The sequence below is a fragment of the Paenibacillus roseus genome (assembly GCF_016424485.1).
Classification (GTDB): Bacteria; Bacillota; Bacilli; order Paenibacillales; family Paenibacillaceae; genus Paenibacillus_D; species Paenibacillus_D roseus.
In genome coordinates this window covers 1-56,995 of the sequence record NZ_JAELUP010000065.1, presented here as the reverse complement: position 1 = coordinate 56,995, position 56,995 = coordinate 1, and the positions used below count along the sequence as shown (strand labels likewise).

The window sequence follows — 56,995 nt, the reverse complement described above, 5'->3', positions numbered from 1 at the left end:
CCCCCCCCGGCTCTATTTGCTAAGGAAATCAAATCACTTTTTCCTGTCCTTCCGCTTCGACCGGGCATTGATCCGGCAACACAATTCTGATCGTAATCCCATTTTGCAGCTCAGAGTGTACATCGATGGAACCGTTGTACCGTTTGACAAGGTCGGTCACAATGGAAAGTCCGAGCCCGGAGTGATGATCCGCTTTCGTTGTGTAGCCGGGTGTGAACATCATAAGCCGATCCTCCTTGCCGAGCAGTCGGCCGTTATTATGAACTTCAATTTCCACCTCATCATTATGCTGTCTCAGGAGGAGGCGGACGTAGCGCTCCTTATGCGGCAGCGTCATCGCTTCATCGAAAGCATTGTCCATGAGATTGCCCAGAATGCGGATCAAGTCGATGCTCTTTACATGCATCGTATGAAAACGCTCGGGGATTGCATAATCGAAGCGAATGTTCTGCTCCTTGGCGGCGGTCAGCTTGGATTGTACGAGTGCGGCGACAGCGGCTGCAGGCGCCTGGCTGCTGGTCCGGTTTTGCGACTGAAGGTCGATGGCGACCTCTTCAATATAGGATTTAAGCTGCTCGTATTTTTTCATGGTGACCATGGCGGATATGACCTGAATATGATTCAGAAAATCATGGCGCTGCCCGCGAATGGATGTGAGCATCTGCATGACATCGCTGAAGTAGACGCTGCGTGTTGCGTTGATAGCTTCCTCTCTTGTTTTAATGATAAGCCAAATTGCCATCATGCTGATAAACACAGTAGAGAATAAGCCGATAAGGAACAAAAGTTTGGTTATATGATCATACCGGGTAAAATAACGGGACAAGAAATAAGTTGTGAGCGTTATGCCCTGAATAAAGAAGAGTATGCAGAACAAAAATATGGGACGATGTCGCTTGTTTTTGAGCAAGGCGCTTATTTTTTTACCTGGATAGAAGGAGCGTCTATGCAGCAGCCAGCAAATCCCCGCTATCAAAATAAACAACGGCCAGTGCAGTAGCAGCTTGTCCCATACATTCGCTTCCTGCACCCATATCAAGCCCCGCAAGCTGGAATCGATCAAAAATAAAGCCAGATCAGAACCGATCAAGATCAAACAAAAGGTAATCTGAGTAAGCAGCCGCGTCTGAATGCGAAGTGTTCGGAACATCCAGAAGAAAAGCAAAGCCAAAGATAGCAGTGAATGCACGATATGTACGGAAGCGGGAAGGACAGCCGCCATAACTAGCAAGTACAGCGCATGGACAGCGCTGATGCCAAGCAGCTTGGCAGCAAGGCGCTCCACCTTGATTCCCCAAAATAAAAAACTGAACATCAAATAAATAAAGGTTTGCGGAATGGTCAAAAAGAATAAAGTGATGAATGAATGCAAGATGTAATTCATGCGTGTTTCTCCTTCAGGCGGCCGTGCAGGTCGTCTGGGTCAAAAAAGAATAATGTATTTGTCTTTATTACTTTACTTGCTTTTGGTCTAAAATGAAAATGTTTTTTATATCGGCAAGGGGGATTAACCGATGGGGACGATAGATTTCGGTGAGGAAGCATTAACCAAGCATGAGTTTATCCTGCAATATATCCAGCAACTCAAGATTGGCGAGAAGATATCGGTGCGATCCATCGCCAAGGCGCTGCAGGTCAGCGAGGGAACGGCATACCGGGCGTTGAAGGAAGCTGAGAAGATCGGCATCGTCAGTACAAGAGAGAGAATCGGTACCGTACGCATCGAGAAGAAGCAGCGCGGCGATCATGACCGTCTGACCTTCTCCGAGATTGTCACGATACTGGACGGGCAGGTGCTGGGCGGGGCCGCCGGGCTTGATAAAACCTTGCAAAAATTCGTCATTGGGGCGATGAAGCTTGAAGCAATGCTGTCCTATATTGATGCGGACAGCTTGCTTATTGTCGGGAATCGTGAAGATGCGCACCTTTATGCGCTGGAAGAGGGAGCGGGAGTGCTTATTACGGGAGGCTTCGATACCAGTGACGAGGTCAAGAGGCTATCAGATGAGCGCGAACTGCCGATCATATCCTGCAAGCACGATACGTTCACTGTCGCATCCATTATTAACCGGGCGATCTATGACCGTCTCATCCAGCAGAAAATTATGCGGATTGAGGATATTGTGACTTTCGGGCAGACACTGGAGACGCTTTATCCGGGCGATACACTGGAAACATTTGAATGGTTGCAACGGGAGACCGGCCGCGCCCGCTTCCCGGTTGTTGACGAGAAAGGACGGATTGTGGGGATTATCACATCCCGGGACGCGGCAGGGAATCCGCTGTCTCATACAGTGGATAAGCTGATGACCCGCAATCCGATTACGGTCCGCGCGAATACGCCTATTACTTCAGCAGCCCATACCATGGCCTCCGAGGGTATTGACCTGCTGCCGATTGTAGACCGCCAGCGGAAGCTGATCGCGGTTGTCACCCGGCAGGAGGTGCTTGCAGCTATGCCGTTTGCCGGTAAGCAGCCGCAGTCGGGTGAAACCTTTGACGATTTGATGTGGAGCGGATTTTCGAAGATTACCGGTGAACGCACGGGGGAGGGCTGGTTGTACAGAGGGAGGATGACGCCGCAGATGTCCGGCCCGCTGGGGACTGTATCGGAGGGCGTGCTGATGGCACTGCTGATGCAAGCCGGGCGGCTGCTCATCTGGGAGATCGGCAAGCGTGACCACGTTCTGGAGAGCGTGACCACTTACTTTGTCCGCCCCACCCAGATTGATCATGAAATTTCGATCGTGCCGCGTCTGCTGGAAATGAACCGCAAATCAGCGAAGCTGGAGATCGAAATTGTCGATGATCACGGGCTGGCCGCCAAGGCGATGCTGAGCGCACAAATGATTGACCCATAGATGAAAAAAAGCCGAGGATGGATATCCCGGCTTATTGCTTCATGGTCAAGTAAAGGGTGCGGTTGCGGATGCCTGCAAACAGGTTGAACAGTCCGAGCACCAGAAATACAGCGCCGACAATCATTCTAACGGTAGACCCGCTGAACATGACCATCTGAACGAGCGACAGCAGTACGAGCATCAATCCCATGCTGATGTTCATCCGGGCTGTATATAATCCGCGGTCGCGAACTTCATGCGAACGGCGCGCCTTATAGCTGTAATAAGTGGTAAAGCATAAGGCAATCAATACTCCTGCAACAAGCAGCCATTGTACAACGGCCATAACGATTCGACACGCTCCTTTGTGATAGGGGTTACACTGACGACTAATGAATGCCGGCACAGCCAGGCTGATACGGGCGCCTGTACCATTGTATCATTTTATAGCACTGGCTGCATCTTTGCCGTTACCCAGACGGTGAGGGAGGTATCGACAATGAGCATCGTTTTGACCTGAATCTGATATTTTTTGCTGTCGATGCCAAGTGTGTACACCTTATTGTCAAGCAATGTCCGGGCAAGCCGTGAATCGTCCCCGATTTCATAGACCTTTCGTCCGAGAAAAATATCAAAATCCTTTTTTACCGCTTTTTTCAGCTCCAGTTCGGTGCGCAAATCAAGACTGGAGGAGGAATTTTTCAACCGATTGTTTTCGACATAGACATGGACGGTTTTGATGACATTGTTGTGTTCATTTTTATATTCAGTAAGCTGAGTGATATCATGGTTTTTCTCCTCAATGACCGTATTCAGCTTGTCGATTGTGAGGTGCAGCGCATTTAGATGGTCGTGGCTGATGCTGAGGAGGACTGCAGCGCCTGCTACGGCGCCGAGGAGGAAGCACCCGGCTGCACGCGTAAATCCGCGATACCTTTCGAAGGGCGGTACGCGCATGGGCTACAATACCTCCCCGCAAATCATTTTGATCAGCTCCGTCCCCATATGCGCGCCCAGGAACGCTGTTATAATGATGCTCACCTGTTGCACAACAGGAGACAGATGCCCCTCAAGCATATTGGATTCAATAACCCGCATCGGATCAATCGTGCCCCCTACCGCTGCTACAATTGCCCAAATTTTGAGCTTGGCCGCAGTCTCCAGCATAACGGTGCCCGGAGCTTGCAGCACAAGCACCGAGCCGACTCCTGCAAGCAGCGCTCCGCCAATGACGACTCCGAAAGCAATAAAGAAATCAACAGCTGTTTTCGATAAAAACACATTCATATTCAAGGCATGTCACCGTCCCTTATAGGTTTACTATCAGCCATTGGTCTGCCCAGAGGGCTTGTTTCATTTTATGGGCGTCTGCATGCACATTATGATAAAATAGAATAAATATAAACCGGAAGGATCGGACGTCAAATGAACAGTGGAGATGCATTTGTTCACCTGCATGTGCATAGCGAATACAGTTTGCTCGATGGCGCCGCCCGCATCAGGGAACTGGTGGACAAGGCGGCGGAACTGGGAATGGAAGCGCTGGCGCTGACGGACCACGGGGTCATGTATGGCGCCATTCCGTTTTATCGTGCATGTAAAGAACGCGGCATTAAGCCGATTATCGGCTGCGAGATGTATTTTACGGCAGGCTCCCGCCATGATAAAGGGTCCCGCAAGGACCAGCCTATCTATCACTTGATCGTGCTGGCCAGCAATTACACCGGCTATCAAAATTTGATGCGGCTGTGTTCCATCGGCCATCTGGAAGGCTTTCATTACAAGCCGCGCATAGATATTGAGGCTTTGTCCGCTCATGCCGAGGGTCTGATTGTGTTGAGCGCTTGCCTCGGCGGAGAGGTGTCGCAGCATCTGCTTCATGACCGTTATGAAGAGGCGAAGGCCGCCGCGCTGCGTTACAGGCAAGCGGTGGGGGGAAACTTCTACCTGGAGCTTCAGGATCACGGGCTGCTCGAACAGAAGAAGGTTATTCAAGGCATGTTGAAGCTTGCGGAAGAGACGGGAATTGAGCTGGCAGCGACCAATGATGTGCATTACATGCGTCGTGAGGAAGCTGCTTTGCAGGATCTCCTGATTTGCATAGGGACAGGCAAGACCGTGGATGACACGAACCGGATGAAGATGGTGACTGACCAGCTCTATTTCAAGAGTCAGACTGAGATGGCGGATCTGTTCCGCCATGTGCCGCGCGCCATCGAGAATACTGTGCGGATAGCCGGACAGTGCCAATTGGAGCTGGAGCTTGGCAGACCGGTTTTGCCGACGTTCAGTCCGCTGCCGGAAGGCCTTGATGCCCAGGCATACTTGCGGGAATTGTGCGCACATGGCTTGCAGGAACGCTATCCCGAATTCGGAACGCCGCAGGAGGAAGAGGGCGCTGGGGAAGCCGCGAGGGCAAGACTCGATTATGAGTTGTCGGTCATTGCCAGCATGGGCTTCTCCGATTATTTCCTGATCGTCTGGGACTTTATCCGTTTTGCCCATGAACAGGGTATCCGCACCGGACCGGGGCGCGGTTCGTCGGCGGGAAGCTTGGTTGCTTATGTACTGCGAATTACCGATGTCGACCCGCTCCGTCACAAGCTGCTTTTCGAGCGGTTTCTTAATCCGCAACGAATCTCCATGCCGGATATCGATATTGATTTTAATGACGAGCGCCGCGACGAGGTTATCGCTTATGTGTCGGAAAAGTATGGGGCTGAACATGTGGCCCAGATCATCACGTTCGGTACGATGGCGGCCAAAGCGGCGGTGCGCGATGTGGGAAGGGCGCTGAATGTGCCTTATGCGCAGGTTGATCGTGTCGCCAAGCTGATCCCGCATCAGCTCGGGATTACACTCGGAGCAGCGCTGCAGGGGGTTGACGCGCTGCAGGAGGCGAGCCGGCAGCCGCAGACGGCGGAATTGCTGAATATGGCGATTAAGGTCGAAGGATTGCCGCGCCATGCTTCGACACATGCTGCGGGTGTTGTCATCTCCAGGGAGCCGCTGACCGACTATGTGCCGCTGCAGAGTGGGACGGAGAAGACGGCGCTTACTCAATATTCAATGGAGAACCTGGAAGCGGTCGGACTGCTCAAGATGGACTTTCTCGGTCTGCGTACGCTGTCGATTCTGGAACGGGCCATTCGCTGGATCAAGGAGTTGTATGGCAAGGAGATCGATTTCAAGACAATTTCCTATGAGGACCCGGCTACTTATGAACTGCTGGGAAAAGGAGAAACAACAGGTATCTTCCAGCTCGAGTCTTCGGGAGTGCGACGGGTATTGAAGGATATGAAGCCTTCCGGCTTTGAGGACATTGTTTCCGTCCTGGCCTTGTATCGTCCGGGTCCGATGGAATTTATTCCTAAATATATTCAGGGCAAGCACGGGCAAATTCAGGTGGAATATCCGCATGAAGCGTTGAGGCCGATACTGGCCGATACGTACGGCATTATCGTCTATCAGGAGCAAATTATGCAGATTGCTGCTGTTATGGCGGGCTTCTCGCTTGGCGAAGCAGACCTGCTGCGGCGCGCTGTCTCCAAGAAAAAGCGGGAGGTGCTCGACGAGCAGCGGGAGCATTTCGTTGAAGGCAGTCTGCGTCAAGGGTATGCCCGACAAGAGGCAGACCGCGTGTACGATATGATTGTACGCTTCGCAGATTATGGTTTTCCGCGGGCCCATGCCGCCGCTTATGGGGTTTTGGCCTTCCAGACCGCCTGGCTCAAGGCTAATTATCCTGTCCCGTTTATGGCTTCTATGCTTGTATCTGTCACCGGCAACCATCGGAAAACAGCGCAATATGTCGATGAATGTCGACGGATGGGCATTCCTGTTCTGCCGCCGGACATTATGGAGAGCGGAGTGAGCTTTACCCCATCGGCGGGCACGGTACGCTTTGGCCTGGCTTCCGTGAAAAATGTTGGAACAACCGCGATTGAGGCGATCATGAAAGAACGGCTGGATAAGCCGTTCGTGAGCCTTCTTGATCTGTGCCGGCGGGTGGATCTGAGGGTGGTAAACAAACGGGTGCTTGAATCCCTTGTTCAGGCAGGCGCGGCGGAATCGCTGCCTGGGCATCGTGCTCAGCAGCTTGCGGCGTTGGACGAGACGGTAGAGGCGGCGTTGAAATGGCGCAAAGAGCGCGAGGAACTGCAAATCGAGCTGTTCGATTTCAAGGAAGTCCAGAATTGGGATGTCGAGATGCCGGAGGTAGCCGAATTCAGCCCGATTCAGAAGTTGGAACTGGAGCGTGAGCTGCTGGGGCTGTTTCTCTCCGGGCATCCGCTGAATGGCTATGACCAGCAGCTGGACGGGCTCGGTCTGCCGCGTATGCTTGATCTGTACGACAGCGAGGATGGCGCCAGCGTAGTTCTCGGGGTGATGGTAGTTTCGGTCAAGCCGTTCACGACAAAGAAGGGCCAGGCGATGGGCTTCCTGGAGCTGGAGGATCATCTGGAGCGTGTGGAGGCCGTAGCTTTTCCGTCGCTGTGGAAGCGGAGCCAGCATGAGTTTGCCAAGGGAGCGCTGCTGCTGGTGCAGGCCACCGTACAGCGGGAGGAGGAGGACCTCAAGCTTATTGTAGAGGCTGCCGTTCCGATGGAATCGAGCAATTTGCCCCAGCAGGCAGCCAGAATGCTTCAGCAAGCGCAGTCCTACAGGGGATCGGCGAGCAGTAGAGGGGATCGGCCTGCTGCCGGGGCTGCTGGAGCGAGAGCATCCGCTTCCGGGTTGCCGGTGGTTCCGGTATCCGCATCGGATAAGTCCGACAAGCGGAATGTCGCTGCATCGCGCCGCGCCGCGCCGCGCAAGCAACGGCTTTATGTCAAGATCGCTGCCGACAAAGAAGAGCAAGGACGGCTGGAGCAGCTCAAATCGCTCATTGCCGCCCACCCCGGCGAGTTGGAGACGGTGCTGTTCTATGAGCGTGATCAGCGGACGCTGGCGCTTAGCGACAAGTATAGCGTGAAGCCCTCACCGGAGTTGCTCGAGAACATCGGGAAGTTGCTGGGAAGCCGCTCTGCGGTTATCAGATAAATGGCCTGACAGGCAGTATGTGCTGTTATCCTTGAAACTTTTAGTCACATTAGGTTCCTATCCCGCATAAGCTTAGGACATACAAGCTAGCGGGAGGGATAAGCATTGCCACAGAGCCTGGAGAACCTGTTGAACCGCCGTGGGGTCACCATAGAGTCTGTAGCGGAAATTGTGCATATGCTTCAGCATCCATATAACGCCGATTTGACGATAGAGGATTGTCTGGAAAGTGTATGGGCGGTTCTTGCCAAGAGGGAAGTGCAGTACGTATTGTATACAGGCATTGCGCTCGATGAGTTGGCCGAGCAAGGGAAGCTTCCCCAGCCGCTGCAAGGGATCATGCAGGCCGATGAATCCCTTTATGGTGTAGATGAAACGATGGCGCTTGGCATTACAAATGTTTACGGCATGATTGGGTTGACAAGCTTCGGATATTTAGATAAAGTCAAGCCCGGGATCATTAAGAAACTGAACGAGAAAGGCAAGCACATTCACGTATTTTTGGATGATTTAGTAGCAGGCTTGGCCGCTGCTGCCTCAGCCCGGATCGCCCACAAGGACCCGAAAGCGCGGCATTATGATCAGCCCTAATCGACTCTGAAGGCTTGCAGCAGAAAAACCCATTTGTTGCGGTGAAAAGATGAGTTATGATATCATTATTCCATTATACGGCCTGATCCAGACGATTTAGGGGGTTCATTCATGTGGACGGTTATCTATATCGCGCCAACAACCAAGATTGCGGAGACGATTAAATCACGTTTGACGGAAGAGGGCTTTTTAGTCCAACTGCGCCCGATCAATCTCTCCAAACAACAATACGAGATACTGGTTCCTTCCGGAGAGCTGGATGAAGTACAGGAAGTGCTGAATTCCATTCTCCATTCATGAGTGTCCCCCTGTTCGGTTGCAGCGGCTAGGCGTTCGGCTTGTACGGAATATCTCCCCTTAAGCGAATAGCGGGTGGAGCCTTGGCCAGACAACCGCTGCAATACTATTGCGCCCCCTAAGAGGTGTCACATATGTTTAAGGACTTATTTCAGAAAAAGAAGTATGCGACCGTTCCTTCGGTAACGGACCGTCCCAAGCGGGACATTCCGGAAGGACTGATGAATAAGTGTTCCAAGTGCGGAACGATTCAATATGGCAAGGAACTGGAAAAGAATTTGAAGGTTTGCTCTTCTTGCGGCCACCATTTCCGTTTGAATGCATGGGAGCGAATTCAGATGATTATCGACGAAGGTTCGTTCCAGGAGTTCGATGAAGGACTGGAATCGGTGGACCCGCTAGAGTTCCCCGGCTATGCATCCAAGCTGGTGGCACAGAAGAAAAGCTCGGGACTGCGTGAAGCGGTTGTAACCGGAGAAGGCGCAATCGGCTCATTCCCTGTTGTGGTTGCAGTGATGAGCTTTGATTTTTTCTCGGGCAGCATGGGATCGGTTGTCGGGGAAAAAATTACGCGTGCGATTGAACAGGCACTGGAAAAGCGCGTCCCGCTTCTTATTTTCTCCACCTCAGGCGGAGCGCGGATGCAGGAGAGTATTCTAAGCCTGATGCAGATGGCCAAGACAAGCGCAGCTCTCGCCAAGTTTCAGAGCGAGGGCGGGCTGTATATCTCTGTGCTGACGGACCCTACATTCGGGGGGGTAACCGCAAGCTTTGCCATGCTTGGCGATTACAATTTGGCCGAGCCAGGCGCGTTTGTCGGCTTTGCGGGACGGATTGTCATCGAGCAGACCATCCGTCAGAAGCTGCCGGACAATTTCCAGACAGCCGAATTCAACTTGCAGCATGGGCAATTGGACAAGGTGGTTCATCGGAAAGATTTAAAAGGGCTGCTGACCAAGCTGCTGGATATGCATACCGTAAGGGAGGATGTTGCTTATGGCCGGTGAGCTTCCATTTGAGAAGCCGCTTTTGGAGCTTCGGATGAAGATCGATGAGCTGAAAAGATTCGGACAGGAGAAAGGGATTGATTTCACCGATGAGATTTCCCGTCTCGAATTGCGGTACCAGCAGCTCAAGCAGGAGCTGTACAGCGAACTGACGGCTGCCCAAAAGATGCATTTGGCTCGCCATCATCAGCGTCCGACCTCGCTGGATATTATTCATGCTGTGTTCACCGATTTTATTGAACTGCATGGAGACCGTTTGTACGCGGATGATCTGGCAATTGTGGGCGGGCTGGCCAAGCTTGGAGACATTCCGGTGACGGTTATCGGCCATCAGCGGGGGAAAGACACCAAGGACAATATTGCTCGCTTTTTCGGCCATCCTCATCCCGAAGGCTTCCGCAAGGCGCTGCGTTTGATGCAGCAGGCGAACAAGTTCAAGCGTCCGATTGTAACCCTTATTGATACAAAAGGAGCTTATCCTGGAAATGCAGCCGAAGAGCGCGGCCAATCCGAAGCTATTGCTCGCAATTTGCGCGAAATGGCGACCTTTGGCGTGCCGATCATCTGCATCGTCATTGGCGAGGGCGGCAGTGGCGGAGCGCTGGCGTTGGGAGTGGGAAACCGGGTCCTGATGCTGGAGAATGCCATTTACTCGGCGATTTCGCCAAATGGCGCAGCCTCGATCTTGTGGAAGGATGCTTCCAAAGCAGATCAGGCAGCCGAAACTATGAAAATAACAGCCAAAGATCTGCTTGGTTTTGAGATTATCGAGGAAATTGTCCCCGAGCCGGAAGGCGGGGCGCATCGCGACTTGGCCCAACTGGCCGAGGTGCTTCGCGAGGCCGTTCAGCGGCATTTGTCAGAGCTGTCGGTTATGACTTCGGAACAGTTGGTCGAAGACCGCTATCAAAAGTTCCGCAAGATTGGCGCCTTCACGGAAGCTGTATCTATACAGGAGCAGGCTGCTGACGATTCGGTGTCAGTGGAATCTGTACGAGCCCAAGTGTAATTTTTTTGTAAACAGGCTGTACAAGGCCCGCAGAATCGTGTAAGTTGAATGAAGATGTGAATTTTTTTTGAAATATAGGAATATCCGGCTTTGTTTTTGGGCAATCCTTATATTTCCAGGTTGAAAATGTTGTTTCTGCCGTCGGCAGGCTGTTGACGCTTGAGATACAAGCCATGTATAGAACAGGAACAATGTTCTATCTTGACTTGTATTTCTGTGTGAGAGGGTGTCAGAACGTTGCAACAACTCGTTGTTCTGACAGGCCTTGCGGACCCCGCAAGTGTGAACCGCTAGAAAAATGCAATTCACCTGAACAGCTTCGTCTTCCTATGGACGGAGTCGCTTGCCTGTGAGATTCGGGCAACTGACGGGGTGGCTTTCAATGGATTGTTCAGATTTGATGAGAAACGAAGCTTCGACTGCCAAAGGTATCGGAGTCATTTATGCTTGTTTAACGGAGGAAACCTAACATGCGCAAAACGAAAATTGTGTGTACGATTGGACCTTCCAGCGAGTCGCTGGAGAATACAAAGAAACTGATTCAAGCTGGCATGAACGTTGCCCGTCTTAATTTCTCCCACGGAGATTTTGAAGAGCACGGCAACCGGATCATCAACATCAAGCTGGCGAACAAGGAACTTGGAACGAATGTAGCGGTCCTGCTTGATACGAAAGGACCTGAAATTCGTTTGGGCAAACTGAAAGAAGAGCCGATTGAACTGATTCAGGATGATGCGATTGTACTGACGACAGAAGAAATTCTTGGCGACCGTACCCGTATCCCTGTAACGTATAGCAACCTTCCGGAGGATGTCACTATTGGTTCGACGATCCTGATCGATGACGGCCTGATTGGCCTGAATGTGGAAAAGGTTGAAGGCACTGAAATTCACTGCCGTATCGTAAACGGCGGACAAATCAAGAGCAAGAAGGGCGTTAATGTCCCTGGCGTTAATATTTCCCTGCCAGGTATTACGCAGAAAGATGCCAACGATATTATTTTTGGTATTGAGCAAGGCATTGATTTTGTAGCGGCTTCATTCGTGCGCAAAGCAAGCGACGTGCTGGAAATCCGCGAACTGCTTGAGAAGCACAACGCAGGACATATTCAAATCATCTCCAAAATTGAAAATCAGCAGGGCGTTGACAATCTGGATGAAATTCTGGAAGTGTCTGACGGTCTGATGGTTGCGCGTGGAGATCTCGGCGTGGAGATTCCGGCTGAGGAAGTTCCGCTCGTTCAAAAGCAAATGATTGAGAAGTGTAACCGCGCAGGCAAACCGGTAATTACAGCTACGCAAATGCTGGATTCCATGCAGCGGAACCCGCGTCCGACTCGCGCTGAAGCGAGCGACGTGGCAAATGCCATTTTTGACGGCACGGACGCGATCATGCTCTCCGGGGAAACCGCGGCAGGTAAATATCCGGTAGAATCCGTGCAAACAATGGCACGAATCGCCAAGCGTACGGAAGCTGCGCTGGAATACCGCGAAATATTCACCAAACAGGCGAATGCCCAGCAAACCACGGTTACGGAGGCGATCAGCCAGTCTGTTGCGAAATCCGCATTGGATCTGGAGGTAAAGGCGATCATTACGTCTACCGAGAGCGGTTATACGGCCCGCATGATTTCCAAGTATCGTCCAAAAGCTCCAATCATCGCAGTTACGCCTGATCCGAAAGTGATTCACCGTCTTGCACTTACATGGGGAGTCATCCCTGTTCAAGGCATATCGGCTACAACGACCGATGAAATGTTCGAAATCGCAGTTCGCGGCGGTATTGAGTCCGGCCACGTACAGCTTGGCGATACCGTTATTATTACAGCGGGCGTACCGGTTGGCCGCTCAGGAACGACGAATCTCATTAAAATCCACCATGTCGGCGATTTGCTGGCAAAAGGCCAAGGCATCGGGAGCCAAAGCGCAACCGGTAAAATTGTAGTGGCTCGCTCCGCTGAGGAGGCAGTTGCCAAGACAGAAGCTGGAGCTATTCTTGTAGCCACTTCGACAGACAAAGAATATATGCCTGCCATTGAAAAGGCAGCTGCGCTTATTATTGAGCAAGGCGGTATTACAAGCCATGCGGCAGTAGTAGGCCTGAACCTGGGAATCCCGGTTGTACTTGGCGTCGAGAACGCGCTGGGATTGTTGCAGGACGGCATGGAAGTTACCGTATACAGCGAAGCAGGGGTTATTTACTCCGGACAAGCCAAAGTAATGTAATTCAACGTAAATACCCGCTTGTAAAAGCAGGTTACTCAGAACATACAGTCAAGAGCGATGGTGCTATCTGCCGTCGCTCTTGACTTATATTCAGGTTCATTAAGGGGTTATGGAATGATACAAAGACATATACCGGCAACTCGCTGGCATGTTCATCCTTTAAGAGTGCGTTATCAGGAGACAGACAGGATGCAGGTTGTTTTCCATGCCAATTACGTCAACTGGTTCGAAATCGGAAGGACGGAATGGGTCCGATATGCGGGCATACCGTACGCTGCAATTGAAGAACAGGGCATGCTGCTTCCGGTGACGGAGCTTGAATGCCGCTTTGTCAAGCCGGCCCGATATGACGATCAAATTGTAGTTTGCACGCGAATGAAGGAATTCAGCCCGCTCAGGTTAGCATTTGAATCCCAAATCAGGCTAGTGGGAGAAACTACAGAAGAACTGCTTGGCCTGTATGCGGAGCCGCCTGGAGAACTGCTTGTAGAAGGGGGGACCCGTCATGTATGGGTGGACCGGAATTTCCGGCCTGCACGGTTGGACAAAGCCGCTCCTGAGCTGTACGCCTTGATTCAAAGGGCAGCGTTAGACGATAATCAATAGAAGGAGGTGCATGGCGCATGAAATGGTTTATTGGGCTTCTTCTCATTTTGCCCGTCATTGAAGTGTGGGGTATGATCAAGATGACTGCCTGGATCGGGGGCTGGACAACGTTCATCCTTATCCTGTTGACCTCGGTAACGGGTGTCTATTTGGCCCGCAAAGAGGGACTTCGACTGCTTCTGGAGGCACAACGTCAAATGCAAAGCGGCCAAATCCCGGGTCTGATGATGCTCGATGGCTTATGCGTGCTGCTTGGTGCATTACTTCTCATTGTTCCAGGTTTTATTACAGACCTTATCGGGTTTTCGTTGATCTTCCCCCTTACTAGGCCTTATTATCGGGGATGGCTGCTGGGATGGATGGAAGCAAAAGTTCGCAAAGGCAGTGTGAGCATCCGCAGATGGTAACGGCTTCGTGTCCTTTATATCTGGAATTTACATTCTCATCACAATCCACTAACATCCATTTAACAAATGGATAGGATAATGAGGGCATACACGGGGGAGGAAACAGGTCATGACAAAGCAGTTGTCTCACTATGTCAACAGGGATTTAAGCTGGATTGAGTTTAACCGCAGAGTGCTTTCCGAGGCTCAGCATCCAGATACGCCATTACTTGAGAGAATGAAGTTTTTGGCTATCGTATCAAGTAATCTGGACGAGTTTATGAGCGTTCGTGTCGCCGGTATCCAGGACCAGATTAAAGCAGGCTATCATAAAAAAGATTTTACCGGCTATACGCCAGGCGGATTGTGGATCAGACTGCTCAAGCATACATCCGCTATGGTTGCCGAGCAGTACCGTACCTACAGAGAGACACTGCGCGGCTTGGAGAAGGAAGGCATTCGTTTTCGCAGGCTGCAAGATTTGACCTCAACACAGCAATCGGCAATGGAAATCTATTTTAGGGAAATTGTCTTCCCCGTTCTTACCCCCATGGCAGTAGATCAGAGCCGGCCTTTTCCGCTTGTACATACCAAAGAGCTTTATTTGGCTGTACTACTGCATAAGGAAGGCAGCGAGATGGAAGAGGAGCCGCTGTTTGCAATTGTGCAGGTCCCGTCTATTTTGCCAAGGCTTGTGCAGATCCCCGGGAAAATAAACAGCAAACGGACGGAATTTATTCTGCTCGAAGATTTAATTGAGAAACATATGGACACCTTGTTCAATGGCTATATACCGGCTACCGTGGATGCATTCCGGCTTACTCGCAATGCGGATTTGACGCTCAATGAAGAAGGGGCGGAAGATTTGCTGGAGGAAATTGAGAAGGAGCTGCGCAGGCGGCGGTGGGGCATGCCCGTGCGCCTGGAGATCGCCAGGGACATGCATCCGTATGCGTTGGAGATTTTGAAGGAAGAGTTGGAAATTGGAGACAATACGATTGAGATTGACGGTCCTCTGGACCTTAGTTTTCTGATGAAGCTGAACGGCCTTGTTCCAGGCCGTGAACATTTACGGTACGGAAAGCTGGAGCCTGTCTATCCGGAGGAATTCGAGGAATCGGATGATTTGTTCGAGGTGATCAGACGCAGGGATGTGCTGCTGTATCATCCCTATGAATCGTTCGAGGCATTCAATGATTTTGTCACTCAGGCCGCGGATGACCCTGACGTATTGGCCATCAAGATGACGCTCTACCGCGTCAGCGGCGACTCCAGTCTGGTACAGGCCCTGACCAAGGCTGCAGAACAGGGCAAACAAGTGACGGTCATCGTGGAACTGAAGGCAAGGTTTGACGAGGAGCGCAATATTGCTTGGGCAAGACAGCTTGAGAAAGCTGGCTGTCACGTTGTATACGGACTGATCGGACTGAAAATTCATGCGAAAATGGTGCTGGTTGTTCGTAGGGAAGAGGATACGCTCAGACGCTATGTTCATGTTGGCACCGGGAATTATAACGAGAGTACGGCCAAGCTGTATACCGATATTGGACTATTCACTTCACATCCGGTTATCGGCATCGACGCATCGGCTCTGTTTAACGAAGTAACCGGGTATTCTGTTCCGCATAACTGGAAAGCTTTCGCAGCAGCTCCCACGAATCTGAAAGAACGATTATTTGAACTGATTGATCGGGAGAAAGATCATGCGCTTGCCGGACGGCCTGCGAAAATTATTGCCAAGATGAACTCGCTTTCCAATCAGGACATGATTGACAAGCTGTATGAGGCCTCTCAAGCGGGAGTGAAAATCGAGTTGATTGTGCGAGGCGTATGTTGCCTTCGTCCGGGCGTTCCGGGGCGGAGTGAGAATATTCGCGTCATCAGTATTGTGGACCGCTTTCTGGAGCATTCCAGACTCTCATACTTCCACAATGGCGGCGAGGAGGAAGTCTATCTGTCCAGCTCCGACTGGATGACGCGCAATTTGTCGCGCCGCGTTGAACTGATGTGTCCGGTTCTGGATGGTGAGCTGCGAAATATTCTGATTAATATTCTGATGCTGAGCCTTAATGACAATGTCAAGAATCGTGAATTGCAGTCAAATGGCACTTACACAACCGTTACCCGCGAAGGCGCTCCGTTCCGCAGCCAATTTGAGGCGATGAAAATCGAGAATTGGAAAAACTTGCTATAGATAGTTAATCCGTGAATAACCACTATATGCAAAAGCTGCTGATCGTCATGATAAATGACGATCAGCAGCTTTTTGTCTATTTCTCCGTGAGACGAAGCTGTTTAATTCCCCGCCTCAAAACGCCTAGCAAGGATACAGAACGGGAAGAAGACCCCAGGCCTTGCTGAAGTCCTCCGCAAGCGCCTCGACCTCCTGATGCTCGACAGTGAGCGGCCCGGTACCTACAAGAGGCTGGAGGTGCAGCGTATGCTCGTCCACTCTGACACTGAGCTGCTTCAAGGTCGGGGTCTCGCTCCGGTTCAGCGCAATAGCAAGCTGCAGCAATGTGCCCAGACGAATCATGTGCTGGAAATCATCAGGCTCAAGCAAGCTTTCATAGGGAAGAGTTTGTTGCCGCAGCTTTTTCTTCGTTTTGAAGGAGGCAATGCCTGCTGTTATAATAATTTCCCTGTGCGACAATCCGTTCAGGGAGGAATTGATAATCAGGTAAAATGTATGTCCCTCATATCTGTAATAGTCAATGCTCGCGCCGATTCGATGCAAGATAGCAGCGGCTTCAAGCCATCTATAAGCTCGTCCCGGAAATGGGAAGACTGAATCAAGCTCCCTCATGAGTTGCATTGCTGTTTGCTTTACCTGTTGAATATAAGCCTGCGGAGCTTCCGGATGCAGTGCGGCCAAGTTGCTGACACTGTATTCCAGCACGTTCGGCAGCAGCGGCTGTCCTTCAAAGCGGGAGCTGAAGAACAGCCCGTCACGCAGTCCTGATCCGCAAATCAGGAAGGATGAGGCCATGCTGGCTTTGAAAATCGCATTCAGGACCGCAAGCCCAGGTACAATAACGTCCGCGCGGTCTTTAGACAAACCCGGGAACTTCCCGCGTTTATCCAGCGGAAGCTGCCGCAGCACCTCAAGCAGTTCGCCTGCCATTCGACCTTCTACGGCGTAATTGTGAGTCTGGGCAAATGGATACCGCTGTCTGGCGTGAACAAGCTTGCCGAAGGCGCGCGCTGTCCCGCCAACCGCAACTAGCGGCAAGCCTGCGCCCTCCTTCATCCAAGGCTCCGACGCTATAGCCTTTGCTACCATCGCTTCAAGCGCCTGCATTTGATCTTTGTCCATCTGGCCGCCATTTGTGAATCGTTTGGCCAGACTGACGCAGCCAAAAGGAAAAGAAACTGTTCGAATCAGCTTGCGACCGCGGAACAGGGAGAATTCCGAACTGCCGCCACCGATATCCACCAGATAACCGTCTTCGATATCCAGACTGTTCATCGTTCCCAGAAAGCCGTATTCCGCTTCCTTGAGGCCCGAGAGCAGTTCAATAACCAGCCCGGTCTCCTCTTCCAGACGAGCCAGCACTTCGTGGCTGTTGGCTGCATTACGAATCGCCGCCGTCGCTACCGCGCGGATGAAGCCGGTATGGTGAAGATTGCAAAGCAGGCGGAAATGATTCAGAATGTCAATCAGTTGTCCAATCGCGGATGCTGTCAGATTGCCTTTATCATCGACCTGCTGGCTCAATCTGGCTGCGCGTTTGGCGCCGTCTATGACCCGATGCGCTCCGTGAACCGTCCGTTCATAGATGACGAGCCGGATGGAATTGGAGCCGATATCTATAATACCAATGCGCTGTTCCTTCATTCGCTCCTCCGTAGTTTGGAATTGAATACCTTTATTTTAACACTGTGGGCCGTTTGAAAAAAGCATTTCGAATCCCAGTCATAAAATGCTGGAAAAAGGGAAAAATGTTGGAATGCCTCATCAAAATAAAAATTTATGATAGCGATAAACAATTTTATTTGATGAAAGAGTTCACTTCCCCGGCAAAATACTTTATTATTAAAAGGACGTATTGTTTTTAGTAAATATAAGCAGGCTTATGTGCACTGCTTGTATTTCCTACTTGCGAAAATGAGCTGCGCCTCTTCCGGATGCGGCACAGCCGTTTGCGTGTAACGCGAAATTTGGGATTATTGAAGCCAATTCTTTCGTAAAAAGGAGAGAGAAACATGACAGCTACCAAGGGACTGGAAGGAATCGTAGCGACAACTTCGTCGATCAGCTCCATCATTGATGGCGCGCTTACTTATCGCGGCATTGATATTGATGAGCTTGCAGAGCATGCTACATTCGAAGAGGTTGCTTACTTGCTTTGGTATGGCAAGCTCCCGACCCAATCCGAACTGGACGAGCTGGTTGGACAATTGGGCAATTATGCGCCAATACCGGATCAGGTCATCCAGCAGATTAAGCTTTACCCTAAGGATACCAATTCAATGGCGGCATTGCGCACAGCGATTTCCAGTCTGGCGCTTTATGATGAGGATGCCAACGAGATGTCCCCGGAATCCAACCTTCAAAAGGCTATTAAATTGCAGGCTCAACTTCCGACTGTTGTAGCCGCTTTTGCGCGTATTCGGGAAGGCTTGGGACCGATTGCTCCAAAACAGGGTGTGACGGTTGCCTATAATTTCTTATATATGCTAACGGGGCAAGAACCAGATGAAGTAGCAGTGAAAGCGCTTGACCAGGCTCTTGTGCTGCATGCCGATCATGAGCTTAACGCTTCAACCTTTGCTGCCCGCGTGACGGTCGCGACCCTCTCTGATATTTATTCCGGTGTTACTTCCGCTATCGGAGCTTTGAAGGGTCCGCTGCATGGAGGCGCCAACGAAGCCGTAATGGTGATGCTTGAAGAGATTGGCTCCATCGACAAGGTTGATTCCTACATTCAGCATAAGCTGGACAATAAGGACAAAATTATGGGCTTTGGTCATCGTGTGTATAAAAATGGCGACCCGCGTGCCAAGCATTTGCAAAAGATGTCCAAGGAGCTCGGCAAGTTAACCGGCAATTTGGAGCTGTATGAGATGTCCATACGCATTGAAAGCCTTGTAACCGGACAAAAGGGTCTTAAGCCTAACGTCGATTTCTATTCGGCTTCGGTATATACAGCCCTCAAAATTCCGCGCGACCTGTTTACTCCAATCTTTGCGATCAGCCGCCTGTCTGGATGGACCGCTCACATTCTTGAGCAATATGAAAACAACCGCATCATCCGCCCGCGCGCCGAATATACCGGTCCTGTAGGTCAGCATTACATTCCAATTAATCAGCGTTAATGTATAGCACTTTAGCAGTCGTATGAATCGGCTGCGCAACGTGTGCTGTCCACAGGCCGGAGCGGGCCGCTGTCCGCTTTCCGGCTACCGTCATGTATAAAATCTTATTTCTGACACGATTATAAGGAGGAAAATTTAATGGCATTTGAAAAGTTTGCACTTCCTACTGAGGGCGATAAAATTACAATTGATAACGGTAAATTGCAGGTTCCGAACAACCCGATTATCCCATTCATTGAAGGTGACGGAACGGGTCGCGACATTTGGCGCGCATCCAAGCGCGTGCTTGACGCTGCTGTAGAAAAAGCATACAACGGTGAGAAGAAGCTTGCTTGGTACGAAGTGTTTGCCGGTGAGAAAGCATTCAACGAATACGGCGAGTGGCTGCCTGCTGACACTTTGACAGCTATCCGTGAATATATCGTTGCCATCAAAGGACCTTTGACCACACCGATCGGCGGCGGTATCCGTTCCCTGAACGTTGCGCTTCGCCAAGAGCTTGACCTGTACACTTGTCTGCGTCCAGTTCGCTATTTCGATGGTGTGCCATCGCCTGTTAAGCGTCCGGAACTGGTTGATATGGTTATCTTCCGCGAGAACACAGAGGATATCTATGCAGGTATCGAGTATCAAGAAGGTTCTGCTGAAGTGAAGAAAGTAATCGAGTTCCTGAAGAACGAGCTGGGCGTGAACAAAATCCGCTTCCCGGAAACATCCGGTATCGGTATCAAGCCTGTTTCCTCCGAGGGCTCCAAGCGACTGGTTCGCGCAGCAATCGAATATGCAATCAAGCATGATAGAAAATCCGTAACCCTGGTTCACAAAGGAAATATTATGAAATTTACCGAGGGTGCGTTCAAAAACTGGGGTTATGAAGTAGCGGAGCAGGAATTCGCTGACAAAACCTTTACATGGGGACAATACGACCGTATCAAAGAAGCGGAAGGTACGGAAGCAGCCAACAAGGCGCAAAAAGAAGCTGAAGCAGCAGGCAAAATCATCGTAAAAGATGCCATCGCCGATATCGCGCTGCAACAAGTTCTGACTCGTCCAACTGACTTTGACGTTATCGCAACGCTGAACCTGAACGGTGACTACCTGTCCGACGCGCTTGCTGCGCAAGTTGGCGGAATTGGTATCGCTCCAGGAGCGAACATCAACTACCTGACCGGACATGCGATCTTCGAAGCTACTCACGGCACAGCGCCGAAATATGCCGATCTGGACGTTGTAAACCCTGGTTCCGTTATTTTGTCCGGCGTTATGCTGCTGGAGCATCTGGGCTGGCAAGAAGCGGCTGACCTGATCTATAAAGGATTGGCAACTTCCATCAACAGCAAAATCGTAACTTACGATTTCGCCCGTCTCATGGAAGGCGCTACAGAAGTAAAATGCTCCGCATTTGCTGACGAAATCATCAAAAACATGTAGTCTCATTACATTTCCGGAGGTAAACATAAGAAATGGCTATCAAACGTCATAAAATTACGGTCGTAGGCGCTGGTTTTACCGGAGCAACGACTGCCTTGATGCTGGCTCAAAAGGAACTTGGGGATGTTGTGCTCGTCGATATACCGCAGCTTGAGAACCCTACCAAAGGCAAGGCGCTCGATATGCTGGAATCTACGCCTGTACAAGGGATAGATGCCAAGATTACAGGCACATCCAATTATGAAGACGCCAAAGATTCCGATGTTGTCATTATCACAGCAGGGATTGCCCGCAAGCCGGGAATGAGCCGTGATGATCTTGTGAATACCAATGCCGGAATCGTAAGAAGCGTATGTGAAAATGTGAAGTTAACTAGCCCGAATGCGTATGTGATCATTCTGAGCAACCCGGTGGATGCAATGACCTACGTTGCCAATGAAGCGCTCGGCTTCCCGAAAAACCGTGTCATCGGACAGTCCGGTGTGCTGGATACGGCCCGTTATTGTACCTTTATCGCCCAAGAGCTGAACGTATCGGTAGAGGATGTCCGCGGTTTCGTGCTTGGCGGTCATGGCGATGACATGGTGCCGCTTGTGCGGTACTCCAACGTAGGCGGTATCCCGATCGAGAAGCTGATTTCTGCCGAACGCATCGAGGCGATTGTGCAGCGTACACGGGTAGGCGGCGGAGAAATCGTGGGTCTGCTCGGCAACGGCAGCGCTTATTATGCGCCTGCTGCATCGCTGGTCCAAATGACAGAAGCCATTCTGAAGGACAAGAAGCGGATTATTCCGGTAATTGCTCTTCTGGAAGGCGAATATGGTTATAACAATTTGTTCATGGGCGTTCCGGTCATCTTGGGCGGCGACGGCATCGAGAAAATTTTCGAGCTTGAGCTGACTGAATCCGAGAAAGCAGAACTTGACAAATCCGCTGTTTCCGTTCGGAATGTCATAAAAGTCATTACAGGCTAGAACATCATAGAAGACCCTGACAGATGCTGCCAGGGTCTTCCTGTTTACACCTGGGTTTTGTAGAAAGGGGAACATATGCTGGATCAAGCAAGACATCTGTTAAAGCGCGTTTACGGATACGATGCGTTCCGTAAGGGCCAGGCAGACATCATTAGCGGCATAATGGAGGGAAGGGATACGCTGGCGATCCTGCCGACCGGCGGAGGCAAGTCCGTCTGCTACCAAATACCGTCCATGCTGCTTGAAGGGACGACATTGGTCGTCTCTCCCCTTATTTCCTTAATGAAGGATCAGGTGGATGCGCTGAATCGGCTTGGTGTGCCGGCAGCCTACCTGAATAGCGCTTTATCGGCTAGCGAGTACAGGGATGTGCTGCGCAAGGCTGCTGGCGGGGAGTACAAGCTGCTCTATATCGCCCCGGAGCGTCTTGATGCCCCGATGTTCGCATCATTGATGGAGCAAATGCAAATTCCGCTTATCGCCATTGATGAGGCGCACTGTGTCTCTCAGTGGGGGCATGATTTCCGTCCAAGCTACCGCCAGCTTGCTTCTTGGATCGGAAGGATGAAACAGCGTCCTCTTGTGGCTGCGTTTACAGCGACGGCGACCCCTGAGGTGGCAAAAGATATTTCGACGATGCTGTCCCTGCACGAACCGAATGTATTCGTCACTGGTTTTGCACGCTCGAATCTGTCACTGTCCGTAGTAACGGGAGCAGACAAGAAAAGATACCTGAAAGAATTTATTGCACAGCGACCTGACCAGTCCGGCATCGTCTATGCGGCCACCCGCAAGGAAGTGGACAGTGTGCATGAGGAATTGCGCCGGCAAGGCATCTCGGCTGTCAAATATCACGGCGGCTTGTCCGATGATGAGCGTGCGGGAGCGCAGGAACGCTTCCGGTATGACGAAGCGCGCGTCATCGTAGCGACGAATGCCTTCGGAATGGGCATTGACAAGCCGAATGTGCGGTTTGTTGTTCACTACCAGATGCCGGGCGATATTGAATCGTACTATCAAGAAGCTGGACGAGCAGGACGAGACGGCGAGGAAAGCGAGTGTGTCTTGCTGTTTGCATCCCAGGACATTCAGGTACAGCGCTTCCTGATTGAGCAGGGCGCGGCAGACGAAGGACGCAAGGCGATTCAGCTTAACAAGCTGTACACAATGATGAATTATGCTCGTACCGAGCGCTGCCTGCAGCAGTTCATCGTCGAATACTTCGGCGAGGCGGATGTGTCTCCATGTGGGAAATGCGGAAGCTGTCTGGATGAGACAGAGGCGGTGGACGTAACAGGCGAAGCGCAGAAAGCATTGTCTTGTGTCGGCAGAATGAAAGGACGCTTCGGAGTCGCCCTTGTAGCCAAAGTGCTCAAAGGATCGCGAGAGAAGCGAATTATTGAATTTGGCCTGGATCGTCTCACAACCTATGGGCTGTTTCAGGACTGGAACGAGAAAGATATTGTGGAATGGCTCTATTGGCTTGTGGCTGAGGGTTACTTGCGCGTTAGCGACGGCACATATCCGACAGTTGGTTTGACCTCGCATGCGCTGCCGGTGCTTGAGGGCAAGCGGCAGGTGCTGCAAAAGCGCAAGCCGCTCAAGCAGCGCGTTGTGCGTCAGCTTTCCGGTCAGGACTCTCCTTTGTTCAATGCTCTTCGCCAATGGCGGAAGGAAGCGGCGGCAATGGAGAACGTACCGCCGTTTATTTTATTCTTCGACGCCACCTTGCGTGAGATGGCGGACGCTCGTCCGGTCAATGAGCAGGAACTGCTTGCAATCAAAGGCGTAGGCGCAGCCAAAGCTGCTAAATACGGCGCGGCGCTGCTGGAAATCATCCGACAGTTTGACGGGAGACAAACTTCAGTTGGAGCGCTTGCGGCAGCTTCACTCGAAATGCCGCAACCTGCACGCGAGTCCCGTTCCGGTACAAGCTCCAGTGATGAGGAGCGCCCCAGCCATTTGATATCGTATGAGATGTTTTGCTCGGGTGCAAGTGTAGAAGAAATTGCCGATCACCGCGGAATGGGCAAGGTTACAATAGAAGGACACATTATCCGCAGCGGTCAGGAAGGTTGCAAGTTGGACTGGGAACGCATTATTCCGCCCGAACTTGAACCGCTTATCATTGAAGCAGTGCAGGAACATGGCACGGAGAAGCTTAGACCGCTCAAGGATGCGCTACCCGACGAAGTGAGCTATTTTGCTATTCATGGCGTGATTTGCAAATATCAGTTGAAATAATCGATACTTTATAATGTTAGCTTGATTTTACATAGGCGCGACAGGGGGATGCAGGAAGGATGAGATCACCGGATTTGATTACCTTTGGAGAAACGATGGCCTTGTTTATGCCGTCTGAGGACAAGGGACTGGAGCGGGCTAGTCAGCTGTTGCAAGGCTTTGGCGGTGCAGAAAGCAATGTCGCGATCGGCGTAGCACGGCTGGGAGGCTCTGTTGGCTGGTTTGGCTCCCTTGGGGCGGACCCCTTCGGTACAATGATCTATAAAACATTGCGCGGCGAAGGCGTAGACACTTCGCAGGTCAAACTGGTAGAAGGGGAGTCAACTGGCCTGATGTTCCGGGAGCGAGTTGCCGGGCGTTCAGCAGTCCATTATTACCGCAAGCTTTCCGCAGCAAGCAAAATTCAGCCGCAAGATTTGGATGAGGCCTATATCCGCAACAGCAAGCTGCTGCATGTGACGGGCATAACAGCCGCCCTTAGCAGCAGCAGCCTGAATACTTTACGCAGGTCTGTGGAGATTGCCAAGTCTGCCGGAGTGAAAATAAGCTTTGATCCGAATCTGCGGCTGAAGTTGTGGCCGCTTGATGAAGCTAGAGCAGCGTTGCTGCCGTTGGCTGCTGAGGCGGATTACTTTCTTCCTGGCTGGGATGAACTGCAGCTTCTTTATGAGACCGATCATCTGGAGGTTGTTCTTGAGAAGCTGTCCGCGCTCAAAGCTGTATCCGTTATCAAGGGCGTCGGAGAGAAGACTATTATTTTGGATAAAGGTGTTCGAACTGAAGTGCCGTTTTTCCCTGCCAAGGAAGTGGTGGATACCGTAGGCGCAGGAGATGCGTTCTGCGCGGGCTTTCTATATAGCATACTAAAGGGTATGAGTGCTGTAGAGGCAGTAAAGGTAGCGAGCATCAGCGGTTCCCTGGCTGTTCAGATGAAAGGGGATTGGGAGGCGCTCCCGGTCTGGAGCACAGTCGAGCAGCAGCTCGGAAATAAAGCGTGGGTGGAGCGGTAAGTATGAATGAAGCGCAAGTATCCAAGGGACAGCGGCGCAGAGAACAAATCATGCAATTGCTTAAGCAGCAGGGACGATTGTCGATTCAGGAAATGGTAGATCAATTAGGCTGCTCTGAGGCGACAGCCAGACGCGATCTGGAAGTATTGGAGAAGACAGAACCGCTGATACGGACAATCGGCGGAGCTTTGTATAGAGGAATGCATGATCTGGCCTTCGCAGAAAAAACGGGAATTCTGTATCTGGAGAAGGAGAGAATAGCAGCCAAGGCAGCCGACCTCATCCATGAGGGAGACGTGATCGGACTTTCCGGAGGGACAACCAATTACTTGCTCGCCAAAATATTGAAGACCCGGCGCGGGATGACGGTTGTGACGAATGCAATCAATATTGCAATGGAACTTGCCGGCAGCGATATACAGGTTGTTGTGACAGGAGGCATTATGCGTCATAACAGCTTTGAACTGTGCGGGCCGCTTGGAGAAGGCATGGTCTCGCATTTGAATATCGGCAAGATGTTTATCGGTGCCGACGGCATTACCGCCGATAGCGGAATCACGGTATATTCCGAGCAGGAGGCGCAAATTGCCAAAGCGCTAATCCAGCGCTCACGCTCAACGTATGCGCTGTTCGACCATACAAAGGTTGGACATACATCATTATTTTCCATAGCGCTTCCGGATCAACTATACGGATTAATTACAGACCGCAAGCTTCCGCTTGAGCTTGCTGCTGCATTTGCGCAATGCAATCTGGAAATCCATGTTGCAGAGGGCGAGTGAGTACGGGATATCTCGTCGTTTTGTCTGGGTGAACTTGTTGGCCTTTGTTTGTTTTTCGCGCTGGAAAGAGCGATCTTTAACGACAGGAACAGCTCCATGTGAAGTTCGTGCACGAACTTTGCATGGAGCTGTTCCTGTCGTTCGTCATATTGCTTGAGCAGCGCTTGAAATACAGGGGTTTGCTCGCTTCTTCATGTGGGTTGTCCTGCACTTGAACTGGGGGAGAGCTCTAACCGTTTTTGTTTTTCTACATGACCCAAAGAATATACTGAAAAAACATAGAAAAAAACCTTTTCACTTTTACTCGATAGCGTTTACAATTGATTCTGTCTGCCATTATGGCTTCCAGTTTATCGGCTATCGAGGTGGTTTACATGATGCATAAGCTAAAAGTTTTTTTCACGCGCATTCAAACAAAGCTCTTGTTGTCTTTTCTGATTTTAATCATGCTTCCGATTTTAGTTGCAATCACGCTGTATTACGAATCCTCCAATCGCCTCTTAATGACTGAAATTCATCAATCCAGTGCAGAGATACTGGCTAAATTAGCCGATCGGGTGAATGCGACTTCCGAGCGCATGTATCAAGCCTCGCATTTGATCATTAACGATCCGGAAATTATCGAATATTTGCAATCGCCCGATAACAGCTGGTACGTAGATTACGACACCTTCCAAAAATATAAAACGTTAACCAAAAAGATGTTTAATATAAGAGATTTTTTGCTTGAAACAGAAGCCTATGTCGCTGTCGTTGATTTCAGAGGCCATTTCACCGCAACCTGGACGGTGTATCAATCCAATAAGGTCTATGAGCAGATGAAGTCGAAACGGTGGTTTAATACGACAAAGGCGATGCAAGGCGTGCCGCTTTGGAATCTATTTAGCGAAGAGGATATGAGCTTTGAACCAAGCTCCGAAGCGGAAAAGTATTTAACAATGACAAGACTGGTAACGGGAAGTACAGGCAAAAGTTACGGCATTGTTATGATCGCGGTTCCAATGTCTTCCTTATTGCCTGAGTTGACAGCCGCGCTGTCCTCTGAGGAAGCTGCTCCCGGACGGCTGTTTCTAATGAACGATCAAGAACTGCTGCTCGGGAATGAACAGTCGTATGCTGCGCTGGACCAACGTTACTTGATCAATGAGCAGCATATCAATCAGTTGGGCTGGAGCTTAATTGAAGCTACTCCCGGCGATCTGTTTTCTGAAAAACTGCAGTCCCTGCGCAATCAATCTATATTATGGCTGATGATCCTGCTACTGTGCTGCTGTTGCATATTCGTCATGATCATGTTGCGAATTATGAAGCGATTAAAGACGTTGCATCGTTCGATGAGCAAGGTAGGCTCTGGAAACTTCACGCCGATTCCAATCGGTGCGGGCGATGATGAGTTGGCATTGCTCACGCATAAATTCAATGATATGGTTTCAAACTTGGGGATGCTGGTCAAAAATGTCGCTGAAGAACAAAAAAGAAAAGAAGAAGCCCGATTTCAGGCATTGCAGGCGCAAGTAAAGCCTCATTTTTTGTTCAACACTCTTACATCAATTAAATGGTCCGCCAAGTTGTCAGGCGCGGAGCATGTCAGCGAGATGATTACCTCTTTAGGGAAATTGCTGCACTATTCGATGAAGAACGATGAGGAGCAGGCGCTGTTGTCGGAGGAAATTGACTTTCTCCGCAGTTATGTTTCCTTGCAAAATATTAGATTTAATAATAACGTGCTTCTGGAGGTTCATCTGCCGCCCGAGCTTCTCAGGGCTCATGTCTTGAAATTTACGTTGCAGCCTATTGTGGAGAACAGCATTATTCACGGAAGAAGCACGCCTCTTTCGATTTTCATTGATGGCGAAATTAGAGACGGAACGGTTACGATTCGCATCAGAGACAATGGCGGGGGCAATATTCACGCAATCGATGATCCGCAAGGCAACCCGTCCAACACAGATCGTACCATAACTCACTCTAAATTTAGCGGCATTGGACTTCATAATATTCATGGGCGCATCAAATTACATTTTGGCGAAGCCTACGGCTTAACCGTTCGCAACATCAAGAATGAGGGCTTTGAAGTGACACTTCAATGGCCTCTGCAGGAAGGAGAACAATGATGTGATAAAGGTGCTCATCGTTGAAGATGAATTCTTGGTTCGAGTTGGCTTGAAGACGTTAATCACTTGGGAAGAGGAAGGCTTTCAATTAATCGCCGAGGCATCGAACGGGTTGGAGGCGCTTGATATATTGGAGCGTGAGGAATGCGACTTGCTGCTAACGGACATCAACATGCCCCGGATGGATGGCCTAGCGTTATTGCGCCGGGTGAAGGAATTATATCCTTCTGTCAAGAGCATTATTCTATCCAATCACGATGACTTTGAATTTGTACGAACAGCTCTCCAACTCGGCGCAATGGATTACGTGCTCAAACTAACAATGGAGCCCCAAGAGCTTATTAAGAAGCTTAGCGTGGTACGGGGGCAAATCGAGCAAGAACGTTCTAAACTGAACCAGGTGAAGTCATTAAACTTCAAAGTCGAAATGTTTCAAAAGGAAATTCGCGAAAAGAGATTTTACGACATCATTACGAAAGTGTGCAGCAAGCTAGAAATTGCCGAAGTGCTGCAGGAATTTCAATTCCCGGCGAGTGCAAACTATCGCATTGTCATGCTTCAAATCGACAGCTATCAGCAGGTGCTGGAAACGAATGTGTTCAAAAGCGAAAAGCTGCTCATTCAGTCGGTTGCGAATATCATGATGGAGTTGGTAAGGGGCAATGGCGGAGGAGAGCTGATTTTGTTGGAATCAGGAAGATTCTCACTGTTGTCAGGCAACTTTTCTTCGAAGCTGCTTGAAGAAATCAGAGACAGCATAAAGCGATATTTGAAGCTTGAAATAAGCTGCGGCGTATCGAATTCTTTCTCGGAAATCTATGATGTACACGCAGCATTCCTGGAAGCGGAACATGCGTTAAGCTTCAACTTTTATGGTTGTGCCGACAAAATCGTATACGTGAAATCGCTCACGCAATCGGAGGCAAACTCCCACAGAATAAGTTGGAGCGATGAGGGGTTGTCGAAATTGTTGGAGCAGCGCGATCAGGACGCCGTTAAAGTGTTCATTGCCGACGTAGGCGAGCGAATGTGCCGGCATCAAACTGTCGAACCCGGCGAGGTCAAGGAACAATGGATCAAGATTATTCATTTGTTTTCACAATCGCTCAACGAGGTTGGCGGCGATATTTACTCCATTGCGTCGTATCAGAACTGCTTCCCCTTCCAGGCGATTCGAAATGCCGAAACACTGGATGGAATTATGACTTGGCTGCAGGGCTGGATAGGGATTTATTTCCAATACTTGAATCATTGCGCGGATAATCAATGGCGTCCCGAAATACAACTGGTCGCGCAGATGATCAAGGAGCAGTACGCAACCACTATTAAATTGAATGATCTGGCAAGGGCGGTGGGTTACTCGGAATCGTACCTGAGCGTATTGTATAAGAAAGAGACCGGGGAAACGATTATGGATTCCATTACAAGATATCGGTTGAAGAGGGCGAAAGAGCTGCTAAAGGATAAAACGTTGAAGATCTATGAAGTTTCCGAGGCGGTAGGCTATTCTGATTCCAATTATTTCGGTAAATTTTTCAGAAAAATAGAAGGGATTTATCCTCAAGAATACAGGAAAACCTATTTTAATATTTGAGTGATATGAGACAGATTTACACAGGAATAATACCTTCAAAGCAAAAAGGCGGCTTGGTATTCTTGACATGTCGATGAACCACAACAAATACAGCCAATATGAAGGGGATTATTCCGATGAGAAAAAACATGTGGGTTACGGTGCTAGTTGGCATACTTGCGTTAAGTGTGATATTGAGCGCATGTTCGGGCGGCAGCAATGGGAACACAAGCAGCGGAACAGGGGCAAAGGAACAGACGACGGACAAGACAAGCGCTCAAGTCGTGAAGCTAAAGATTTGGGGCGGGGTGCCGGAGGAAAACGGTCCTGGAGATGTTGTGGCGAATTGGAATGCCAATAATCCAGAGGTCCAGGTCGAGTATGTGCGCTATGTGAACGATGACAGCGGGAATACGAAGCTGGATACGGCTTTGATCAGCCAGACAAACGCGCCGGACATCTTCATTAGCTATGGCGAAACGTATTTCAATCGCAGAATGAATGCTGGCATGACAGCCTCTCTGGATGAACTCATCCAGAAAGCAGGCTTTGACGTGGACGCGGTAATTGGCAACGACAATGTCATAAGACAAGATGGCCAAATTTTCTATTTGCCGGCTATGAAGCAAATTTCGATGGTGTTATTTAATGAGACGGCGTTGACGGCGGCGGGCGAACCGTTGCCAACGGATTGGACATGGGACGATTATGTTGCGCTTGCGGGTAAGCTGACGAATAATGGGGTTTTTGGCAGCTTTATTGAAGCGCCGGGAGAAATCTTGCCCAAAATATTGCTAACGCTGAAACAGCCGCAAGATTCTTATTATGATGCAGAGGGCTTGTCAAGCTTCGGCAGCGATGCGGTTGAGAAGGGTATGCAGCTTCAGAAGCAACTATATGATGAAAAGTCGATGGTAAGCTGGCCGGAGTCGATATCCAGCAATCTGAAGCCGTACAGTGAATTGTTTACAGGCCAAGCCAATATGATTCTTGGCGGCACACATTTGATGCGGTATGTAAAAAACACGCAAGAATTCCCGCGTGAATTTAAAGTAGCCTTTGCGCCAAACCCTCAATACGCTAAAGGCGAAAAAGTAAATATTGCGGGCTTCAATGATCTGATTTCCATCAACAGCAATAGCGCACATAAAGAAGAAGCGATGTCGTTTATTTCATGGTATTTGACCGAAGGCAACACGGCGATGATCCCTGGCGGACGTATTCCGACTAACAAACAAGCGGATATGGACGAGGTCGTTGAATTGTTCGTGGGTGAAGCGGAGGACTTTATCAATGTGGAATCCTTGAAGCAAGTGCTGAGCATTGATTATGTGTTCCCCAAGCAAGTGAAGTCGGTCGCTTACGCCGAGCTGACCAAGATTTTGACGGAAGAATCCGAGAAGTACATGATGAACGCGCAGTCTCTGGAGCAAGCAATGGAGAAGGTCAAAGCCAGAGCGGATCAAGCCATTCAAGCGGAAAGCAAATAGATACACAGAAGGCGCCTGCATTGACGACAGTCATGAACGGGCGCTTTTTTTAAAAAAAAGACAGAAAAAGCCCAAAATACTACGTTTCATTATGAGATTGAAGTCATTAATATAAAGCCTATATTCGACACGAGGAGGGAACACTCATTATTACTAAAGCAACGGGCAGGCTGTTCAGGGAGGATATGAAAGAAAATATCGCAGGATATTTATTTATATTGCCTAATCTGTTGGGGGTATTTTTTTTCATCGTTTTGCCCTTGTTATTCAGTCTGTATCTCGTATTTATGGATTGGGACTATCTGAAAGGATTTAGCGGACTCACTTTCGCCGGACTCGACAATGTGGTTCGTATGACAAAAGATGAATATCTGGGCAGGGCATTGGTTAACAATGCGGTATTCACAGCAGTTACCGTCCCTCTGGCAATGGTGACAGGACTTATGCTAGCCGTCATTATTAATCGATTCGTCTATTTGAAAAACATGTTGAGGACGATTTTCTTTCTGCCGTATGTAAGCAGCCTCGTTGCAGTGTCTATTGTATGGAGCGTACTTTACAATGCCCGTAGCGGACCGATTAATTCCTTCCTTCGGGATATCGGAATCTCCAATCCGCCGGGATGGCTGGCTAGTCCGCAATGGGCGTTAATCGCCATCATCATTCTCGTCGCATGGACGTATATCGGCTACACTCTGGTGCTGTATATGGCTGGCTTGCAGGGAATTCCCAAGGATCTATATGAGGCCGCCTCTATTGATGGGGCTAATCGCGCGACGCAGTTTTTCAAAATTACGGTGCCTATGTTAAAGCCCACAAGCTTTCTCATAGCGATCACACTTATTATCTCCACCTTCCAGGTATTTGCGGTCATCAATATCATGACGCAAGGAGGGCCGCTCAATTCGACTATGGTTATGGCCTATCACATCTATCTGCAGGCGTTTCAATATTACAAGATGGGCTATGCGGCAACTTTGTCATGGCTGTTGTTCTGTATGATTTTCATTGTAACTCTTGTGCAATGGAGAAGTCAGAAAAAATGGCAACAGCATTTCTAATCGAGGAGTGAGACAAACACGATGACAAAGCTGCAATTCAACGCAATGCTTATAAAAACGATTACGACTTCCGCGATGCTGCTGTTGGCCGTCATAATCCTGTCGCCGTTCTTATGGATGTTATCCGCATCCTTCAAAATACAAGCGGACATATTCAATTATCCAATCGAGTGGATACCCCAGGAGCTCAACTGGCGCAACTATGCAACGGTTTGGGGCGAGAAATATCAATTTGTTCAATATTATTGGAATACGATCAAAATTACAGTCTTTACGGTTATCGGCTCTTTGTTGACCAGCTCGCTTGCGGGCTTTGCCTTTGCCAAGCTGAACTTCAAGGGTCGTGATTTCATTTTCCTGCTTTATCTGGCCACCATGATCATTCCGTCACAAGTTTTACTTGTTCCGCGCTTTATCGTATTCGACTATGTAGGACTAGTGAATACGCATTTATCCATCATATTGCCCGGCATCTTCTCAGTTATTGGCACCTTTCTGATGCGACAATTTTTCCTGACGATTCCGGGCGAGCTGCTGGAAGCCGGCAAGGTGGACGGCGCGGGTTATTGGCGAATTTATTGGCAAATTTTTATCCCACTGGCCAAGCCGGCACTTGTGTCGTTATTGATCCTGACCTTCACATGGACCTGGAACGAGTACGAAAATCCGCTTATTTTCCTGCGTGATACAAGCTTGTATACATTGCCGCTTGGCTTGACTAACTTTGTTGACGAGAACGGAACCGATTATACCCTGGTTATGGCGGCTTCTGTATCGGCTCTTGTACCGCTTATCGTAATCGTGGCGTTCTTCCAGAAATGGTTCGTGGAAGGCATCTCAAATACAGGTATGAAGTAAATCATCGGAATTTATTGAAGGAGAGTGTTCGCGCTATGTTGATTATCGTTCCTGAACAATCCATCGAGGTTGTTAGGGAGGTGGATGTTGTTGTGGCTGGAGGAGGGCCTGCCGGGTACGCAGCCGCCCTGGCGTCCGCCAGAAGTGGAGCCAGGACGTTGCTGATTGAACGATACGGCTATTTGGGCGGGGTGGGCACGAACAGCCTGGTATCCGGATTTTCCAGCGGTTTTCATGATGGGAAGCGCATGATAATCGGCGGTCTTTATCAGGAGATGAGAGAAAAGCTGTATCGGCAAGGCGCGCTGGTAAAAACAAATAATTACGAGCCGTTCGATCCCGAGGCGCTGGCCTTTTATTATTTGAAATCATTGCTGGCTGCCGGTGTAGAACTGATGCTTCATACATGGGTTGCCGATGTGGTCATGAATAGTGACCGTGTGGAAGCGCTGATTGTAGAGAGCAAATCGGGGAGGCAAGCCATTCGGGCAACGACCTTCATTGATGCAACGGGAGATGCGGATGTGTGCGCGCGGGCGGGCGTTCCTTACGATATTGGCAGGCCGTCGGACGGTCTGATGCAGCCGGTGTCTTTGATGTTTGCCGTTGGCGGCGTGAATGCGGACCGCCTCATTCGAGAGATTGAGCAAATTGAAGGGGCGCCGTTCGACGGTCATATCTCCGGCATGAATCATATTATTTTCGGTGGACAGGAGGAACGCATTGCCAAGGCAAAGGCCGATGGCTTTCTGTTCAATGTGCCTAGGCAATCGATTGCTATCGCCTGGACGCTGCCGGGAAGACCAGATGTGATTTATTTGAACATGACTCGCATCCAACAGGTGAATGGTACGAAGACGGAGGACTTGACAAGGGCGGAAATCGAGGGGCGCTACCAAATTGAAGAATGCGTGAAGTTTCTCAAAGCATATACGCCTGGCTTTGAGCAAAGCTATCTATTAAGGGTGGCCGCGCAGGTGGGCATTCGCGAAAGCCGTAGAATAAGAGGAAGCTATACCTTAACTGAAACGGACGTCATTCAACTGACGCAATTTGACGATGTGGTGGCCCAAGCGCACTATATGATTGATATTCATGATCCGACTGGCCAAGGCACGCATTATGTGGAGCTTGGCCAAGGGGCCTCCTATGATATACCGCTGCGCTGCTTGCTGCAGGATAAGGTAAGCAATTTGATTGCCGCAGGCAGATGCATTTCGGCCACGCATGAAGCATTCAGTTCCTTGCGGGTCATGTCTGTCTCGATTGCGCTTGGCGAAGCGGCCGGCGTTGCTGCCGCTTTGTCCGTCAAGCAATCGTTGGCACCGGGCGAACTGAAGGCCGAGCTTGTTCAGGACGAGCTGCTGCGGCGCGGCGCCATCTTGAACTAGCAATTCTCAAGCTTGAATTCTCAAGGGGGGAGGTGAAATCGCGATTCAGGATTAACATCGTAGCAGCAGAATATTACTATAAGGAGGAAGAAGAACCTTGATTAAACACAAGATGAAGTCTATGATACTCGTCGTTTGCTTGGTGCTCGGATTAAGCAGCTGGGGATTTGTGTCGAATACACATGTAGCACATGCCGATGCCTTGCAAATTGTTCAGAAGGTTACCGGCAACATCTTTTACAGCACAGATGAGAAAAGCTTTAAAATCAATACCTCAGGGGATGGAATACACTGGATTTACTATGACTACTGGGGAAATGAGGTGGAAAGCGGTCAGCTAGCCATCAGCGGCGGAACAGCTGATCTGGTCGTTGAACCTGCTCGCAACGGCTGGTTTCGATTGATTGTTACAGCCAAGCAGGGCGATAACGTGTTGACCATCAAGGAAACATCGTTTGCAGTCGTTGCTCCTTTCGATGCAAGCACAATCGAGAACTCGCCCTTTTCCGTTCAAACCCACGCTGCGCGCACAGATATCATAGCCCAAAGCGCGGACGCTCTTGTTCCGGTCTCAGCCAAGCTTGGCGTCAAATATTTGCGTGACTCCTTTCGTTGGGAGGACGTGGAACGGATCCCGAATGAACTGGAGTTTCAAGTCTTCCACGACAACTATCTCGATCTGCTGGGCACTTACGGAATTAAACCCTTTATGACGTTGGCTCTATACAATGCGCTCTATGATAACGGCATGTCTCCTACCAGCGAAGAAGCCAGACTTGCATTTGCCAACTATGCGAAGGGACTGCTTGGCAACTACCCCGAGGTCAATTGGGTTGAAGTATGGAATGAACCGGATATTCCATCTTTCAGCAAAGGTCTGAATACGGATGAAGAGAGAGCGGAATTTTATTTTAACTTGTTGAAAACAACCTATGAAGAACTAAAGCCGCTGTTTCCGAATGTTACGATTTCCGGCATGGATGTCGCCGAGTTTGGTTCGGGGCACTTTCTGGAGGATTTGTATCAGAGGGGCGCTCTTCAGTATATGGATGAGTATTCCTTCCACTCCTACGTTCGGATACCCGAAGAAATTATTGGCGAAATTGAGAACCACAAAAATTTGATGAAACAATATAACAACAATCAACTTATTCCAATGAATTTGTCGGAAACAGGCTTTACTAACTTTAATTTCGATGAATACGTTCAAGCCAATTATACGGCCCGCAGAGTTGCGACAGCTCTGACACAAGGCATTAAATCGATCAATATTTACAATTTGCAAAATCGTTCGACGCTGCCTAATGACTTTGAAGGAACTTTCGGCATGGTTCGTCACCCGGATGATGCCAAAGGCGCTTATGTGCCCAAGCCTTCGTTCGTCGCCTACGCTACAATCATTAGACAATTGTCGGATGCGCAGTTCGTTCAAATTGAGGACGTTGCCCCCGGTCTCGTTTACGTGTACAAGTTCAATAACGGCACTGACGATATTTATGTTATGTACGCTCCTTCCGGCACAGAAGTTGAATTGCATACAACAGAGGCAGTTCAACTAACGGATATGATGGGCAATAGTACGCAATTGCAACCGGACAATGGAGTAGTTTCTCTTTCTCTCACACAAGATCCTGTCTATGTAAAGGGATCGCTTACTGAGATCAATGATATCGTGCCTGAAATCACGGGACCTGTATCCTTGCTTTACAGCTTTTATGACGGCGGGTATGCCGAGACGGAAGGTACACTGGGTACTGCGACGAACAAATGGGTCACTTCTTCGGTGTTGAAAGGATATGATGGACGCGGTTCGCGAGCGATTACACACCCGACCGGCGCTTCGGTGAGGTGGCTTCCCGCCATTTCTGTACCTGGACCCTATCGCATCTCCGTCTACTTGCCAGGTAATCCTGCAGCGCCTGCCTATACGACTCAGCAAGCGTTGTATTCTATTTATGTGAACGATGTGAAGATTGATGAAATTGAAGTCAATCAATTTCATGCACAAGGGAAATGGCTGGAACTCGGCGTCTACGACATGCCCAGGGGAGCCAATAGCTATGTACTGCTTGAAGACAGCAGCGCGCTGCATGATCGACCTTTGCGTGCCGATGCGTTAAAGCTTGATCTGATTCCGGCGACAGACTTTGATTTGGAGTTGGATTCTCTTACAATTCAAGCCGGCGATGCCTATACGTTCATGCCGATCTTCACTCCAGTTGAAGCAACCAATCGGACGGTAGTATGGACAAGTTCCAATCATGAAGTCGCTTCTATCGACTCTGCCGGCAACTTGCAAGCGCTTCATCCTGGAGAAACGACAATTCGCGCTTTCCATCCTGCAACCCACAAGTTTGCCGACGTTCTCGTTAGAGTAGTCGATCACCCTGTCATTGTTCCAATCACAATCGATAGCCATTACAATACTTCAGGGTATACGGAGCAAAACGGCAGCCTGGGAACAGCAACGAATAAATGGGTGAACTCGACAGTGTTGAAAGGCTATCATGGCGGCATATCACGAGCGATTACACATCCCACAGACGCCTCGGCGAAATGGACCCCTATGCTGCCTCAAGAAGGCGGCTATCGGATCTCCGTTTATTTGCCGGGTAATCCGGAAACGCCGGCATATACGACAACTGCTGCCAGGTACTCGATTTATGTCGATGACGAATTGATCGACCAGATGGTGATAAATCAATTTCTCCTTCAAGGATCATGGCAGGAGTTGGGCACTTACCGTTTGCCGGCCGGATCGCACAGCTATGTGGTGCTGGAGGATGCCAATCCGGCGCATAACCGTCCGCTGCGGGCCGATGCCGCCAGATTCGAGCTGACTCCGATTACCGATGTCAGCTTGGAACCGCAGCAATTGACGCTTACGATTGGCCAAAGCGCCGGACTGCTGGCAACTTTCACACCGACGGATGCAACGGACAGCGGATTCATATGGAGCAGCAGCGACCCTGCTATCGTAACGGTTGATGGAACAGGCGAAGTAACTGCTTTGAAGGCAGGCGAAGCAATCGTTCGCGCTACAAATCCACTGACAGGTATATATGCGGAAGCGACTGTGACCGTCGAAGCCGTGGAGCCAATTTGAGGCACGAATCCGAGCACAGATTCTGGTGCTGCGTAACCGCTTGATCGTAATGATGCTGGAAGAAGATGACGACCGAAGAGAACAGCTCCATGCGAAGTTCTTGCACGAGCTTCGCATGAAGCTGTTCCCGCGTTCCCTGGCTGGCGGCTGGTTTTTTTATAGTTCGTTTATTCATTCACGGCAAGGCCGCTTACCCATGTTTTTCGGATGCGAAATTCGTTATCCGTCCATACAAGATCAGCCAGCTTGCCTTCCGCAATACTGCCGGTCTGCTCCCAAATATGCAGACGGCGGGCCGGGTTGCCGCTGGCAAGGCGACTTGCCTGCCACGGTTCAAGGTCCGAGTGCTCCAGAATATATCGAAATGCCTGGATCATTGTCAATGTGCTGCCGGCCAGATTGCCTTCCTTGGCCAGCGTAGCAACGCCGCCCTTCACATGGACATCCAATTCCCCAAGCTTGTAGCAGCCGTCTCCAAGACCTGCGGCTGACATGGCATCCGTAATCAGTACAACTTGCTCTGCGGGCTTGGCCTTCAGCAGCAACCGGATTGCAGCGGGATGAACATGGTGTCCGTCGGCAATGACCTCGGCACAGATGCTGTCCTGTGTCAGAACGGCTCCTGCAGTTCCCGGCTTGCGATGGTGGAGCGGTGTCATGGCATTAAACACATGGACAGCTTGCGACAAGCCGTGCTCCGCCGCTTCCACGATGGTCTCATAATCTGCGTCCGTATGTCCGGCAGCGGCAATAATGCCGTGTTTATCCAGCCAAGAGATCAGCTCCATGGCTCCTTCAGCTTCGGGAGCGAGCGTAAGCTGGCGGATCAGGCCCGGATAATGCTCGTTCCAGCTTTTGACCCAGCTGAGTTGGGGCTTGGCGATATAAGCCGGGTTCTGGGCTCCCGGCCACTTCGGGCTAATGAAGGGGCCTTCAAGATGCACACCTATTAGCCGGGCATATGCGCCCGAGTGTTCCTGGAATTCAGCCGCGCAGGCAAGCACACCCTCAATATCCTCCCGGGATGCGGTAACCGTTGTGGCCAGCAGGCCTGTCGTGCCCTGGCTGGCATGGAAACGGGATATTGCCTCATACCCTTCAAGAGAGATATTCATGTACTCGCTGCCGTCTCCGCCATGAACATGCATATCAATAAAGCCGGGAAGCATGTAGCCGCCCTCTCCGTCAATGACCGTCGCCCCCTCAGGCGCTTCGGCTTCTTCCCCAATATGAACGGCAGCAATGATGCCGTCCTCAACAGTTAATGCTCCTTTGTCAATGCTGTTCTCCAAAATCAAATGTACATTATGAATGTACCAATTGGAACCGTGTTCCATCCTCAATCAAATCCCTTCCTGCATCGGCGTCAAGCAGAACGATAACATTCGCATGGGTTTGCAGCAGGGAAGCCGGGCATTCGGTCGTGATCGGTCCCTGCAGCGCCTTCTTCACAATGGCGGCTTTATCGCCCCCTCTGGCTACAAGAATGATCATTTTTGCTTTCAAAATCGAGCCTACACCCATGGTGAAGGCAAATTCCGGCACCTGCTCGGCCTGATCAAAAAAACGCGCATTTGCTTTCCTTGTTTCTTCCTTCAGCTTGACCACATGGGTTCTGCCATGCAACTGGGCATCCGGCTCGTTAAAACCGATATGTCCGTTGTGTCCGACCCCAAGGAGCTGTACATCAAGCGGTTGCTGGGCCAGCATCTCGTCGTATCTGCGGCACTCTGCCTCAGGATCAGCCGCGAGCCCGTCAGGAAGGTGGGTATTGCCCTTCCCCAAGTCCAGATGCTTGAACAGGTGGTCATTCATATAGCGGCTGTAGCTTTGCTCATGATCGGGAGCCAACCCGACATATTCATCTAGATTATACGTTGTAACATGGCCGAAGGAAAGCTTGGTGCGGGACGCTTCTTCAATAACAGCTTTGTAAATGCCGACCGGAGTGGAGCCTGTAGCAAGTCCCAGCACTGGGTGCTGCTTCTCTCTGACGATAGTGTTGATCAGATGCGCCGCATACCGGTCCAGTTCTTCCTGCCTATCAAACCGTTTAATGATCATATAGCTCATCTCCCTTGTTTATATGCTTTAATTATAATCAAAAGATTAACATCCAACAATGATTTTGATTGCAAAAATCATAATAATGATTTAAATTTTCAAAAAATAATCTGATGCCTACCCTCAACTTGCGACGGGGATAGGCACTGGGTTATGATGGACGGTAAGCATAAAGTATTATATCGGGTCACAGCTATGACGAAAAAGATATAGGATAAGCCAAAGTTTCACACGAACCTGACTTTTATTCGTTTCAACTATATAGATTTATCGGATTGCGGGACTTAAGGCCCCTTCCGACAAGTCCATCCGCGCGGCAGCAATAAAAGCCTGAGGGTGGCGGAAGGAGAGAATAACAATTGGCAGCGGAATTTAACCATGTACATAAAGAAGCACAATCAGCAGCAACAGCAAAACGCAAAGGGGAACATATCCGAATTTGCCTGGAGGAACAAGTTGTGGCTGAAGGCATCGCTACGGGGCTAGACAACGTCCGGTTTCGCCATCGCGCTTTGCCCGAGCTTGCATTCGATAGCATTTCCCTGGAATCGGAGTTTCTGGGTAAAAAGATCGGGACGCCGCTTATGGTCAGCTCTATGACTGGCGGAACAGCGGAAGCGGGAGAAATTAACCGGAGATTGGCTGAAGCCGCCCAGCAACATGGATGGGCGATCGGACTCGGTTCCATGCGGGCAGCAATAGAGAACGAGAGGCTTGCCTCCACATTTCAGATTAGGTCTTATGCACCGGACGTACCGATTATTGCCAATCTGGGCGCGGTGCAGTTAAATTACGGATACGGAATCGATCAATGCCGGAAGGCTGTAGATCTGGCGGAGGCCGATGGGTTGGTACTCCACTTGAACAGCATGCAGGAAGTATTTCAGGCCGAAGGGGATACGAACTTTAGCAACCTGCTCGGTAAAATCGAACAGATCTGCCGCTCGCTTGATGTCCCTGTCGGCATCAAGGAAGTGGGCTGGGGAATTGATGGCGATACTGCGCAATCCCTCATGTCGGTTGGTGTGGCTTTTATCGACGTTGCCGGAGCAGGAGGGACATCCTGGAGTCAGGTTGAGAAGTATCGCAGCTCCGATACAATGAAGCGTCTGGCTGCTGAAACCTTTGCGGACTGGGGAATTTCGACTGCAGATTGTATTGCGGACATTCGCGCCAAAGCCCCGACGGCGCGAATCATTGGCAGCGGCGGCTTGCTCCATGGCGTGCACGCAGCGAAGGCAATCGCACTCGGCGCCGATTTGGTCGGATTTGGAAGGGCGCTGCTTCCCAGGGCAGCAGTTACAGAAGAAGGGGAAATTTGGGAAGAAGCGCTGCATGATCAGTTTCGCCGGATCGCCTTCGAGCTTAAAGCCGCAATGTTCGGAATTGGGGCAGGCAGTATCGAAGAGTTGCAGCATACGACCCGGCTTGTGAAGTAAAGGAGCTGAACTGGCTGTCCATTCTCATGGATTCGTCTGCTGTTATTTAATCAGACCTGTGCCTTCTATCGTAACGCGGGTTTGAACATCGAATTCAATGTTCGGATAGATGCCCTGCCACTCTTGCCAGGATTTGTCCCCGCCGCTGTAATGTGTTGCTCGATATTTAAGGCCAAAGCCTATAGGGTCGACGCCTTGTCGCTGAAATTTTTTGAGCAACCGTACAACGGACTTGCTGTATTGCTTCGCAAGCTCTTGCTCAATTGAAGCCCAATCTTTATCAAAAACCAATTTCGGCGCTTCTTCCAGCAAACCGTGGATTTTGATACGCATCTCGACTACTGGTTTGCCCTGAGCATTATTTTTGATTTTAAACCTGGATTGAATTCTGCCGACAGCAAGCACATACGGATCTTGTTCGACATTCCCTCCAAGGCTCGATTTTAAATACTTATTTGTAATCTGGTTATAAAGCTGAGTTTCCTCCGGACTAAGGATGATGATCAGCTTTTTCTTATTTAAAACCCCGGCCTGGCTAATTCGATACGTTTCATTTTCAGGCATGATAATCGGAAGGACGGGATCAATGCCCTTTTCAGTGCGTCGTTTTCTCATTCCAAATATATACTCGGTTACCGTATACGACGAATCCGTTCCTTCCTTGCCGAAGCTGAGAAATAACGTATTGCCCGGATACCGCTCGTTTTTCGGTTGAATCTTCAATATAGCCTCCGCAGTAGGATGGCCAATCGTGACATTGGCAATCATCTGAATATCTCTTCGGCGAGTCATCCAATTTATAGCTTGATCCATCTCCTTGCGGGCGAGCTTCTCTCCAATCATAAAAATTTTGCAGTGGCCAAAATCCAATTCCTTATCCACGTAAGCCTTCAACTCGCGTACACCTTCCGCTATCGTTTTTGCATCTATGGTCTCCAACTGGGATTTCCCTGCTCCTGGCTCAATTTTAGGGGAAGTGACGGCAAGCCGCAATGTAACCCGGAAGGGCTTATTTGGATTATCGCTGTGGTCAATGCCTGTGGCAACGACAAAAAAACGTTTGTCGATATCTTTGAACCCGCAGCCTCCTAATACAAGGCTTGCTATGAAAACGAAGAGGACAGTAAAAATCAGATGTCTCATTTGGATTCAGACTGCCCCTTTACTTTGAACTTGGATTTGGATTTGAGCCTGTAAGCAAGCCAGCATATCCAGATTACAGATAAAATCTCGGCAAATAAACGAATTATGAGCCAGACTGTCGCAATGGAAAAGTTTTGCTTTTCATTTACTACACCGCTGTAAATAATGGCTATCAGGCCAAATGCTCCGCAAATGATCCAGTTGATTTTAGGGATCTTTTCTGGGTCCAAATGCGGCTTGTGCGATTTTGAGGTGCTTTTCAAAAATTCCATTGCTTTATGCCAGCCAAACGTTGTAAACAATAGCGTCAAATTCAGATACAAGATCAGATACAGGAAGAGCACGCGCTCTATAAAGCCGTACTCCATCTTCATGGAATCGGCAGTAATGCTCCAGATAAACAGGTATTCATCTACGGCTTCCGTTCCGTGAAAGCCGATCGGAATGAAAATTGAGGTGAACATGGCAAGCGTGCCTACCAAAGGGATGATCCAGCGGTGCTTCAACCGAAAGTTGGGCGGCAGCGCCCGGTTTAGTATCGACATATTGAGATAGCCTGAAAATATGTAGGTGGCAGCAGCGAAAGACACTAGATTGGGTGGCATTCTGAAATAATTCGCTACGGTATGCATGGCATCCCAGTCCAGATCAGATGTGAAAATCCCTTTGCCAAGCACAAACATAACAAGCGGAGCGTTAATAATAATTAATACTTCCAAAGCAAACACCAGAGACAATGTTGTTCGGGTCGAACAATAAATACAGGTAGCAATCAGCAAATACAGCACGACATTCGAGCTTGTATCCGGGTTGTAAAATCGGTTGATAACGACGGAGAAAGCTACCAGCACGATGGTTGAGCCTAAAAAGTAAAGGGCGGCAAGCATCCACATGAAAGGGACTACCAACCATCTGGGATAATGATCAAACAAAATTTCCGGAACGGCCTTGCCCGGGAACCTGCTTATGGAGGAAGAGAACAGCAGGGCGAGCATCGTCCCGAACGGAATGGCTAAAAGGAGGGAAGAGATTCCCCCTGAATAGCGATTCTGGATGATGATATTAGGCACAAACATCATAATATTGATAAGAAGCACATACAGGAAGCTGTAATAAAAATATCGGTTCATGAAGAGCTCACCTGCCCCAGGTCACCTTCTGCGTTTCGGGCTGGTTTGCGATGTATTCTGAAATAGGGAACCCCGAAACTTCTTATGCTTGATAAATATACTAAATAACAGAACATGCCGATGCAGACACCGGTGATGCCATAGAAAACAGCCAAAAAGATCAACGGGTATTTTAAAAAGCGGATTGCAAACGCCAAGGAGTTGTTCGGAATAACAAAGTTTGAAATCGCAACGACAGAAGTGACGATGATCATGATGCTGCTCACAAGACCTGCCTGTTGAGCGGCTTGCCCGAGAATAAGACCGCCCACTGTCGTGCCAGTAGAACCAATGTAGCGCGGCAGGCGTACGCTGGCCTCTACCAGCATCTCAATCATAAAGAGCATAACCAGCACCTCAATGAACGACGGGTAAGGAACGGCGGAGCGGCTGCCGGCAATGGAGAAGGCTAGTTGCACCCGAAAAAGCTCCGGATTATAGGAGACAATCGAAATGTACATTGCTGGCAGCGTCACGGTCATCAATACAGAAATATAGCGCATCACCATCAGCGTCCGGCTCATCCAGAAGGATTCATACTGGTCATCCATCGTGTTCATCAAATCATAAAAGGTTATGGGCAGAATAATGCCGAACATGCTGCCGTGAATCAGAATGATCACCTTGCCCTGAGCAATGCTGTTGCTGATTCGATCAGGGCGTTCGGTAATCAAAGTTGTAGGAAACAATTGCTTGCGATTGCCGCCGAGCTCTCTAACAATCTCACCAGCGGAATGCAGCATATCGGCATTAATTTCGAGGATTTTCTTTTTTACATTTTTCAGCACTTTGTCATTGACTCTGCGATTGTCAAACAAAATAGCGATTCTCGTCTTGGAGGAGACGCCAAGAGTTCGTTCTTCTACAGCCAGGTTCGGCTCGGGATAGCGGTTGCGAATCAGGTTCAGCCCATCCTTCAAATCTTCTGTCAAGGCAATCTGAGGACCCTGAATGGAACTTTCCACCTGGGTATTCTGGTTCTCAATCCGGATGTTCCGGGAAGCGTCGTAGGAGTAGTATTTGGAATTGATATAGATAAGTACATAGCCGCGCAGCAGGGAACTAGCCCACTCGGTCATTTCATGGATCGGCTTGAACTCGGAGCTGAATTCCACGATCTCCTCAAACGGCTTAAAGTTGCGTGAAAAAGGAACGAAAATGGCTTCGGAAATTTTACTTTCATCGCAGAGAGAATCGATATAGGCTACCTCAATGCTAATGTCGTCATTTTTCATTCGTTTTGTAATTAGATCCTTGGAATCGGCAAACATAGTCAAAATTCTGTTAATCATCAGCGCTATCCTCCGACATGAATGATTCTGTTAGTATGCTGCGAATTCTTTCCGCTTATTCCCATTCGATAAAATCGGGTGAAGTTCGGCAAGTGCCTGAGGGAAGTTATTGGAGGAAACGTCTTTTTTTGATATGCTCTATATTAGGCAAGAAACAGGACAGAAAGGGGCAACTTCGTGTCGGAATGGTATGAACGAAGCTTCGGAGCGGATTATTTGCTTATCTATAAGCATCGAGACTGGGATCATGCTCACGAAGAAGTGAACAAGCTAGTAAGTTGGATGAAGCTTGTCCAGGAGGCAGATCTGCTGGATGTCGGCTGCGGAATGGGGAGACATTCGTTGGCTTTGGCCGATCTGGGGTTCCGGGTCACAGGTTTCGACCTGTCCGTCAAGCTGCTTGATGAGGCCCGTCGCAAAGACGAGCAGGCTAAAGTCAGATTCATTCATGGCGATATGCGAGAGCTTCCCTTTGGCGACGGAGAGTTTGATGTTACAGTAAACTTGTTTACCTCATTCGGTTATTTTAATGAGGAAAAGGATAATCTTCAGGTACTTCGGGAGCTGAGACGTGTGCTGCGACCGAATGGCCGTTTTGTTATAGATTATTTGAATCCGTGTTATGTGCGGGACCACTTGGTTCATCAATCCATCCGTCAGGACGATGAGGCAGGGTGTACAATTATCGAGACTCGAGAGGCTGATGAGCATTGGGTAAAAAAGCATATTGAGCTGCGGTTTGAGCATGAGGTCCGGCATTATTTCGAGCAGGTTCGGTTGTATCCGGTTGCATGGTTTGAAAAAGCCTTGAGCGGTGCAGGGCTTGAACTGACAGATATATGTGGTGATTATGACGGCGCAGCCTATGATGAGTTGAAATCCAAGCGGCTGATCATGGCCGGAAAGGTTAGGATATGAAATCGGAGGCGTTTGCAGTAAAGAGTGTGGAGTGGGGCGAGGGCTGGATTCAGGTCAAGGTTCCGTTGCCGTTCTCTCTTCGTTGGGTAAACAGTTATCTGATTCCGGAAATCAATGGCGGCTATGCCTTGATTGATCCCGGCCTTCATACGGCTGAGGCAAAATCTGTATGGGAATGGGCATTTGCAAGATATGGAATTTCCACGACCGATGTTAAGCGAATTGTGCTGACCCATCAGCATCCCGATCATTACGGGCTGGCCGGCTGGTTTCAGGAGCGCAGCGGCGCACCTGTTTTGATGTCAGCTCTCTCTCACGAATATGCTGTTCGAATGTGGGGGGAGGACAAAAGCATGAGCCAGGCGTGGGTTCGTCTTTTTGCTCGGCACGGGTTGCCAGGGGACTTGTTGACCCAGTTGGAACCGCATCTGGAAAGCTTCGTCAGTCAGGTCTCGCCGCAGCCCGAGGTAACCTATTTGCCGCTTGAAGGTACAATTTCATTAGGAGGAAGGGAGTGGGAGATTGTCCATACTCCAGGCCATGCGAGCGGTCACCTGTGCTTCTACAACAGAGAGTTGCGCTACATGCTGTGCGGAGATCAGGTACTCCCGGATATTACCCCTAATGTGAGCGTTATACCGGGCGATCCAGACCGCAACCCGCTGCTGTCCTTCCTGAACAGTCTCAAGCGGCTAAGCCGTTATGAAGTTGAGATGGCGTTCCCTGGTCATCGCAATCCGTTCCCCAACTTTGCGGAACGATTGATGGACTTGAACGGCCATCATGTGGGGCGGCTTGCCGAACTGGAGGGCTGGCTGGAACAGCCTCAACAGGCTTACGCATTATGCGCGCGCATGTTCGGGAAGCGAACGCAAAATAATATTCACCAGTTGCGCTTCGCTATGTCGGAGACGCTGGCGCATCTGTTCTATCTGGAGGAAGCCGGGCGAATCAAGAGCGTAGAGCACGCATCCGGTATCTTGTACCATCGCACAGGCGGCCCGCACTCGGTATAATCGCGGGCATAACGCTGATTTCCTTTTCCCGGTTGGGACAAAACTGGTCTAAAAATGGACAGGGTCCGCATACATAATAGTATCAAGCAAGTGCAGCTGTCGTGAATGCTAAAGGCGGCCGCCGGGCCCACACGAATCGCTTGTCCTTGCAACCGGGAGGAACCTATTAATGATGAAACGTCAACGTTGGATGGTAAAGGCAGTACCTGCCGCCATTATCGCGGCATCTTTGCTGATAACAGGGGGATGCGGTCTGTTCTCCAAACAGGCCAGTACAGAGATTGATCCGCCGCCTGCCGGATTGCAGGAGAACAGCAAGGCGCTTGAAGAAGGACAGGCCTTGAATCAGGGTGAAGGAAACCAGTTGACGGTCTATTTGAAGGATGGGAACGATTATATTGCCCCTGTCACCTTATCCGTTCCGCTGAATGGGGATAAGAAGCCGGAGCAGGTTGCACTTGAGGTTCTGGTGGCTGAAGGGCCATATGCCAACCAACTGCCGGAAGGCTTCAAGCCGGTGATTTCCAAAGGGACTGTTATCAACAAGCTGGATATTATCACGGATCAAGAGCTTGCCATTGTAGATTGGAATGAGCATTTCACGGATTATAACGGACCGGATGAACGGAGAATTGTAGAGGCGGTTACATGGACGCTGACAGGATTCCCGGGCATCAAGCAGGTACAGTTCTGGCAGGAAGGGGAGAAGCTGTCCGAAATGCCTGTCGATGGCTTCCCGCTAGCCCAAACGCTGTCGAGGAACGTCGGAATCAACCTGGAGCGTTCCGAAGGTATTGATCTTTCCCGTTCAACACCGGTTACCCTCTATTTCTCCTCGGTTACTCCGGCCGATACCCAATACTATGTCCCGGTGACGCGCCTGATTGACCGCAGTGAGGATGTGGCTACAGCTGCTTTAAAAGAGCTGATCGCCGGGCCTGAGGCGACCAGTCCTTTGAACAGTGTGATGACCCAGGACCTGGAGGTAGGCAGCATCAAGATTGACAAGGATATTGTCACCGTAGATTTGCAAGACCAAAGCTACAAAGATGGCCAGCTAATGCCCTCAGAGTTGATTCAGTCCGTTATCTTGTCCCTTGCGGAGAATACGGGAGTGAGCAAAGTTCAAGTTCAGCTGAACGGCAGCGATAATGTAAAGGACACCGATAATCGCGACTATAGCCAGCCCGTTGATCGCCCTGTTCACGTCAATGCAATCAAATCCTGAGCGCAGATAACGATACAGTGAAATATAGGCCTTAAAAAGAAGGAAGCCGCAGCCTCAAGCAAGAGGTGCGCGGCTTCTTTCTCTGCGCTTGGGGCAAGTTTCAACGGGAAGGGGTGCTTTTGCCCTTCTATTTTGGTAAAATGGGGGGTAGTTCAAATTCAGGAGGCAATGAAATGAGAACGGATGGAAGGCAATTCAATCAATTAAGACCGGTAAACATGACGATAAATCCGAATAAACATGCAGAAGGTTCGCTATGGATTGAAATGGGCGACACCAAGGTGCTGTGTACGGCGACAGTGGAAGACCGTGTGCCGCCTTTTATGAAAGGACAAGGCAAGGGCTGGATCAATGCGGAGTATTCCATGCTGCCGCGCGCTACGCAGACTCGCAATCAGCGTGAATCAGCCAGAGGCAAGCTGACAGGAAGAACAATGGAGATTCAGCGACTGATCGGCAGGGCGCTCCGCTCTATCGTGGACTTGCAGGCACTGGGAGAGCGCACTATTATGCTCGATTGCGATGTGATTCAGGCGGATGGAGGCACGCGTACAACATCCATTACAGGAGCTTTCGTCGCTATGGCACTTGCAATACATAAGATTAGCCATCAGGTGCAGTTCACGCGCTACCCGATTACGGATTATCTGGCATCCGTCAGTGTAGGGATCAATCAGGACACGACGCTGCTTGATTTGAATTATGAGGAAGACTCCAAAGCCAAGGTCGATATGAATGTAGTGATGACCGGTTCCGGCAAATTTGTAGAGGTTCAGGGGACTGGCGAGGAAGCGCCCTTCACGCGTCTAGAATTGAACAGCATGCTTGAAACAGCCGAAACAGGCATCTATGAGCTGATTGCCCGGCAGAAGGAAGCGCTCGGAGAAGCCGGCCTCCGAATTGGAGGTACGAAATCATGAAACTGAGCGGAAGCGCGATCATTGTTGCGACCCAAAACAAGGGTAAGGTTAAGGAGTTCGCCCATGCCTTTGCGAAGCTCGGGATGGACGTCAAGAGCATGTATGATTTTGAACATTTGCCGGATATCGTGGAGGATGGGGCGACCTTTTTCGACAATGCCCTGATCAAGGCCAAAGCGGTCGGTGACCGACTCGGCGTGCCTGTACTCGCAGATGACTCCGGTCTTTGCGTTGACGTACTGGACGGAGCGCCGGGCGTATACTCCGCCAGATATGCCGGCGAAGGGGCGGGGGACGCCGCCAATAACGTCAAACTGCTGCAGGAACTGAAGGATAAGCTCGCCGGGCAAGAAATCCAATTCGATTCGACGCTGGTTCTGCCAACGGATCTCACTGCGTTAAGCAGCGCCCGCTTCGTATGCAGCCTGGTCATCTATGATCCCTCAAAAGGCACTGTATACCATACAGATGGAACAGCAGAAGGGTATATCATTGATCGTGTACTTGGGGAAGGCGGCTTCGGGTATGACCCGCTGTTCTGGGTTCCGCAATTTGGACGGACAATGGGACAATTGACAACCGAAGAGAAGCAGTCCATTAGCCATCGCGGGCATGCTTTGGCCAAACTGATGAAGGAGCTGGCCCCTGATCATTAAAGATCGGGGAGCAGCTCCCTTGTTATTTGATGGAAACTTTGTAGGTTTGCAGCCATTGATTAACCTGAATCAGATAGGCGAATAGCTGCGGGCCGGACATTAATTGGCCGAACCATGGGATGTTGGAGGACGCATCAGTAGATTGAATAAGTTCCTGGACTTTCTTCACGTTGATGAGCGGCAGCAGTGGTGATGATGGATCATCAAGGACTGCTGTCAGTCTTTTTTGCACCGCTGTCAGGTAGTTGGGGTTATGCGTTTTGGGATAAGGGCTTTTTTTACGAGTTAGAATATCATCCGGGAGAATCCCGCGCAGCGCGCGCCGTAAGATGCCTTTCTCCCGGTCTCCGGAAGTTTTGATCTCCCATGGGATGTTGAAGACATAATCAACCAATCGGTGATCGCAGAAGGGAACGCGCACCTCAAGGCCGACAGCCATACTCATCCGGTCTTTGCGGTCAAGCAAGGTCGGCATGAATCTCGTAATATTGAGATAGGACATGATGCGCATTCGTTTCTGCTCCGGTGTCTCATCATCCAGATGAGGAACTTCCGCAATAGCATCGGAATAGCGGTCTTTTACATACTCAAGCGGTTTGATCCACGCGGCGACATCGGGCGATAGCAGCTCGGAGCGCATGACGGAGGACAAGGCCCAAGGAAATGTGTTGGCGTTAAGAGCTTCCTCGCGGTGAAACCACGGATAGCCGCCAAATATTTCGTCCGCGGCTTCTCCAGAGATGGCGACGGTAGCGCCTTTTTTAATTTCCCGGCAAAACAAATAAAGCGAGCCATCGACATCAGCCATTCCCGGCAAATCGCGGGCTGTCACGGCCGCATCCAAGGAACCCGCCAGCTCCGGCGTATCAAATTGAATATAGGTATGCCTGCTTCCTAAATAATCGGACATAATCTGAATAAAAGGGGCGTCTGAATTGGGCTGGAAGGCATGGGCTTTGAAATGCTTGTCATTATCCGTATAATCCACCGAATACGTCTCGATAGACCCCAAACCGCCGCTTTTGTAATGAGCCGCCGCAATAGCAGTTAGTGCGCTGGAATCCAACCCTCCGGACAACAGTGTACAGACGGGAACATCAGAGGCCAACTGTCTGTGAACAGTATCCTTCAATAACCAGCGGACATGCTCGGCTGTTTGATCTACATTGTCGGTATGTTGTCTGCTCTCCAGTTTCCAGTAGGTGCGTGTTTTGACTCCTGAGCGGTCAACCACTGCATATTGACCGGGCAGTAATTCGGACAGATGGCGGTAGACGCCCTGTCCCGGTGTCCGCGCAGGGCCGTTCATGAACACCTCCGCGAGTCCTTCCGGTCCGACATCCGAAGGTACGGCAGGGTGGGCGAGAATCGCTTTCGGTTCGGAGCCGAACAGGAACAATCCGCCAATCTGGCTAATGAACAACGGTTTGACGCCTACACGGTCACGGGCCAGAAACAGATTCTCTTCCCTGCCATTCCAGATTGCAAAAGCAAAGATGCCGTTTAACCGGTCCAGACAGGCCATTCCCCACTCTATATAAGCAAAGAGCAGTACCTCTGTATCGCAGGTAGTTGTAAACCGCCGTCCTCTTTGCTCCAACTCTTTTTTCAGCTCGGGGGCGTTATACAGTTCCCCGTTGTACACGATGACATACGTATCGTCACCGGAATCACGGATCATCGGCTGGGCGCCGCCGGCCGGGTCCATTACACTTAATCGCCGGTGTCCGAGCGCGCAGTGGGTTGTAATCCAGGTTCCTGAGGCATCAGGTCCGCGTGGAGCCAGGGTATCTGTCATCCGCTCCAAGCTTTCACTTTCCTGAATCAAATTTTTTGTCCAGTCTATCCATCCGGTAATTCCGCACATGCCTCTCATTCCTCTCTGCCTTTTTTAAAATATAAGAATTTATAAACTTTCTTTTTATAAATGGCTTATATTTCACCACGAAACGAAGTTTATGCTCGTCAAAGGACGGCAAAGCCGTTTACGTTTGAACTATGGACAAACAACAGCCGTTAGCGCATAAGCAATAAACCAGGGTGTGAAAGGTATATGCGGTTTTCAGGCATAAAATGTCTGTCCCTCTGGGATGCTACAGAGGAAGACTAAAATAATGTAAAGGAGGCGGGCGAACCGATGGATACATCTTCGGAAGAGGCATTATACGAGCGGAAACCGTATTATGTCGCAGTAGGCGCCGGCCAAATTTTGGATGACCCGACTGTTGCAGCCTATGAGCTTGAAATTCTAGCCAATGAGGAAGAGCTTGGTCGGCTGCAGGAGCTTTTCGAGGAGTTAGCGAGTTGGGATGAAGCACAGACCCTTCATTTTGCCAAACCCTTTGTAAGCTTCTCCACAGAGCGTATCAACCTTGGCTATGACCATTTGCTCGGCAGAGTGTACAAGCTGCTGCATGAACTTGGTACAGAACAAACCAAATCCCATATTGAATCCATGAATCTGAATGTGGACAGCGACTAGATTCATAAGAATGCAGGTGTGAAGATGCAGCAGAAAGGAGGGCGAGCAGTTGACACAACAAAAAGATACCAAGGGCAATCATTACGAGGCTTCTGAGGAGTTTGCTGCAGAGGTTTTGGATAAAAATGTAAAACAGCCGGCGCAGAACAATCCGTCCCAAAGTGTAAAGAAATAAATATACAACCCCTTGCGCATTTCAGGCCTGTCGATGGACAGCGTGATGAATGCCAAGGGGTTTTTGAATGCGCTAAGTTTTTCTCCATTTTCGCAAAAAGGCGAAAAATTCAGCCCCGAACGTCTTGCATTCCTTCTTCAGTTTTCCTTCCCGTTCAAAGGCGAGCGCCGCATTGATTTCGCCCCCCATTAAAATGATAATTGAACTGATGTACAGCCAGATTAGGAGAACGATAACTCCGCCTAAACTGCCGTAAATTTTCGTATAAGAGCCGAACTGGTTGACATAAAAGGAAAAAAGTATGGACGTCCCAATCCAGCCCAGTGTCGTAAATAAAGAGCCGGGCAGCACTTCTTTGAAGGTAAGCTTGCGGTTTGGGGCTATACGGTACAGCAGCATAAATACACAGAGCATGATGGAGAGCGGGATGAGATATTTGACAATGCCCCATATTCGTTCAAAATCCGTTGGGAAAGCGGCTGCCACAAATAAATATTGGCCGATGGATTTTCCGAAAATGAGCATCAGCATCGCAACGAGAATAACAATAGCCAGTACAAGCGTTGCCAAAATCGAGATACCCCTTACTTTCCAAAAGGGACGATTCTCCTCTTCATCATAGGCTTTGTTGAGTCCTTTAATCATGGCATTGATGCCATTGGAAGCCGCCCAGATTGTAGCCAGCATGCCGAATGAAAGCAGTGTGCCGGAACTTGAAGAAGTAACCTCGATAATGATGCCCTCCACGATTTTCTCTGCTTCGTCCGGGATGACTGTGAAAAAATCAGCCATTAAATCTTCGGGGGAAAAGGATACATACCCGATCATGCTGATCACGAAGATTAAGAAAGGGAAAAAGGACAGGATCAAGTAATAGGTCAACTGGGCACCCAGTGCCGGTACCTCATCATCGTTAAAACGGTGGATCAGACAATTAAGCAGCCGGAGTGTTTTTCCTTGCTTCCGCATAGCTGGCCCCCTCGATGTGTTTATGCTTTTATTACCCGGGCAGAGCTTTCTCCAATCGAAAATTAAATCTCGTGCGGGCGGTCCGCAGATTCATTCTGAAATGCGAGTACCGCGTCAATTATGAGGCCGCTCAAGCAGGAGCGATTACGGACAGTATACGAGCATTTTTCCCTGTTATTGCCCCGAACATGCAAAGGAATTGTATATTGAAACCGTGTCGCGTGATGCGTATGAACAGCTTTACGTATGGACAATAGCGAGAAAAAGGTCCGGCATGTACAATGCCGGACCTTTTACGTAGTTCAAAATATTTTAATATGCTCAGAGAATTTACTGAATGGTTTGTGCCAGCAACACTGCATCATCGTAATCATTGTCTGTCCAGTCTTCAAAACCAAGTTGTATAAATGACAGTCCATTAGATTGAGAAGTAACTTTATAAGGTGATTGTCTCCATTGATTGTTTTGAGGATTTAAATTCCAAGCGGTTACGAACAGCCTGATTGGAGTTGGTCCGGTATTTTTTTCGGAGATCCAGTCGCTGTTTCCGTTACTACGATTATCTCTTTTTAAAATTTCGCTTAACTCGTTGTTGTAAATAATTATTGAATTTTCATTAGCTGCATTAAATCCAAATTGCAACTTTAATCGAAATCCCGGGTGAATGTTTAATTCAAAGGTGTGGTCTAATTCAATCGGATTATTTTTATTGGGACCCAGTGCAAGGGATACACTGTTTGAATTTAATAGATCTTTTAATGTTTTCTCAGCTGTCGTTGGCATTTTTAAATCAACTCTCTCTCGTGATATTTTATTACGCTTTTATTTTGGACTGAAACGGTTTTTTTATTCGGAACAAAAATGTTGCATTATGGAAAGTTATTTTTGTGAAAAAGCCAGAAAAGCCCGGCATGTACAATGCCGGACCTTAAATAGCTTGAAGTTGTGATTTAGGATTGAATGGGTCAGGAATTTAGCCTTACCTGTCTGCCTTGGCATCTCTTAACGCAGCGGCACGTCCCCGCTAGCTTCGCGCTCCGCCTGCTTGCGGTGGGCGATTCGGCTGGCCGCTGAAGCTGCAATGGCCCCGACGATATCGTCGAGGAAGGTGTGAATTTCCCCATCTGCTTTGCTGTTGAGCTTAACCAGAATACCCGGTTTAAGTTTATCCACGTAACCGAAGTTGGTGAAACCAATGCTTCCGTATACATTCACGATCGATAGCGCCAAAATTTCATCGCAGCCGTAAAGTCCCTCATCATGCTGAATCATTTCCTGCAATGGAGGGAGCAACTTGCCTTCTTCCGCCAGCATATCAAGCTGAATGCCTGTCAATACCGCATTTTGAACTTCCCGTTTGCTTAATACGGCCTCAACATTGACAATACACTCCTCTTGAGTGAGTTGCGGGAAATAGTCCTTTTGCAGAAAATATACCAGTTCTGCGATTGCTTCCTTCGTAACCCCCCGTTTGGTTAGCCAGATCTCTGTTGCTTCTGCGACTGCTTTGCTGTTCAAGCTGTACTTTGTTTTCTCCTGCATGATGGTGTGCCTCCCTTGGATGTGAGGATGTGAACCCGCCGAATCGGTAATCAGGGCTTGATCTGTTTTATAATACTACAAATGTACAGCTTGCACCAATCCCTCGAACGTGGGATAGGCACTAGGCTGGTTATTTAAGGGCTACAAGCAGCGCTCCTACAGCAATCAAAGCTACGCCGGCTGCGTTAATCCAGGAAAGCCTTTCTCCCAAAAACAGAACAGCCAGGACAACAGCAATTACAACACTTAGTTTGTCAATGGGGCCGACCTGAGATACCTTGCCGTACTTCAGCGCGAGAAAATAAAACAGCCAAGACAAGGCGCCCGCGGAGCCGCTCAGGACAATAAAGGTCATGGCCTTGCGCTGGGCAATAATTTCTCCAAGTTGCGAAAATTTCCCCTGCATAGCAACGACACCAATGAGAAACAGGGCCATAATGACAGCCCGAATCGCCGTAGCGGAGTTTGCATCAATACCTTTTAGTCCAATTTTTCCAAATATCGCTACTAACGCCGCAGATAGGGCGGAAAGCAACGAATACAGCAGCCACAATGGCATGTTGAACCCTCCTGTTTTTGCAGGTTATTTAAAATTACTATGATGCAATGTAACCGTTTGTTCGGAGAACTTGTGAATTTTTATCCGATGGGCTTACTTACTAATTATAGCAATATAGAGCGCTAAAATGTTAAATTATGTTTTTCATATAGGCACTATAGTATTCAGGCTAATTCTGGATTTTTTAAGTGTTTGTTCAATATTGAAATACGGAGTAGATGTTCGTACCAAACAATTAAAGAAAGAATAGAATAGTATAGTATGGTTAAAAAAGGAAAAAAGGAGTGAAGTTATGTCTCAGGCTAATATTCCAAATATTACACCCAGCATATCCATCTCCAGAGACGAGGCTATCAACCTTCTGTTAGCTTCTATTGCTATTGAGGAATTGGGGATCGGACATATCATTAACTCAGAAGCTGAAAAAATTCAGTATGCTGTCGGTACGCTTCCGGGATTGTCTGTACCTGCGACTGTTAGCGATTTGCTCGCTGTGAATGCCAGCGTAAGAGAAACAATGGGTCAATTAATGAAGAAACAATTATTGCTGCAGTCCAATCTGGAAATGATTTTGTCTGCGCCTTCTTTTACAGGCCCAACTGGCGCCACCGGCTCGACAGGTCCTGCAGGAGGTCCGGCCGGGCCAACCGGACCTGCTGGGGCAACAGGCGCTACCGGTGCAACAGGGATAGGGATAACAGGGCCAACCGGACCAACCGGTCTCCAAAGCGGAACAGCACTATTTAGCCTGATTGGCACATCCGGAGAAGCACCGATAGATTTCGATGGAGGACTTACATTTGTATCCGACAGTTTATCTGTTGAAGTAAGCCAGGGATCATCGACAACCGTACGTATTGAAAGTCTGATTGATCCAATCGGGGTGACAGGCGCGACCGGAGCAACAGGAACCACAGGGGCAACAGGCTCGACGGGTTCAACGGGAGTGACGGGAAGCACTGGAAGTACCGGAGGAACAGGCTCGACGGGTTCAACGGGAGTGACGGGAAGCACTGGAAGTACCGGAGGAACAGGCTCGACGGGAGCAACCGGAAATGCCGGAAACACCGGAGGAACAGGCTCGACGGGTTCAACAGGCGTGACAGGAAGTGCCGGAACTACTGGCCCAAAGGGAGCCACAGGAAGCGCCGGAACCACTGGTGAAACTGGTCCAACGGGCCCAACTGGAGTAACCGGAAGCGCTGGAACCACTGGTGTAACAGGCCCAACAGGAGTGACAGGAAGCGTCGGAACCACTGGTGCAACTGGCCCGACGGGTTCAACGGGAGTGACGGGAACAACAGGCTCAACGGGTTCAACAGGGGTTACGGGAAGCACAGGAACCACTGGTGTAACAGGCCCCACGGGTTCAACAGGAGCAACAGGAAGCGCGGGAGCTACCGGAACAACAGGCCCAACAGGAGCAACAGGAAACGAAGGAACCACCGGAGCAACGGGCCCCACGGGTTCAACTGGGGTAACAGGAAGCACAGGAACCACCGGATCAACGGGTTCAACAGGGGTAACGGGAAGCACGGGAAGTACCGGAGTGACAGGCTCGACGGGTTCGACTGGAGTGACAGGAAGCGCGGGAACCACTGGTATAACTGGCCCGACGGGTTCAACGGGAGCAACAGGAACCACCGGAGCAACGGGTCCAACAGGAGTGACAGGAAGCGCAGGAACCACCGGAGCAACAGGCTCGACGGGTTCAACGGGAGTAACGGGAAGCACAGGAACCACCGGAGCAACAGGCCCAACGGGTTCAACAGGAGTAACAGGAAGCGCGGGAGCTACCGGAACAACAGGCCCAACAGGAGCAACAGGAAACGAAGGAACCACCGGAGCAACGGGCCCAACGGGTTCAACAGGGGTAACAGGAAGCACAGGAACCACCGGAGCAACAGGCCCAACGGGTTCAACAGGAGTAACGGGAAGCACAGGAACCACCGGAGCAACAGGCCCGACGGGTTCAACGGGAGCAACAGGAACCACCGGAGCAACAGGTCCAACAGGAGTGACGGGAAGCGCGGGAACCACTGGTATAACTGGCCCGACGGGTTCAA

General features: G+C 49.8%; 47 protein-coding genes. 32 read left to right on the top strand and 15 right to left on the bottom strand.

The window, feature by feature from the left end; all coding sequences use genetic code 11:
* Positions 1-28 precede the first annotated feature (28 nt).
* Positions 29-1,384, bottom strand: a complete 1,356-nt coding sequence (locus tag JFN88_RS12320) for a sensor histidine kinase (RefSeq protein WP_199019598.1) — start codon at positions 1,382-1,384, stop codon at positions 29-31.
* Between the two features lie 130 nt (positions 1,385-1,514).
* Between JFN88_RS12320 and JFN88_RS12315 the strand changes: the two genes are divergently transcribed.
* Positions 1,515-2,861, top strand: coding sequence for a DRTGG domain-containing protein (locus tag JFN88_RS12315; protein WP_199019597.1), 1,347 nt, complete (start codon positions 1,515-1,517; stop codon positions 2,859-2,861).
* 31 nt (positions 2,862-2,892) lie between these two features.
* Here JFN88_RS12315 and JFN88_RS12310 read toward each other — a convergent pair whose 3' ends face one another.
* From JFN88_RS12310 to JFN88_RS12300, 3 genes are all read right to left on the bottom strand, one after another.
* On the bottom strand, positions 2,893-3,186 hold the full coding sequence (locus JFN88_RS12310; protein WP_199019596.1) for a YtpI family protein: 294 nt from the start codon (positions 3,184-3,186) through the stop codon (positions 2,893-2,895).
* A 98-nt stretch (positions 3,187-3,284) separates the two neighbouring features.
* On the bottom strand, positions 3,285-3,797 hold the full coding sequence (locus JFN88_RS12305) for a sporulation membrane protein YtrI (RefSeq protein ID WP_199019595.1): 513 nt from the start codon (positions 3,795-3,797) through the stop codon (positions 3,285-3,287).
* A 3-nt stretch (positions 3,798-3,800) separates the two neighbouring features.
* Positions 3,801-4,127 (bottom strand): YtrH family sporulation protein, encoded by a 327-nt coding sequence (locus JFN88_RS12300; protein ID WP_199019860.1) that lies wholly within the window; start codon positions 4,125-4,127, stop codon positions 3,801-3,803.
* Between the two features lie 138 nt (positions 4,128-4,265).
* Between JFN88_RS12300 and JFN88_RS12295 the strand changes: the two genes are divergently transcribed.
* The 9 genes from JFN88_RS12295 (at position 4,266) to ppk1 (ending at position 16,198) form a co-directional block, all read left to right on the top strand.
* Positions 4,266-7,883 (top strand): DNA polymerase III subunit alpha, encoded by a 3,618-nt coding sequence (locus JFN88_RS12295; protein WP_199019594.1) that lies wholly within the window; start codon positions 4,266-4,268, stop codon positions 7,881-7,883.
* Positions 7,884-7,988: 105 nt separating this feature from the next.
* Positions 7,989-8,474: a phosphatidylglycerophosphatase A family protein gene (locus tag JFN88_RS12290; RefSeq protein WP_199019593.1), complete on the top strand. Its 486-nt coding sequence runs from the start codon at positions 7,989-7,991 to the stop codon at positions 8,472-8,474.
* A 111-nt stretch (positions 8,475-8,585) separates the two neighbouring features.
* On the top strand, positions 8,586-8,774 hold the full coding sequence (locus JFN88_RS12285; RefSeq protein WP_028561914.1) for a hypothetical protein: 189 nt from the start codon (positions 8,586-8,588) through the stop codon (positions 8,772-8,774).
* A 131-nt stretch (positions 8,775-8,905) separates the two neighbouring features.
* Positions 8,906-9,778: an acetyl-CoA carboxylase, carboxyltransferase subunit beta gene (gene accD, locus JFN88_RS12280; RefSeq protein ID WP_199019592.1), complete on the top strand. Its 873-nt coding sequence runs from the start codon at positions 8,906-8,908 to the stop codon at positions 9,776-9,778.
* Complete coding sequence (locus JFN88_RS12275; protein WP_199019591.1) at positions 9,768-10,787, top strand: acetyl-CoA carboxylase carboxyltransferase subunit alpha; 1,020 nt, start codon at positions 9,768-9,770, stop codon at positions 10,785-10,787. The genes accD and JFN88_RS12275 overlap by 11 nt, the downstream gene beginning before the upstream one ends.
* A 470-nt stretch (positions 10,788-11,257) precedes the next feature.
* Positions 11,258-13,012 (top strand): pyruvate kinase, encoded by a 1,755-nt coding sequence (gene pyk, locus JFN88_RS12270; protein WP_199019590.1) that lies wholly within the window; start codon positions 11,258-11,260, stop codon positions 13,010-13,012.
* A 114-nt stretch (positions 13,013-13,126) separates the two neighbouring features.
* Positions 13,127-13,618: an acyl-CoA thioesterase gene (locus JFN88_RS12265; RefSeq protein WP_199019589.1), complete on the top strand. Its 492-nt coding sequence runs from the start codon at positions 13,127-13,129 to the stop codon at positions 13,616-13,618.
* Positions 13,619-13,635: 17 nt separating this feature from the next.
* Positions 13,636-14,025 carry an FxsA family protein gene (locus JFN88_RS12260; protein ID WP_199019588.1) on the top strand — a complete coding sequence of 130 codons (390 nt, stop codon included), beginning with the start codon at positions 13,636-13,638 and terminating at the stop codon, positions 14,023-14,025.
* Between the two features lie 109 nt (positions 14,026-14,134).
* Positions 14,135-16,198: a polyphosphate kinase 1 gene (gene ppk1, locus JFN88_RS12255; RefSeq protein WP_199019587.1), complete on the top strand. Its 2,064-nt coding sequence runs from the start codon at positions 14,135-14,137 to the stop codon at positions 16,196-16,198.
* 123 nt (positions 16,199-16,321) lie between these two features.
* Here the strand turns inward: ppk1 and JFN88_RS12250 are convergent, their stop codons facing one another.
* Positions 16,322-17,842: a Ppx/GppA phosphatase family protein gene (locus tag JFN88_RS12250; protein ID WP_199019586.1), complete on the bottom strand. Its 1,521-nt coding sequence runs from the start codon at positions 17,840-17,842 to the stop codon at positions 16,322-16,324.
* Between the two features lie 368 nt (positions 17,843-18,210).
* Here JFN88_RS12250 and citZ point away from each other — a divergent pair, with 368 nt between their 5' ends.
* The 13 genes from citZ (at position 18,211) to JFN88_RS12185 (ending at position 37,357) form a co-directional block, all read left to right on the top strand.
* Positions 18,211-19,323 carry a citrate synthase gene (citZ, locus tag JFN88_RS12245; RefSeq protein WP_199019585.1) on the top strand — a complete coding sequence of 371 codons (1,113 nt, stop codon included), beginning with the start codon at positions 18,211-18,213 and terminating at the stop codon, positions 19,321-19,323.
* A gap of 138 nt (positions 19,324-19,461) precedes the next feature.
* On the top strand, positions 19,462-20,754 hold the full coding sequence (icd, locus tag JFN88_RS12240) for an NADP-dependent isocitrate dehydrogenase (protein ID WP_199019584.1): 1,293 nt from the start codon (positions 19,462-19,464) through the stop codon (positions 20,752-20,754).
* A gap of 32 nt (positions 20,755-20,786) precedes the next feature.
* Complete coding sequence (gene mdh, locus JFN88_RS12235; RefSeq protein ID WP_199019583.1) at positions 20,787-21,728, top strand: malate dehydrogenase; 942 nt, start codon at positions 20,787-20,789, stop codon at positions 21,726-21,728.
* Positions 21,729-21,803: 75 nt separating this feature from the next.
* Positions 21,804-23,972: a DNA helicase RecQ gene (gene recQ / locus JFN88_RS12230; RefSeq protein WP_199019582.1), complete on the top strand. Its 2,169-nt coding sequence runs from the start codon at positions 21,804-21,806 to the stop codon at positions 23,970-23,972.
* Between the two features lie 59 nt (positions 23,973-24,031).
* Positions 24,032-24,982, top strand: a complete 951-nt coding sequence (locus JFN88_RS12225; RefSeq protein ID WP_199019581.1) for a sugar kinase — start codon at positions 24,032-24,034, stop codon at positions 24,980-24,982.
* A gap of 2 nt (positions 24,983-24,984) precedes the next feature.
* Positions 24,985-25,764 (top strand): DeoR/GlpR family DNA-binding transcription regulator, encoded by a 780-nt coding sequence (locus tag JFN88_RS12220; protein ID WP_199019580.1) that lies wholly within the window; start codon positions 24,985-24,987, stop codon positions 25,762-25,764.
* Positions 25,765-26,138: 374 nt separating this feature from the next.
* Positions 26,139-27,878, top strand: coding sequence for a sensor histidine kinase (locus JFN88_RS12215; RefSeq protein ID WP_199019579.1), 1,740 nt, complete (start codon positions 26,139-26,141; stop codon positions 27,876-27,878).
* 1 nt (position 27,879) lies between these two features.
* On the top strand, positions 27,880-29,472 hold the full coding sequence (locus tag JFN88_RS12210; protein WP_199019578.1) for a response regulator: 1,593 nt from the start codon (positions 27,880-27,882) through the stop codon (positions 29,470-29,472).
* A gap of 116 nt (positions 29,473-29,588) precedes the next feature.
* Positions 29,589-30,941, top strand: a complete 1,353-nt coding sequence (locus tag JFN88_RS12205; protein WP_199019577.1) for an ABC transporter substrate-binding protein — start codon at positions 29,589-29,591, stop codon at positions 30,939-30,941.
* Between the two features lie 185 nt (positions 30,942-31,126).
* On the top strand, positions 31,127-32,002 hold the full coding sequence (locus tag JFN88_RS12200) for a carbohydrate ABC transporter permease (protein ID WP_199019576.1): 876 nt from the start codon (positions 31,127-31,129) through the stop codon (positions 32,000-32,002).
* A 21-nt stretch (positions 32,003-32,023) separates the two neighbouring features.
* On the top strand, positions 32,024-32,860 hold the full coding sequence (locus tag JFN88_RS12195) for a carbohydrate ABC transporter permease (protein ID WP_233167762.1): 837 nt from the start codon (positions 32,024-32,026) through the stop codon (positions 32,858-32,860).
* A gap of 35 nt (positions 32,861-32,895) precedes the next feature.
* Positions 32,896-34,251 (top strand): FAD-dependent oxidoreductase, encoded by a 1,356-nt coding sequence (locus JFN88_RS12190; RefSeq protein WP_199019575.1) that lies wholly within the window; start codon positions 32,896-32,898, stop codon positions 34,249-34,251.
* A 97-nt stretch (positions 34,252-34,348) separates the two neighbouring features.
* Complete coding sequence (locus JFN88_RS12185; RefSeq protein ID WP_199019574.1) at positions 34,349-37,357, top strand: golvesin C-terminal-like domain-containing protein; 3,009 nt, start codon at positions 34,349-34,351, stop codon at positions 37,355-37,357.
* 167 nt (positions 37,358-37,524) lie between these two features.
* On the opposite strand, the gene nagA is transcribed toward JFN88_RS12185, so the two are convergent.
* Together nagA and nagB are read right to left on the bottom strand one after the other, a co-directional pair.
* The gene (gene nagA / locus JFN88_RS12180) at positions 37,525-38,694 is read right to left on the bottom strand and encodes an N-acetylglucosamine-6-phosphate deacetylase (RefSeq protein ID WP_199019858.1); all 1,170 of its coding nucleotides are present in this window, start codon (positions 38,692-38,694) and stop codon (positions 37,525-37,527) included.
* Positions 38,663-39,421: a glucosamine-6-phosphate deaminase gene (gene nagB / locus JFN88_RS12175; RefSeq protein WP_199019573.1), complete on the bottom strand. Its 759-nt coding sequence runs from the start codon at positions 39,419-39,421 to the stop codon at positions 38,663-38,665. The genes nagA and nagB overlap by 32 nt, the downstream gene beginning before the upstream one ends.
* Positions 39,422-39,780: 359 nt before the next feature.
* Between nagB and fni the strand changes: the two genes are divergently transcribed.
* Complete coding sequence (gene fni / locus JFN88_RS12170; RefSeq protein WP_199019572.1) at positions 39,781-40,860, top strand: type 2 isopentenyl-diphosphate Delta-isomerase; 1,080 nt, start codon at positions 39,781-39,783, stop codon at positions 40,858-40,860.
* Between the two features lie 42 nt (positions 40,861-40,902).
* On the opposite strand, the gene JFN88_RS12165 is transcribed toward fni, so the two are convergent.
* From JFN88_RS12165 to JFN88_RS12155, 3 genes are read right to left on the bottom strand one after another with little or no spacing between them, the layout of a single operon-like run.
* The gene (locus tag JFN88_RS12165) at positions 40,903-42,003 is read right to left on the bottom strand and encodes a Ger(x)C family spore germination protein (protein ID WP_199019571.1); all 1,101 of its coding nucleotides are present in this window, start codon (positions 42,001-42,003) and stop codon (positions 40,903-40,905) included.
* Positions 42,000-43,133, bottom strand: coding sequence for a hypothetical protein (locus JFN88_RS12160; RefSeq protein WP_199019570.1), 1,134 nt, complete (start codon positions 43,131-43,133; stop codon positions 42,000-42,002). Before JFN88_RS12160 ends, JFN88_RS12165 begins: the two co-directional genes overlap by 4 nt.
* Positions 43,130-44,464, bottom strand: a complete 1,335-nt coding sequence (locus tag JFN88_RS12155) for a spore germination protein (RefSeq protein ID WP_199019569.1) — start codon at positions 44,462-44,464, stop codon at positions 43,130-43,132. The genes JFN88_RS12160 and JFN88_RS12155 overlap by 4 nt, the downstream gene beginning before the upstream one ends.
* A 177-nt stretch (positions 44,465-44,641) precedes the next feature.
* On the opposite strand from JFN88_RS12155, the gene JFN88_RS12150 reads away from it, so the two are divergent.
* The 5 genes from JFN88_RS12150 (at position 44,642) to JFN88_RS12130 (ending at position 49,202) form a co-directional block, all read left to right on the top strand.
* Entirely contained in the window at positions 44,642-45,382 is a 741-nt protein-coding gene (locus JFN88_RS12150; RefSeq protein ID WP_199019568.1) for a class I SAM-dependent methyltransferase, read from the top strand.
* Positions 45,379-46,398, top strand: a complete 1,020-nt coding sequence (locus JFN88_RS12145) for an MBL fold metallo-hydrolase (RefSeq protein WP_199019567.1) — start codon at positions 45,379-45,381, stop codon at positions 46,396-46,398. Before JFN88_RS12150 ends, JFN88_RS12145 begins: the two co-directional genes overlap by 4 nt.
* 169 nt (positions 46,399-46,567) lie before the next feature.
* Complete coding sequence (locus JFN88_RS12140; RefSeq protein WP_199019566.1) at positions 46,568-47,626, top strand: GerMN domain-containing protein; 1,059 nt, start codon at positions 46,568-46,570, stop codon at positions 47,624-47,626.
* Positions 47,627-47,799: 173 nt separating this feature from the next.
* The gene (gene rph, locus JFN88_RS12135) at positions 47,800-48,546 is read left to right on the top strand and encodes a ribonuclease PH (protein ID WP_199019565.1); all 747 of its coding nucleotides are present in this window, start codon (positions 47,800-47,802) and stop codon (positions 48,544-48,546) included.
* Positions 48,543-49,202 (top strand): non-canonical purine NTP pyrophosphatase, encoded by a 660-nt coding sequence (locus JFN88_RS12130; protein WP_199019564.1) that lies wholly within the window; start codon positions 48,543-48,545, stop codon positions 49,200-49,202. The genes rph and JFN88_RS12130 overlap by 4 nt, the downstream gene beginning before the upstream one ends.
* A 22-nt stretch (positions 49,203-49,224) precedes the next feature.
* On the opposite strand, the gene asnB is transcribed toward JFN88_RS12130, so the two are convergent.
* The gene (gene asnB / locus JFN88_RS12125; protein WP_199019563.1) at positions 49,225-51,069 is read right to left on the bottom strand and encodes an asparagine synthase (glutamine-hydrolyzing); all 1,845 of its coding nucleotides are present in this window, start codon (positions 51,067-51,069) and stop codon (positions 49,225-49,227) included.
* Positions 51,070-51,339: 270 nt separating this feature from the next.
* Between asnB and JFN88_RS12120 the strand changes: the two genes are divergently transcribed.
* Both JFN88_RS12120 and JFN88_RS24850 read left to right on the top strand, forming a co-directional pair.
* Positions 51,340-51,684: a hypothetical protein gene (locus JFN88_RS12120; RefSeq protein ID WP_199019562.1), complete on the top strand. Its 345-nt coding sequence runs from the start codon at positions 51,340-51,342 to the stop codon at positions 51,682-51,684.
* A 49-nt stretch (positions 51,685-51,733) separates the two neighbouring features.
* A complete protein-coding gene (locus JFN88_RS24850; protein WP_269846557.1) occupies positions 51,734-51,859 on the top strand; it encodes a hypothetical protein in 126 nt (41 codons plus the stop codon).
* Between the two features lie 72 nt (positions 51,860-51,931).
* On the opposite strand, the gene JFN88_RS12115 is transcribed toward JFN88_RS24850, so the two are convergent.
* From JFN88_RS12115 to JFN88_RS12100, 4 genes are all read right to left on the bottom strand, one after another.
* Complete coding sequence (locus JFN88_RS12115) at positions 51,932-52,828, bottom strand: YihY/virulence factor BrkB family protein (protein ID WP_199019561.1); 897 nt, start codon at positions 52,826-52,828, stop codon at positions 51,932-51,934.
* A gap of 330 nt (positions 52,829-53,158) precedes the next feature.
* Positions 53,159-53,611: a hypothetical protein gene (locus tag JFN88_RS12110; RefSeq protein WP_199019560.1), complete on the bottom strand. Its 453-nt coding sequence runs from the start codon at positions 53,609-53,611 to the stop codon at positions 53,159-53,161.
* A 219-nt stretch (positions 53,612-53,830) separates the two neighbouring features.
* Positions 53,831-54,370: a phosphatidylglycerophosphatase A family protein gene (locus JFN88_RS12105; RefSeq protein WP_199019559.1), complete on the bottom strand. Its 540-nt coding sequence runs from the start codon at positions 54,368-54,370 to the stop codon at positions 53,831-53,833.
* 130 nt (positions 54,371-54,500) lie between these two features.
* Positions 54,501-54,929, bottom strand: coding sequence for an EamA family transporter (locus JFN88_RS12100; protein ID WP_199019558.1), 429 nt, complete (start codon positions 54,927-54,929; stop codon positions 54,501-54,503).
* 292 nt (positions 54,930-55,221) lie between these two features.
* Between JFN88_RS12100 and JFN88_RS12095 the strand changes: the two genes are divergently transcribed.
* Positions 55,222-56,995 (top strand): alpha-helical endospore appendage domain-containing protein (locus tag JFN88_RS12095; RefSeq protein WP_199019557.1); only part of this gene is annotated, 1,774 nt, incomplete at its 3' end.

Coding starts and splice junctions, on each gene's coding strand:
- JFN88_RS12320 (WP_199019598.1), bottom strand. CDS start 1,384: ATGAATTACATCTTGCATTCATTCATCACTTTATTCTTTTTGACCATT.
- JFN88_RS12315 (WP_199019597.1), top strand. CDS start 1,515: ATGGGGACGATAGATTTCGGTGAGGAAGCATTAACCAAGCATGAGTTT.
- JFN88_RS12310 (WP_199019596.1), bottom strand. CDS start 3,186: ATGGCCGTTGTACAATGGCTGCTTGTTGCAGGAGTATTGATTGCCTTA.
- JFN88_RS12305 (WP_199019595.1), bottom strand. CDS start 3,797: ATGCGCGTACCGCCCTTCGAAAGGTATCGCGGATTTACGCGTGCAGCC.
- JFN88_RS12300 (WP_199019860.1), bottom strand. CDS start 4,127: ATGAATGTGTTTTTATCGAAAACAGCTGTTGATTTCTTTATTGCTTTC.
- JFN88_RS12295 (WP_199019594.1), top strand. CDS start 4,266: ATGAACAGTGGAGATGCATTTGTTCACCTGCATGTGCATAGCGAATAC.
- JFN88_RS12285 (WP_028561914.1), top strand. CDS start 8,586: ATGTGGACGGTTATCTATATCGCGCCAACAACCAAGATTGCGGAGACG.
- accD (WP_199019592.1), top strand. CDS start 8,906: ATGTTTAAGGACTTATTTCAGAAAAAGAAGTATGCGACCGTTCCTTCG.
- JFN88_RS12275 (WP_199019591.1), top strand. CDS start 9,768: ATGGCCGGTGAGCTTCCATTTGAGAAGCCGCTTTTGGAGCTTCGGATG.
- pyk (WP_199019590.1), top strand. CDS start 11,258: ATGCGCAAAACGAAAATTGTGTGTACGATTGGACCTTCCAGCGAGTCG.
- JFN88_RS12265 (WP_199019589.1), top strand. CDS start 13,127: ATGATACAAAGACATATACCGGCAACTCGCTGGCATGTTCATCCTTTA.
- JFN88_RS12260 (WP_199019588.1), top strand. CDS start 13,636: ATGAAATGGTTTATTGGGCTTCTTCTCATTTTGCCCGTCATTGAAGTG.
- ppk1 (WP_199019587.1), top strand. CDS start 14,135: ATGACAAAGCAGTTGTCTCACTATGTCAACAGGGATTTAAGCTGGATT.
- JFN88_RS12250 (WP_199019586.1), bottom strand. CDS start 17,842: ATGAAGGAACAGCGCATTGGTATTATAGATATCGGCTCCAATTCCATC.
- citZ (WP_199019585.1), top strand. CDS start 18,211: ATGACAGCTACCAAGGGACTGGAAGGAATCGTAGCGACAACTTCGTCG.
- icd (WP_199019584.1), top strand. CDS start 19,462: ATGGCATTTGAAAAGTTTGCACTTCCTACTGAGGGCGATAAAATTACA.
- mdh (WP_199019583.1), top strand. CDS start 20,787: ATGGCTATCAAACGTCATAAAATTACGGTCGTAGGCGCTGGTTTTACC.
- recQ (WP_199019582.1), top strand. CDS start 21,804: ATGCTGGATCAAGCAAGACATCTGTTAAAGCGCGTTTACGGATACGAT.
- JFN88_RS12225 (WP_199019581.1), top strand. CDS start 24,032: ATGAGATCACCGGATTTGATTACCTTTGGAGAAACGATGGCCTTGTTT.
- JFN88_RS12220 (WP_199019580.1), top strand. CDS start 24,985: ATGAATGAAGCGCAAGTATCCAAGGGACAGCGGCGCAGAGAACAAATC.
- JFN88_RS12215 (WP_199019579.1), top strand. CDS start 26,139: ATGATGCATAAGCTAAAAGTTTTTTTCACGCGCATTCAAACAAAGCTC.
- JFN88_RS12205 (WP_199019577.1), top strand. CDS start 29,589: ATGAGAAAAAACATGTGGGTTACGGTGCTAGTTGGCATACTTGCGTTA.
- JFN88_RS12200 (WP_199019576.1), top strand. CDS start 31,127: ATGAAAGAAAATATCGCAGGATATTTATTTATATTGCCTAATCTGTTG.
- JFN88_RS12195 (WP_233167762.1), top strand. CDS start 32,024: ATGACAAAGCTGCAATTCAACGCAATGCTTATAAAAACGATTACGACT.
- JFN88_RS12190 (WP_199019575.1), top strand. CDS start 32,896: ATGTTGATTATCGTTCCTGAACAATCCATCGAGGTTGTTAGGGAGGTG.
- nagA (WP_199019858.1), bottom strand. CDS start 38,694: ATGGAACACGGTTCCAATTGGTACATTCATAATGTACATTTGATTTTG.
- nagB (WP_199019573.1), bottom strand. CDS start 39,421: ATGATCATTAAACGGTTTGATAGGCAGGAAGAACTGGACCGGTATGCG.
- JFN88_RS12165 (WP_199019571.1), bottom strand. CDS start 42,003: ATGAGACATCTGATTTTTACTGTCCTCTTCGTTTTCATAGCAAGCCTT.
- JFN88_RS12160 (WP_199019570.1), bottom strand. CDS start 43,133: ATGAACCGATATTTTTATTACAGCTTCCTGTATGTGCTTCTTATCAAT.
- JFN88_RS12155 (WP_199019569.1), bottom strand. CDS start 44,464: ATGATTAACAGAATTTTGACTATGTTTGCCGATTCCAAGGATCTAATT.
- JFN88_RS12145 (WP_199019567.1), top strand. CDS start 45,379: ATGAAATCGGAGGCGTTTGCAGTAAAGAGTGTGGAGTGGGGCGAGGGC.
- JFN88_RS12140 (WP_199019566.1), top strand. CDS start 46,568: ATGATGAAACGTCAACGTTGGATGGTAAAGGCAGTACCTGCCGCCATT.
- rph (WP_199019565.1), top strand. CDS start 47,800: ATGAGAACGGATGGAAGGCAATTCAATCAATTAAGACCGGTAAACATG.
- JFN88_RS12130 (WP_199019564.1), top strand. CDS start 48,543: ATGAAACTGAGCGGAAGCGCGATCATTGTTGCGACCCAAAACAAGGGT.
- asnB (WP_199019563.1), bottom strand. CDS start 51,069: ATGTGCGGAATTACCGGATGGATAGACTGGACAAAAAATTTGATTCAG.
- JFN88_RS12120 (WP_199019562.1), top strand. CDS start 51,340: ATGGATACATCTTCGGAAGAGGCATTATACGAGCGGAAACCGTATTAT.
- JFN88_RS12115 (WP_199019561.1), bottom strand. CDS start 52,828: ATGCGGAAGCAAGGAAAAACACTCCGGCTGCTTAATTGTCTGATCCAC.
- JFN88_RS12110 (WP_199019560.1), bottom strand. CDS start 53,611: ATGCCAACGACAGCTGAGAAAACATTAAAAGATCTATTAAATTCAAAC.
- JFN88_RS12105 (WP_199019559.1), bottom strand. CDS start 54,370: ATGCAGGAGAAAACAAAGTACAGCTTGAACAGCAAAGCAGTCGCAGAA.
- JFN88_RS12100 (WP_199019558.1), bottom strand. CDS start 54,929: ATGCCATTGTGGCTGCTGTATTCGTTGCTTTCCGCCCTATCTGCGGCG.